We start from the raw sequence: 57,671 nt of genomic DNA, 5'->3' as shown, positions 1-57,671 counted from the left end.
TGGATAAAGGTGGTAAGTTGCCCCGCGTGAAGAAGGCGACCTCGCTCGTCTCATGGCTCACCTGCGCCACTCCACCAATCAGCTCGCATTCGATGAACAGTTTATAGTAATGCTGCGACAGCGGTGGATGGTCGTGATGATGCATATCGAACAACGCGAGTAGCCGTACCGGTACGACATCAAACCCGGCCTCTTCCTCAATCTCCTTAATGATATTTTGGGCCGGGGAGAACCCGACCTCACAAAAACCACCTGGTAACGTCCAAAGCCCGTCCGACCGCTCTTTGACGAGCAAGAGCGCATCGTCCCGGAAGACGACACCGCGTACGTCGAGTTTCGGTGTCGGGTATCCATCGACGTGCGTCAGTTTCGTGACCTCCTCCAAGGCGAGGTCTGACTGTCGTTCGAACATCTCGGTCGCGATTCGTTGAAGTTCGACGTAACGTTCTCGATCGAACTCGTCTTTCGTAAACGTCAAGCCAGCCTGTGCCAGCGCCTGGAGCCGTTTGGCCCAGTCGAGCCATTGAGACATAGTGATCCCCCCATGATTTTTCCTCTTACCCCATTCGCCAAACGATGGACTTGTTCCTTTTAGCAATACCCGCTCCCATAAGAAAGTACCTATCCTCCCCGTGATATACTGAAATGAGAACGGTGGCAAAGGAGGAACGATATGTCGATCGCAGTGTTATCCCAGTTCAAAGCAGACTTGGACGGCTATACCGAACGGCAGTTGCGCTACCAGGCAGCAGCAGACGTCTGGTCAATCGGGCAGATGTACGACCATATCATCGTGGTGGCCAAGGAATATGCAGACGAGATTGAACGGTGTCTCGCTTCACGCGAAGAGCAACCGCTTGGAAAGACCGAATTCGGTGAACGATTGTTTCAAGCCGGTGGGTTCCCTCCGATTAAAATCCGTTTACCTGATGAGATGAACCAACCTCCGAACAACACGGACAAGCGGGAGACGCTCGAGCGACGACTCGACGAGTTGTCTGCGCGTTTGAAGCGACTTGAACCGCTCGTCCGCTCGGCGAACCGTGACGTCAAAGCCCGGCATGGTGGTTTTGGCTGGCTGAACGCACAGGAGTGGTACGACCTCATCGAGATGCATACCCGTCATCACTTGCGCCAACAGGCCGATTTGGAGCGCTATCTGATAGAGGCCGAGCTTTGAATCCATAAGAAAAACCCTGTATCAAAGACAATGGTCTCTGGTACAGGGTTTTCTTTAGTTCGATCTCAATCGAGATACACGTCCTCAATCTCTCCGAATGTCTCTTCATCAAACACGAACGAGCCGTTGGCGTAGCGGTCCAAGAGCGTCAACTGCTTCGTTTTGACCGTCTTCGCTTTCTCTTTCCCGATGATGTGGAGCGTTTCATCGTCATGCACCGGGAGCACGCGACGAATCTGGTGCGGTTTCGATTTGACTTCGCGGATGAGCATCGTCCCGCGCAAGTTGCGGTTCGTGCAGTCGAACTGATCCTCGAGCTTCATCTTCTTGACCGCTCCACGTTGCGTCACGAGGACGAACAGTGGCGGTGTGAAGAAGGCGAAAGCATCGGCGACCATGTCCCCATCCTTCAAGTTCATCGCTTTGACGCCAGCAGCGCGCTGACCGACGACCGGCACGTCATCTTCTTTGAACCAGAGGCCGTAACCGCGCTCAGAGACGAGGAACAGTTGGCCAGGCCCGTCACTGATGCCGGCGAAGACGACCTCGTCGTCGCCTTTCAGTTTGAGCGCCATGAGCGCCTTCGACTTGCGTTGGGCGTCATAGTCACGGAGCGGTGTCCGTTTGACCATGCCTTCACGCGTCACGAACAGACAGTGCGCGTCGGTGTCGAACGTCGAGACGACATCGGCCGAAACGACTTGTTCGCCTTCGATCGGCACGAGGTTGGCGACATGCTGACCGGCGTCTTTCCATTTCGACTCTGGAATCTGATGGACCGGGATGAGCAAGTAACTGCCCTTGTTCGTCCATACGAGCAAGTGGTCCGTCGTCATCGCCTGGGTGACGAGGACGGGACGGTCTTTCTGCTTCATCTCCGGCATCTCGTCGCTCGAGGCGCCATATGAGCGCATCGATGAACGTTTGACGTACCCGTCGCGGCTGACGAACACCATCGTCTCTTCGACGGCGATCATGACCTCTGTCTTCAGTTTCAACTCTTCGACCTCGGACTCGATGACCGAGCGTCGTGCGTCGCCGTACTCGTCACGGAGTGCGGTCAACTCTTTCGAGATGAGCTTCCGTTTCGTCGCGTCGACGTTCAAGATGTTAGCGAGGCGAGCGATCTCTTTTTGGAGCGCCTTCGCCTCTTTTTGCAGTTCGACGATATCCGTGTTCGTCAAACGATACAATTGGAGCATGACAACCGCTTCGGCTTGACGGTCTGAGAACGAGAACCGCTCCATGAGCTTCTGCTTCGCCTCGGACTTGTCTTTGGCCGAACGGATGAGTTCGAGCGTCTCGTCAAGGACCGAGATGGCCTGTTCGAGCGCATCGACGATCTCGGCGCGTTTCTTCGCCTGGTCGAGCTCGAACGTCGTGCGTCGAGTGACGACCTCTTCGACGTGCTTCAAGTATGCGTCGATAATCGACAAGAGTCCCATCTGTTTCGGTGTCCGGTTGACGATGGCGACCATGTTGTAGTTATAGGCGAGCTGCAGATCGGTATGCTTCAAGAAGAAATGGAGCACACCTTCCGCATCGGCTTCCTTCTTCAACTCGATGACGACGCGGACACCGGTCCGGTCAGTCTCGTCACGGACTTCGGCGACGCCTTCGACTTTGCGGTCGAGACGGAGCTCTTCCATCTTCTTGACGAGGTTCGCCTTGTTCACCTCATACGGGAGCTCGGTGATGGTAATCTGTTCACGACCTCCCTTAAGTGGCTCGATGACCGATTTGGCACGGATGATGACCTTGCCTTTTCCGGTCTCGAACGCCTTCAAGATGCCGTCTTTGCCCATGACGATTCCGCCAGACGGGAAGTCAGGTCCTTGCATATAACGGAACGCGTCATTCGTCGTCTCGACCTCACCTTTCAGACGGGCGATGGCGAGGTTGAGCACCTCGGTCAAGTTGTGCGGCGGAATCTCGGTCGCGTAACCGGCAGAGATTCCCGTCGTCCCGTTCATGAGCAAGTTCGGGAGGAGTGACGGCAAAACGAGCGGCTCTTCGGTCGAATCGTCGAAGTTCGGCGTGTAGTCGACCGTGTTCTTCGAGATCGACGTCAGCATGACGCCGGCAATCTTCGACAGACGGGCCTCGGTATACCGCATCGCGGCGGCCGAGTCGCCGTCCATCGAGCCGTTGTTCCCGTGCATGTCGATGAGCGGGTAACGCAACTTCCAGTCCTGCGATAGGCGTACCATCGCCTCATAGACGGAACTGTCACCGTGCGGGTGATAGTTACCGATGACGTTCCCGACCGTCTTGGCCGATTTGCGGTACGGTTTCTCGTTCGTGTTGCCTTCATGGTGCATCGCATACAGGATGCGGCGCTGAACGGGTTTGAGGCCGTCGCGCGCGTCCGGGAGGGCCCGGTCCTGGATGATATATTTCGAGTAACGCCCGAAGCGGTCACCAACGACCTGTTCGAGCGACAAGTTTAAAATATGTTGAATCGTCGACATCGTTACATCACTTCCTCAATCGCTTTAGTCACGTGTTCATTGGCGATGATCGAATCATCTTCCTGGAGGCCGAAGGCGACGTTCTCCTCGATCCATTCCCGGCGATGGGCGACGTTGTCTCCCATGAGCACCGAGACACGCTTGTCGGCGACGGCAGCGTCGTCGACCGTGACGCGGATGAGCGTCCGTGTGTCGGGGTTCATCGTCGTCTCCCATAGCTGGTCGGCGTTCATCTCACCGAGACCTTTGTAGCGCTGGAGGATATAGCCCTTCTTATACACTTTGACGAGCTTCTCGAGCGCTTCTTCGTCCCAAGCGTACTCGAACTGTTCCGACTTGCCTTTCCCTTTCGAAATCCGATAGAGCGGTGGCAAGGCGACGAACACTTTGCCGGCCTCGACGAGTGGGCGCATATAACGGAAGAAGAACGTCAACAGGAGCACTTGGATGTGAGCCCCGTCCGTATCTGCGTCGGTCATGATGATGATTTTGTCGAAATTGCAGTCCTCGAGCTCGAAGTCATGGCCGACCCCAGCCCCGATCGCGTGGATGATCGTGTTAATTTCCTCATTCTTCATGATGTCCTGGAGTTTCGACTTCTCCGAGTTGATGACCTTCCCGCGCAGCGGCAGGATGGCCTGAAACGTCCGGTCGCGGCCCTGTTTGGCCGAACCGCCGGCCGAGTCACCCTCGACGAGGAACAGTTCGTTCTTGGCGGCGTTCTTCGACGTCGCCGGCGTCAGTTTCCCGTTCAAGATGCTCGAACGTTTCTTTTTCTTGCCGTTGCGCGCCTCTTCCCGGGCTTTCCGGGCGGCTTCGCGGGCCTGGGCGGCGCGGATCGCCTTCTTGATGAGCATCGTCGCCATCTGCGGGTTCTCCTCGAGGAAGATCGTCAGTTGTTTGGCCATGACACCATCAGCGCTCGTACGGGCCTCGGGCGAACCGAGTTTCGATTTCGTCTGCCCCTCGAACTGGAGGAACTCTTCCGGGATCCGTACCGAGACGATGAGCGTCAAGCCTTCGCGGACGTCGCCGCCGTCAAGGTTCTTGTCTTTTTCTTTCAACAATCCGTTCTTACGGGCGTACTCGTTCACGATGCGGGTCATCGCCGTCTTGGCGCCGACCTCGTGCGTGCCGCCGTCACGAGTCCGGACGTTGTTGACGAACGAGAGGACGTTCTCAGAATAGGCGTCCGTGAACTGGAAGGCGAGCTCGAGCTCGATATCGTTCTCCGTCCCTTCGAAATAGACGATCGGATGAAGCGTCGCCTTGTCGTCGTTCAAATATTGGACGAACTCGGCGATCCCTTCCTCGTAATGGAACGTCTCTTCTTTATCCGAACGCTCGTCCGTCAACGTGATCGTCAATCCTTTTAACAGGAATGCCGATTCACGGAGCCGTTCAGCGAGCGTGTCGTAGTTATATGTCGTCGTCGAGAAGATCGAGGCGTCCGGTTTGAAGTAGACGCTCGTCCCCGTCTGACGCGTCTTTCCGGTCTCGAGGAGCGTCGTCTGCGGGATCCCGCCGTCGGCAAACGTCTGCTCGAACACTTTGCCGTCGCGATAAATCGTGACGAGGACCTTGCTCGAGAGTGCGTTCACGACCGAGGCGCCGACCCCGTGGAGTCCACCTGACGTCTTGTAGCCGCCTTGGCCGAACTTACCGCCGGCGTGAAGGACCGTGAAGATGACCTCTGGCGTCGGTTTCCCGGAGGCGTGCATCCCCGTCGGCATCCCACGCCCGTGATCTCGTACCGTGATCGCGTCATCTTTATGGATGGTCACATCGATTTGGCCACCGAATCCGGCGAGCGCCTCATCGATTGCGTTATCGACGATCTCATAGACGAGATGGTGCAAGCCGCGATGGTCGGTCGAACCGATATACATCCCCGGACGTTTCCGGACAGCAGTCAGTCCTTCGAGCACCTGGATGGCGTCTTCATTGTAATTAAATAAGTCTGTTGACATCTTCGTCACCTCAATTTCGAACACACGTTCGTTTTTCTATCCTATTGTATAGCTGTTTTTGGATTCTGGCAAGCCTCCCTCCGCGAGCGGGGCTCGTGAAAAAAAGGAGACCTACCAAGGAGGTAGGTCTTAACCGAGAAGGCGGGCGTGCTCGACATAGATGCATCGATTTTCGATGTAGTCGAGTCCGGCATCGCGAGCGATCCGCTCGGCGTCCGGGCTGGTGAGCCCGAGCTGGTTGAAGACGAGACCGACATCCCCATGTCGGACGGCATCTTCAGCCACGCCGGCCAAATACTCATTGCGTCGGAAGACGTCGACGATATCGACGCGCCCCGGGATGCTCTCGACCGTCGGATAGACTTTGCGTCCGTTCCACGTCTCGAGCGTCGGATTGACAGGGATGACTGTGTAACCTTGCAAGATCAAATAGTCTGCGATTTGGTTCGCGGTCTTGTTCGGGTTCGCTGACACGCCGACGACAGCGATCGTCTTCGCCTCGGTGAGCCATTGTTTCAAACGTTGATCGTCCATCCTGAAATCCCCCTTTTGTTTACGTTCTCAGTGTACCTTTACCTGAATCACCGTTTCAAGCTTTATTTTCTTTTATCATACAACTGTAACTCTTTCAAATTTTTAAAACAAATCAATTGGTTCACCATAACTAATTATGTAAACCGGATTATACGACGTTATTTCTCCGGTTGGCAGGTCGATGTGTGTCTCGGAGGAAAATCCCGTGCGGACGAACGTTGCGTGAAATATCTATTTCACGCAATCATAAGGACCGATTTAAAGCGTTTCAGATAGCAAGATTGACTCGTTTCTCGAACGCCCATGGGCAAATCGATGGCAGTTCGGTATACTAAGGTTCAGGAGGTGTTCGCGTGGGAACTGCCTATGAGGAACGTCGCGGTACACTATATAATTACCGCATCACTTTTTACGGGAACGCGCTCGCTTGGCTCATCCACGTCGTGTTCTTGATCACGTTTTGGCAACTCGGCGTCACGGTACTCGCCTGGTCGAATCTACTCAGCATTCTGTATTACACGCTATCCTTTTATTTTGTACATAAACGATATTATCGGGCGTTCTTCGTCGGTCTGTTCATTGAGGTCGTCTATAACGCAATCATCTCGACGGTCGTGCTCGGTTGGGGTGCGAACGTCCACTACTTCATCATCATGGTCGCCTATGGAGTGTTCTTCATGCCGAACGTCCGTCGGTCCATCCGGGTCGCCTCGACGATACTCGCCATGACCATCTACGGTTTCCTATATATGAATGTGACGACAGGGACGCAACCGCTCACGCCGTCCTTCGAGCAAATATTGGGCCTCTTTTGTCTCTTGTCGACGATCGCCTTGATTGCTGGTCTGTCTTTCGTCTTCGAAGGGTCCGTCGTCGAAGTGACGTCCGAGCTCGAGCGGACGAACGAACGGTTGCACACGCTCGCCTCACGGGACGGGCTGACCGGGTTGTATAATCGGACGACCGGTTACCGATTGGTCGAAGATGAGATTCGCGAAGCCGTCATCAATGGACGGCCATACGCCGTCGCTCTAGGGGACATCGACCATTTCAAGGCGTTCAATGAGCAACACGGTCATGACTGCGGCGATCTCGTACTCAAGCAAGTCGCCTCCGCGCTTGCCCGAACCGACGGGATAGCCGTCCGTTGGGGTGGCGAGGAGTTCCTCATCTTCTTGGCGGACCAGTCCACTGCAGAGGCCACGGAGACGATTGACCGCTTGCGGCAACGCATCAAATCACTCGAGACAATTTATGACGGCCGTCGTCTCAGCGTCACGATGACGTTCGGTGTCACGACGCGAACTGGATTCGAGGCCGTCGAAACGCTCGTCAAAGAGGCGGACGACCGGCTCCGGGCCGGTAAACAAGAAGGCAAAGACCGAATCGTCACGTCAATCCATCAGTAAGCAAGGAGAGATCTTTTGAGTATATTCCGCCAGCTCGGACAAGCACCGACCAAGGTCGCGACGAAACGTTTCAATTTGAGCGGCTACGAGCGCATGCCGAGCTTCATCCAGCGTTTTTTGAATCACCTGGCAGCCAAACATTATTCGGAACAGACCGCGCAGCGCTATCTGTATGACTTTCTAGATTTTTTCCGCTGGGTCGAGGCCGCCAGCGCATCTGAGGTCGACCCTTCGACGGTCGAGATTGACTCGTTCGTCGAGTTCGATCACGCGGGGGCCGAGGCGTACGCGACGTATCTCGCACTCGAGCTCGATAACGCGCCGAGCGTCATCAACCGTAAATTGTCCACGATGCAATCGCTGTTCAACTATTTGATTGAGACGGGCGTGACGGCCCACAACCCGTTCCAGGCGGTCGAGCGGCCGAAGCGTGCCAAACGCAACCCGGTCTATTTGACGGAGCAGGAGTGGCTCGACTTCTCGACGCTCGTCCGCAGCAACGTCGGCATGTCCGACCGCGAGGCGAGTTGGTACGAGCGCAACCGGGACCGCGATTTTTTGATGATTCAACTGCTTGGGTTGACCGGGATGCGCGTCTCGGAACTCGTCGGCCTCGATTGGAACGATATCGACCGCGAGAGCGGGACGATTCGCGTCATCGGGAAAGGCAATAAAGAACGGGTCATTCCGATCGCCTCCCCGCTCGAGCCGCTCCTCGACGCCTATCGACGTGACGGGTCAGGCCCGCTATTCCAATCGGAGCGAGGCAAGCGCATCTCGGTGCGGACGGTGCAACACACGTTAAAAGGCCACATCGACCGCTTGAAACCGTATTTGCCGTTCTTGACGCATAAACAGGTGACACCACACAAACTACGTCATACATTCGCCTCACGGCTCGCCATGAGCGGCATCGATGTGTTGACGATTCAACAGTTGCTCGGTCACGAATCGGTGGCGACGACGCAAGTCTATGCCCATATCGGCGACGAGAAGAAAAAACAAGCTATGATAGGTTTACGATAACTTATTATGTAAACCATTATAAAACACCTGAATCAATCACATGGATTGGTTCAGGTGTTTTCGTTATAACTGCTTCGTCGATAGGATGACAATCGTCTCATCGAGCACCGTGTAATAGGCGTCTTCGAACGTTTGCCGCTCATTTGTTTCGAGATTGAACACGGTCACGCCCCCACCTGTTCCATCTGCCGCCGACTCATGGATGAAATAGTTCGAGGCGAGCACGCGCTCGAAAGGAGCCGTGTCGAGGAAGCGGGCCCCGGTCGTCGCGTCAATCAATTCGGTATGGTCCGTTGACTCTTCCACTTTAATGAAAATAGTGGAACTGACATCGTCATACGTGAAGTCAATCGGCTCGTAGGCGCCCCAGTCGACCACCGCCACCTCGCGGAGCACGTCCGGTGCTGTCAACTCATAAATCGTCTCCTCGTTCGCCTCGTCGACGAAAGTCGAGAACCGAAGTCGCTTGTTCCGTTCACCCAAGTATTGGACCGTGTCCCCTTCCCCGTGCAGACGAATTAAGTCCTCGAACGGAATCTCATCTTGACGGGACCTAACTGCCTCGACCGCCTCGTCGAGCGAACAAATCAGAATCGCCTCCGAATGGTCGATCGAATCGTCCGGGAAGACCCGACCGTCCTCGAGTGCCTCGTAATAGGCAAACTCGTCCAAGCGGGCGTTGCAGACGATATATGGAATGCCATCGAGCTCGGTCGAGAACAGATAGAGCTCACGGAACTTACCGGCATGTCCGACGAGTCGCTCGTCACGGATTCGCTCTTGGAACGACGTCTCCGCATCATACAGCCATGCCTCATCGGTATCTCCGAAACTCGTCAGGAAGAGGAAGTAACGGTCCGCGAGAACCCAATAGAGCGTGCTGTTACCACGTTTCTCGAACGTCGCGAGCACATCTTCTCGTCCAGAGCGATAGTCGAACGCAATCAACTCCGTGCGGACGACACCCGTCCGGTCTGGTATCTCATTCAAGAAATAGACGCGGGCGTCACTGACGAACAGCTTCGAGATCCCATAGTCTTCATAGGCGCGATGACTGATCGGCGTGACGGTACCGTCCGCTTCATCATAGCGATAGATCGAGAAACTCGTCTCGCCGGTCTTCTCTCGATAGTAGATGGACGTTTCGGTGACGGCAATCAAATCCTCATGGCTGATTGGCATGGCACGTGCGTCAACGATTCTCATAGGGCACCTCTCTCATAGGAAGATTCAACCGGCTCGACGGTGACGATGCCGGGTGGTCGTTTCGGGAATGAAATCCGCAAATGGGCGAACTCAATGATGGATTGGTGAGGATCGGTCTTCTCGACCCAACGGACGCGTTGGCGGTTCGCCAAGGCGTGGCCAATCTTTTCTTCAATTTGGAACTGGGAAATGCCACGATAGGCGACTTCTTGGATATAGGTCGATTCATCAAGCTCAAACTGTTGCCAAATGCCCATCACGAGCTGTCCGAGCGAGGAGACCCGCCGCTCAGGCAAACGGACCGTCCGGAGCGTCTGTTCCACTTCCTTCAAACATTTGAGCGGGTCGTCCGCGACGGCAAACAGTCGCTTAGCCGAGTTGTTCATGACCCGGTAACGTCGTTTCCCGCTCTCGAGCCGAAGCACTTGCGCATAGGGTTCGACCGGCACCCCATGAAAGAACGTATCGGTCCCACCCCAGGAAAAGCCGAAGGCGGGATCGAATTTCTGAATCGTGTTCATGAAGGCGAGCATGAAATCCTCGACCTCGCGACGCTCAAGCCGTATCCATTCGGCGAGCGCGAGGGTGCCGCGGTCCTTTTTGATGCGATGCACCGGGAAGAACAGGTCCCCTTCGGCCAGTCGATGCGGTTTGAGCTCCGTCCCGTCGGCGCGATAGTCCGTCGCCGGACGGCCGCTCCGGCCCGCATAGATAATCCATTCGTCCTCGGTGCTTTCGAACGCGTAGGCTTGGTGCGCCCAAGGTGGTGTCACATATAGGGCCGGATACTCTTCATACGTCTCGAGGTGCAGATAGGAGCGGTCGGTCCACAGTTGCGCGAGCAAGCGCACGATTTCTCCCGTCTCTGATTCTTTCGGTGCGATATAGTTGCCGGTATTGCCGATATACGTCAAGACATGGAAGTCATAGGCGTGATACAAGTGTCGGACGATGCGCTCGAACACGGCGGCAATCATCCGTTCGAACAGCGGATGGTCCTCGTTCCGGTCGACCGATGTCGCATCGACCGTGCACATGAGCCACCCCATGCGGACGTACAGGCGAATCCGGAGCGGATACGAGATCAATGGGGATGATGACGCATGAATCTCCGTCAGACCGAGGTTGGCCATGTTCTCGACTTGTAACGTGAATCCGCTACGCCTCAGTTGTTCCTCCATCTTCTTTTTCCAATTGATCGTCTCCATTCGCATTCACTCGCTTTCCGTGGCCATCGTTCTCGTGTGGCTCATTGTGAAATTTTTCCCGTTTCTTGATTCATACAAACGCCTTTCCGTCAGCATGTTCGGTGAGACGCTGAAGCGCCTCATCAACGATAGCGCGCGACGTCCCGAAATTGAGGCGTTCGAACGTCTCGCCCGACTCCCCGAACGGGTGACCTGGCGACAAGAACAGACGGACTTCCTCGTGCAACCACTTCTTCCGCGGTTCCGTTTCGAAATTGAGCGCCTTGAAGTCGATCCAGAGGAGATAACTCGCCTCAGGCATGTACGTCTTCAATTGGGGCAGCTCTTCCTGGAACCGCTCGACGAGGTACGTCGCCTGCTCCTCGAGTTCGGCCGTCAATTGGTCGAGCCAACGCTCGGCCCGTGAGTCGGAATAGGCGGCGATGATGGCCGTGTTCGCGAACGGTGTCGGTAACACATGGTGTTTGTTTTGGACTTGGATAATCCGTTTTCGCATCGCATCGTCCGGACAGATGATGTACGACGCGAACAGCCCCGCGATATTGAACGCCTTCGACGGTGCACTCACCGTGATGACCGAGTCATCGAGGCGATTGAGGGCGGTATGCCGTTGTGACGGATAGGTCAAGTCGGCATGAATTTCATCGGCGACGAGGATGACGTCATGGCGACGTGCCAGCTCGACGACTTGCTTCAGCTCGGACTCGGTCCATACCCGTCCGACCGGGTTGTGCGGCGAGCAGAGCAAGAACAACTTCGCCTTCTGCATCTGTGTCTCGAGCGCGTCAAAGTCCATCTCGTAGCGACCATCGACTTGACGGAGCGGAGCGTCGAGCAACTCCCGTTTCAACCCGGTGACCAGTTCATGAAATGGCGGATAGACGGGCGACTGGATGACGACCCCATCCCCTTCCTCCGTCAACGCCTCGACGATATGCGTCAATCCCGGTACGACGCCACTCGAGAACAAGACGTGATCGGCATCGACCTTGAGCCCGTGACGACGGTCATACCAAGAACTCACGGCTGCTTGCGCCTCTCTCGAGAACAATGTGTACCCGAACTCTCCTGTCGCGGCCCGTGCCGTCAGCGCCTCCGAGATGGACGGTGCCGTGCGGATATCGATGTCTGCGACCCACAGCGGCAAGACGTCATCTGTCAAATGGAACCAGCGGTCGAGCCCGTCCCATTTCACCGAATCCGTTCCCGTCCGGTCAAGCGATTGATGTAAGATTGATTTCATGTTCATCCCTCCTACTCCTACTGTAACAAAAAACGAGCGTTCGAGTCCGCAAAACGATGGCGGATTCGAGACGCGTCGGCTATAATCGACCGAGATACTTCAAGGAGGTGAACCCGATGACCGTGACCGTCATCCGCCATAAACGCCGGAAACGGGCGGCTTTCTTCGTGACGCCGGACGGCATCGAGCTGCGGATTCCAGCTAGGCTCCCGAACCGAGTCGTCGAGACAATATTGACGGAACATGCCGGCTGGATCGAAGATCGCCTCGCGGCACTGCCCAAGCGTGACGTCTTACCAGCCGACAGACTGCTTTTGCACGGAGAGACGTTTTCGCTCGTGAAAAGCAATACCGAGACAAGGTTCCGCTTCGACGGCGAAAACTTTTACTGTCCTGCGAAGTGGGACGAATCATCGCTTCGGAAAGCGTACGAGGTCTGGCTACGAGAACGGGCCCTCGCTTATGTGATGGAAAGGTCCCCCCACTATGAACGTCAACTTGGTGTGAAGGCGGAACGAATCCGCATCGGCCACCAAAAGACGCGCTGGGGGTCATGCAGCTCGACCGGGACGATCTCGATCAACGTCCGGCTCATGCTCGCCCCGCAGGACGTCATGGATTATGTCATCGCCCACGAATGGGTCCATCTCGTTCATTTCGACCACTCGAAAGCGTTCTGGTCGAAGCTTGCGTCAGTGTATCCAAACGTCGCCGGCGCGATGGCCTGGTTGAAACAGCATGGCCATACGCTGCAAATCAAAAAAACCAATTGAACGTGTCCCTTGTCAGGAGGCATGTCCGATTGGTTTTTTAAATGGCGGAAGTGAACCGCTCGGCTGTGCCGTTCAGCGATTCGGCCGACTGTTCGATATGCTCGAACCGCTCAAGCGTCTGTTCCATGATGCGGACACTCTCTTGAATGTCTGTACTGGAGCGGGATACGCCGTCGACGATTGAGACGAGCTCTTTGTTCATCCCGTCCGTGTTCGCGCGCACTTCGATGACGGCGCGTTCGACGAGACGTGACAGGTTCCGGACCTCGGTCGCGACGACGTTGAAGCCGAGACCGTGCTCACCTGCCCGTGCGGCCTCGATGGCGGCGTTGAGCGACAACAAGTTCGTCTGGGCGGCAATTTCCTTGATTGTGCTAGCGATTTTCGTGATCTCGGCGGCCTGCTCTTGCAAGTTCGTGAGCGTTTTCAAGTTTTGATTCGAGTCCGCATCAAGGCGTTCGATCGTCCGTTTCAACTGTTGACTCTCTTCCATGCCACGCCGGGCCCGGTCGTCAAGATTAGCGGCCATGTCACGGAACGAGCGCGCGTATTCTTCGATCGTCTGTTGGCGACTCGTGATGTCGGAGGCGATTTTGACGACGCCGACGACTTCATCCTGTTCATAGATTGGCATATAGGTCGCTTCGAGCCAAATTGAATCACCGCGGGCGTCGATGCGCTCGATTTTGTCGGCCGAACTGAAGCCGTCGAACAGCTTGTTCCAAAACGCTTGATAGTCCGGACTGCTGACGAAACTTGGCGTGCAGAACAAGTGATGGTGCATCCCGATAATTTCGTCACGTTTATATTTCATTGCCTTGGAGAAGAGGTCGTTCACATCGACGACGCGTCGTTGACGGTCGAATCGGATCATCGCCACGTTGGCCTCGAGGGCACGGAGCACCTCAGGGGATGAGAGGCTAGCAAACTTTGTCAGTTCCATTCCGATTATTCCTACCTTCTTTTCTCGATTTCCTTTAGTGCTTTATTCCTGGAATGTAGCGGAATTCTAGTGTACCCTGTGCGAAAATTCCTGAATAGCGTCGGTTTTTGAAATCGAGTCAATATCTTGAATTTGAAGTGTTTTCCAGTTGGTTCACTGCTAAGTCCATGAACAAAGGACCCGTGCCATGCACGGGTCCCCTATCATTCCTGGTCATCGAATATTGATTTGAACAGCGTGACTTGGTCGGCCGTGAGTTCACCCCGGCTGTCCTTTGGATCGATGCCGCCGATTATCTGTTCTTCGTACCAAATCCCGAAGTCGAGTGAACGTTCTGGCGCATCGTTCGGCGTGAACACGAACGTCGCTTTCACATCCGGTTCCCGCTCGATCGGGACGGGCTGGTCTTCCCACTCGACTTCCTCCGTCGTTCGATCAAGCTCGGCATTCGTCTCAGCGTCGGTAATGGTGCGTGTCGGCCCGTATTCCCCATCAGTATGTATCGTATGGTACTCGATACGAGACGGATCCACGTCTTCCTCGCTACTCGCACAACCTCCAAGCAACAGTCCCGCGCAGATGACATATCCAACTAACATGCGTTTCAACAGAACATTCCTCCTCGATTTACAACCAATCCGTTCATTCGAAAGCCTGTGGGAATAACTCTTGGAACGTCTCCGCCCCAGCGCTCGACAGTTTGAACACTTCCCCGGACTTCACGTCTTTCACGAAGACATCGACTTTCTTCGACCGTTGCTGGTAACTGACATCGAACTGTTGACCGAGATTCCCGTGCAACAGCGTCAAATACTTATAGTCTTCCGTCTCACCACTCTTCGTCGACGGGCGCGCGGTCTCGATGGCTTCGATCAATCGATCATACGCCTCGCCTCTAACATTCACCGCATCAGGGTAAGGGAGCGGGACTTCGCGGTGATACGGATACTGATGGAGGTAAGCGACCGCTATCTCGTCTAGATCTGCAGGATCTGTAAGGAGAGGGCTCGTTCGATAGCGCATCGACACGGTTTTTGTTACGTTTTGTCCGTCCACGTCAATCGTGAGGTCATATAGCGGATAAGGTGTCATCGGTTCCATCGTGCCACCGTTATGGATTCGACGGAAGGTTAAACTGTCAGCCCCGTTGAGCAAATCGGCATCTTGTAAAATGGAGGAGGAATAGCGAGCCTTGTCTCCACCATAAGACTGGAGCAGATGAGGCATGTTCGTGGCCTTATCTCGTCCTAATGCGATAAACACATCGGACGGTCTAAGGTTCGGCAAAAAGTGGAAGAATGGGTTAAAGTAGCCCCCTTCTTCAATCCCAATCTCAACCGTGCCGCTAAATCCAGGCGAAATCCTCATAAGTGTGACCGGATACGGTTCCATGTCTTGTCCATTGTCATAGAAGGCGTCCGGCTTATGTAACGCAGCCCGTTCATTTGCGGTCGCGATATGGACGGTCGGAAGGAACGAAATCTCCGTGCCGACCTCGTCTTTCAAGTAGGCAGGTCTTTCTGCAAGCTCGACGGCCCCGTACCCTTCCATCCCGTCCATCCGGTCTGATTTACAGAGCGCATAGATTGTATCCCCCTCGACATAGGTCACTTCATTAAAACTATATCCATAATAGTCATCATTCATAAGCGGGGCCCGGGTCGCATACGCCATCCCGAGGATTGAAAACGTCTCTCCATCTAGTTCGGTCAGTCGTTCCTTGTCTTCACATTGGTTCAAAATTGTTTCGGCATCCACTACAGGCTCTTGACTGTTCAACGTAACCCGTTCGGCTTGCCAGTGCTCCTCGATATGGCCATAGCGGACGACGTCCACGTCTTCCGAGCAGCCTGCCGTCAACCATAACAGTGACAATGACATCAACGCTCGTTTCTTCATGTTCAAGCCACTCATTTCTTCTTCAAGTCAGGGAAGTAGGACAAGAACGTCTCGGCCCCTTCGCTCGTCAGTTTGTACGTCTCGTCGGTCGAGCGGTCGGTCACGTAAATATCCATCTTTTTCGAGCGCTGTTTATACGTCACCTCGAACTCTTGTCCCTTGTGTCCATCGACGATTGTTAGAAGCGGATAGTCGCCTTCATCACCTTGACGCTTCGTCGGTTCAGCGGAATCGATTGCTTGGACGAGGTCATCCATATCGTTCCCCGCTGCTTTTAAAAGAACCGGGTATGACAACGGAGATTCCGGGTTGAACGGCTGTTGATGAAGATAAACGAGTGGACCGACCACAAGTGGCATGTAGTCTTCGTCGGGGTGTGTCTCGAGCTGCTTTCGTTCCGCTGTCGATAATAAGTCAGAGGTGCGGTATGTGAACGTCATCGTCTCATTGACGACTTTTCCGTCACGAGTATAGGTGAACTCATACAATGGATAAGTCTGGTCCGGGATGAGCTCCGTCTCGAGGGGGAGGCGCTCGACGCTCAACGCTTCATATGTAAGCCCTTCTGCGGTTTGGTCAATCATCGACTCGAGTGGAGTCACCGAGAAATAAAGGTCCGCAAACATGAGCAGCAAATACGGTTTCTCAGTAATCGTGTCGTAACCGATCGCTACTTTGATGTCTTTCATGCTGGCCATCGACGGATCGAACGAGAACAACGGATATGGACTCGGCATTCCCCCGATTTCTACTTCAATCTCACCGTACAGAGCCGGGGAAAAGGCGACGAGCGTTTCGAGGAACGGTTCAATCCGGTTGCCTGACTCGTTCAATTCATCGGCATCCCGTAAGGCGGTTTTGGCGGACTTATCGGCCGGACCGACGATTGGATAACGACCGATCGGTGTCCCCGTTGATACGTCCACATCGTCAGGGAACGACTCGATCACTTCCGCCGAGAAGCGGTTCGAGACCGTGTCACGACAAAGCACATAATTCTCATCCCCTTTCATATATGATACGGCCTTGAACGCATACTCCTCACCCGTGTCCGTCATCGGATAGCGGTTCGCCACGATCGTATCGAACACAATCAAGTCGCCTTCCAGCTCGGTCGTCAACTTACCGCTACAGGCTTCAAGCGTCTCGTCGGCTGAATGAAGGGAAATCAACTCCTCCTTGGCATACTTACTGACGGTCCAATGCGCGTCGACGTAAGACAAGTTTACGACGTCCGGCTTTTCCCCACCGCAACCAACCAATAAGCCTGTGGATAGTACAAATAAACCGACTAACTTTTTCAAATCATCCGCCCCTCACCATTTATTTGTACCAATTTTACCATTATATTACTTTAGGAGGGAACACGAAAAAAACCGTCCGACGACCTGGACGGGTTCAATGACCGTTACACAGTTTTATCGATGGCTCGGGTCAATCTCGTCTCGACATCGCGTGCCACAGCTTGGAGCGACTCATCCTCGATCAGTTCGATCAGTTTCGTCGGCTTTGGCATCCCGACATGGGTCGACCCGTCTTTCGTGAAGACGGCGAGCTTGCATGGGAGGAAATAACCGCCTTCCCGGTGCGCCGTGATGACTTTTTTCGCTTCTTTTGGATTGCACACTTCGAGGATGCGGTAGTCTCCATCAATCGCTTGGCCTTTCTCTTCGAGCGTCTCACTCAAATTGAAGTCCCAAAGCACCCCGAACTCTTCCTCTTTGAGCGTCGTTTTCAGCTTCTCGACGACCGCTTCGACCGTCTGATCGGTCTTGACCGTGTAATCAAACATGTGAACCCCTCCTAAGATGTAGTCTCTCTCGTCTTGTACCCGAAGTGAGGACCGACAAATCGTCTGTTCGGTCGAAAAAAGTATATGTGATTTGAAACATATTCGATGTCCGTCACGTATGTATGAGAGAAAATAAACAAGTCCATACTTACGTAAAGGAGAAGTGGTTGCCGTGACGGTCACCGTATTCACACATACAAGCTGCAGTTCTTCCCGTAAGACGATCGATTGGTTACGTGAGCAGAACATCCCGTTCATCGAGAAGAAATTGACCGACCAAGGGATGTCGTTCACCGAGTTCAAAGACATGCTCCGCCTCACCGAGAACGGGACGACCGACCTGTTGTCCGTTCAAAAGAGCGTGTACAAACAAGCGGCGGATCACCTTGACGAGATGTCGCTCCGTGAGCTGTACAGCTTCGTGGCGTCGCATCCCCAGATTTTGAAGAGTCCGATCGTCGTCGACGACAATCGGATTCAAATCGGGTTCAGCGAGAAAGAGATTCGTACGTTCATCCCGCGCCATGACCGCATTGCCGAATTGAAACGATTGCTCGACAACAAGTAAGAGCCCTGCCGAAGCAGAGCTCTTTTCTTATGCCTTCTTGAGTCGGGCCGCCAAGCGGTTGCCGAACGACTGAATCGATTGGACGAGTAGAATCAAGACGAAGATGGTCACGTACATGACCTCCGGCTCGAATCGAAGATGCCCGTATTGATAGGCGATATCGCCGAGTCCGCCTGCCCCGACGAGTCCTGCCATCGCGGTCGCCCCGATCAAACCGATCGTCGCAATCGTCAGACCGAGCACGATTGAAGAGCGGGCCTCCCGGATCAACACGTACCAGATGATTTTCCGGGTCGAGATGCCCATCGCTTCATACGCCTCGACGACCCCGCGGTCGACCTCGAGCAGCGCCGACTCCATGAGCCGCGCGATATACGGCGCCGTGAACACGATGAGCGGCAACAGCACGCCTTGGACGCCGATTGTTGTTCCCATGATGAAACGGGTGAACGGGAGGATGAAGAATAAGAGAATGATGAATGGGATTGAACGGACGACGTTGATGACGCTCGACAAGATGCCGTAGAAATAACGGTTGGCGAGCCGCCCGTTCGGTCGCGTCAAGACGAGGAGCGTCCCGAGCGGCAGTCCGATCAACGTCGAGATGACGAGTGCGATGCCGGTCATCGTGAGCGTCTGAATCGTCCCCGTCCAAATCAAGTCACCCCAATTTTCCCAAAACTGAAGCATAGTTCGTCACCTCCTTCACTTTCACACCGCTCGCCTCTAAGAAGCGGACGGCTTGGTCGGTCTGGCCCTCATCGCCGTCCAAATGGACGAGTAGATTACCGACGAGACCTCCTTTAAGCTTTTTGATGCCGCCCCCGATGATGTTCGGCAGCAAGCCGAACCGTTTCGTCAATTGGGCGAGCACGGCCTGTTCACTTTGATGGCCGATGAACGACAAGTTGACGAGCGTCCCGTGCGTGCTCAATTCTTCGACGACCTCTTTCGGGACATCGAGGTTCGTCTTCAAGAACTTGCGCGTCGTCGCATGCTGCGGGTCCGAGAACACGTCGAGCACGTCCCCTTCTTCGATGATCCGGCCGGCCTCGATGACCGCGACCCGGTCGCAGATGCGCTCGATGACTTCCATCTCGTGGGTGATCAAGAAAATCGTCAGCCCGAGCTCGCGATTGATGTCGAGAAGCAGGTCGAGAATCGACTCGGTCGTCTCCGGGTCGAGCGCGCTCGTCGCCTCGTCGCTGAGCAGGATGTCCGGCTCATGTGCGAGGGCGCGGGCGATGGCGACACGTTGCTTCTGTCCGCCCGAAAGTTGCTCCGGATAATGTTTCCGATGATCCGTCAATCCGACGATGTCGAGGTACTTGTCGACGCGTTCGCGGATTATCCGCTTATCGAGTCCTTCGAGACGGAGCGGGATGGCGACGTTCTCTTCGACGGTCGCCGTCTTGAGCAGGTTGTAATGTTGGAAGATCATCCCGATGCGATGACGTAGCTTCGAGAGCCCTCGTTTGTCGAGCTTCGTGACGTCCTGTCCTTCGATTTCGACCTGGCCCGACGTCGGGCGTTCGAGCAGGTTGATCATGCGGATGAGCGTGCTCTTTCCTGCCCCGCTTCGGCCGATGATGCCGAAGATCTCGCCTTTCTCGATGGTGAGCGAGACGTCGTCGAGTGCGGTGACAGCACCTTTATTTACCGTGAACGTCTTCGTGATTCCTTTAAGTGCGATCATAGGCCCTCCTTAAAACGCCGGGACGATTGAGCCGTCGAACGTCTCTTCGATGAACGTCCGGACCTCGTCCGAGTGATAATACGATTTGAGCGTCGCGACGACTTCGTCATCCTTGTTGTCGGTACGGACGACGACGTAGTTCGGATACGGGTTGTCGACCGTGTCTTCATGGAACAAGGCGTCCTCGTTGATCGACAGGCCGGCACCCATCGCGAAGTTCGTGTTGATGGCAGCGAGTGCGACTTCCGGGAGCTGGGTCGGGAGCTGCGACGCCTCGAGTTCGATGAATTCAAGGTTGAGCGGGTTCTCGGCGATGTCACGTTTTGTCGCCTTGTCTGTCAATCCTTCTTTGAGCGTGATGAGTCCCGCTGTCTCATAGAGACGGAGCGCGCGTAGCTCGTTCGCCGGGTCGTTCGGGACGGCGACCTTGTCACCTTCTTTCAAGTCCTCGATGTCGGTCAATTTCTCTGAGTAGAGACCCATCGGGAAAGCGACGGTCTTGAACACGTCGTCGATTTTATAGCCTTTATCGGACTTTTGCAGTTCTAGGAATGAGAGCGTCTGATAACTGTTCACGTCGAGGCTGCCCTCGGCGAGCGCCGTGTTCGGCGTATTATAGTCGTTGAACACTTTGATATCGAGTTCGAGGCCGTCTTCGGCCGCGAGTTCTTTCACTTTCTCGGCGATCTGTTGGTGCGGCCCGCCCGTGACGCCGATCGTGAGCGACTCCGTGCTGAGCGCCTCGCTCGCGTCCGATTGTCCGCATGCTGAGAGCGCGATGGCGGCGAGTAGTGATGTTCCTGCAAGTACTGTTTTCTGTTTGATGTTCATTTGTTTTCCTCCTCCAAAATGAAAGCCCGCTACTCATTCAGAGTGGCGGGCACGACAAGTCAAAGTCGGACACGCTCATCTCCCAGACGATTTCGTCTGTTGGAATTAGCACCATGATCATTACGATCTGGTTGCCGGGTTTCACAGGGCCAGTCCCTCCACCACTCTTGATAAGCAATCGGTCTATTAAGTTGTTATCATCTTACTTTTAATTCTTTTAATTGTAAATAGATAATTGTAAATTTTCAAAAATTATTTTCAGAAAATTTTTATCGAGCGGTTCCGGCAACTGTTGCAGCTCGGTCTCCGTCATGACGGAGTCGACGAGGACCGGGATATGCTCAAATCCGACCCCGAGCGTCTCGAGCGTCGTCGGGGCACCGAACCGTTTCAACCAAGCTTCCAAATACGGAGCATCGGCCGAGCGCCGCAAGCGCTCTTGGATGATCAGGCCGAAGCCGACCTTGTCTCCGTGCAAGAATGAGTGGGTCGACTCGAAGCGGCTGAGCGCATTATGGACCGCATGGCCCACGGCGACGCGTGTCCCGGCGTCACCAAATCCACCGACGGCGCCGCCGATGGCGAGCACGTGATCGACCGCGAAGCGGACGTCGTCACTATACGACTCAAAAGCGTGCTCGCTCAATTCAAGTTCGACGAGACGCCCGCACTGCTCGGCCAAGACGAGTCCGGTGTTGACGCCGGCGTCAGCTGAGCTGTCACCACTCAAATAACGGGCCTCGTAAAACTTCGCGACCGTGTCGATGACACCTGCCCGAAAGTATTCATATGGTGAGCGCGAGATGACCCGTGAGTCAACGATGACCCGTTCGATGACGACGCGGAACATGTCGTAGCGGTCGTAGCTCCCGTCCTCCTGATAGACGACGCTGAGCGGTGTGAACGCCGCACAGTTCGAGGCGAGCGTTGGGACGACGATGAGCGGGACGTTCCGTTGATAGGCGACGAGTTTGGCCGTATCGACGAGCTTGCCACCTCCGACGGCGATTAACACGTCGGCGTCCAACGGTTTGAGCCGTTTGACTTCCGAGTCCGTGCACTCCCCGCTGAACCTTGTTGCCGGATAGTCCGCGATGGCCGGAAAGATGGCTCGGACGACGTCATACCCTTTCTGACCGTGCAGGACGTGGGCACGGCGGCCGTCGACTAAGTCATCAAGACGGTCGAGCGCGTCATCGGCGTGGTCATATTCAAGGACGGCCTGACGAATCATGCGCGCACCTCCTCATAGGCGGCAAACAACCGCTCGATTCGTTCGACGGCCTCGTCAATCTTCGGTTCCGGTGAGACGAGGCCGAAGCGGACGTATCCGTTCCCTTCCGAACCGAAGAAATAGCCCGGGGTGACGGCGACACCGGCTTCATGCAGCAGTTTCCGCGAGAACGACTTGGCATCACCCTCAGGCACTTTCGCCCAGACGAAGAACGAGCCTTCCGGCGGTTCGACGGCCCAGCCGGCCCGGTTCAACCCGTCGATCAGGCGATCACGCCGTGCCTCGTACAGTCGTGCCAAGTCATCGCGAATGGTACGGGGCGCCTCGAGCGCAGCGACAGCCGCCGCCTGGATGGCCGAGAACACGCTGACGTGGACGTGGTCCTGATACGTGTTGATCGCCTCGATGATGTCCGCGTTCCCGACGGCGAAGGCGACGCGCCAACCGGACATGTTGAACGCTTTCGACATCGTATATACCTCGATGCCGACTTCTTTCGCCCCTTCCGCCTGCAGAAAGCTAGGCGGGACATGGCCATCGAATCCGATGCTGCCATATGCGAAATCGTGGACGACCATCAAGTCCCGCTCCCGGGCGAAACGGACGGTATCGTCAAAGAAAGCGGGTGAGGCGACGGCTCCGGTCGGATTGCTCGGGTAGTTCAAATACATGAGTCTTGCATCTTGCGTATCGAGCGTCTCATAGTCCGGCAAGAAGCCGTTCTCTTCCCGGAGGACGAGGTCACGGACGACGGCACCGGCGAGGCGTGCCCCCGAGATGTAATCAGGATAGCCGGGATTCGGTAGCAAAATTCCGTCGCCAGGTTCGAGTACGCATTGCGGCAACGTGATGAGACCAGATTTTGAGCCGATGAGAATCGCTACTTCTGTCTCGGGATCAAGTTCGACTCCATACTCATTCAAATAGAACGTCGCCACTGCTTGCTTCAGGCGGGCCTGACCGCGGAACGGACCGTATTGATGGGTCGAGGCGTCGAGGAGCGCCGTCTGAAGCGCGTCACAGATTGGCTCAGGCGTAGGCAGGTCAGGCGTCCCTTGTCCGAGTCGGATGATGTCGCGGCCGGCTTGTTCGAGTTCGGCCACCTCGTTCGCGAGTCCGACGAAATGTTGAGGTGGTAACGTTTTAAGTAGATGTGAGCGTCTGTCAGTCATGAATAGTCCTCCTATGCAAAAAACACCCCTTTCCGCGGAAAGGGGTGTCGAGATACGGACGTATTCAAACAACCACCTTTCCATCTCTCAAGGTCACCTTGCTGGAATTAGCACAGTATTGAATCAATCTGTTGCTGAAGCTTCATCGGGCCAGTCCCTCCGCTTCTCTTGATAGAAAGTGTTTTATATGCGATTTGTCTTTTTGTAATATGTCACTTAGTTAACCAAACGTTACCAATCTTGTCAATCCTTTTTTGAAAATGAGCATGTCCTCTTGAATCCCGATAAAAAAACGTTCATAGTGAAAGTGAACGTTATTCTACAAAATTTAAAACATGAGGGGATGGACCTTTGGAATTAAACCGTCAATTGATTTGGAAGTTGAGCGTGATCGGCCTGATCCTGCTCGTGCTCTGGAAAGTCATCAGCGAACCGGATACGATTTCGCAGATGATGCATTATACGTTCCAGTTGCTGACGCCGATTATTATGGGAATCGCCATCGCGCTGCTCCTGAATACCGTCCTGTCCTATATAGAAGAACGGTTTCAACTAAAACGATATCAAGGCTTGCTGATCGTCTATATCATCTTTATCGGGATTCTCGTCATATCTGCGGTGACGCTGTTCCCACGCATTTATTCGAGCCTCGCCTCGCTCATCGAGGAACTCCCGTCCTATATCCGGCAAATCGACGGGTATCTGTCACAGTTGAACACGTATTTGAAAGAGTATAACGCGACAGTCGCCCAGGCCATCGATTTCAGCCGGTTCGAGGAGCGCTACTCGGGCTGGGTCGAGACGGCCGTCTTGTCGTCGGTCAGCTACGTGTCGAGCTTCACGATGACGCTCATTAACTTCTTGATTGGGATCGTCATCTCGATTTATCTTTTAAAAGACAAAGAGATTTTTGCCCGCATGTTCAAGCGGCTGTTGTATGCGATGTTCCCGGTCGCGTCAGCCAAGACGACGATCGACATCTTCCAAGAGATGGATTACATCTTTAAACGCTATATCATCGGGAAGTCGCTCGACTGCCTCATCATCGGGGTGCTGGCCGTCGCCGGTCTGTTGATTATCGGGGCGCCATACGCGCTTCTCCTCGGCGTCATCGTCGGTGTCTTGAACTTCATCCCGTACGTCGGGCCGCTGCTCGGGATGATCCCGGCGTTCATCATCACCTACTTCTATGACCCGTTCACGGCGCTCATCGTCCTCTTGTTCATCTTCTTGTTGCAACAATTCGACGGACTCTGGCTCGGGCCGAAGATTCTCGGCGACAGCGTCGGCATCACGCCGTTCTGGGTCATCACGTCGATCATCATCGGCGGCAGCCTGTTCGGCCTCGTCGGGATGTTCATCAGCGTGCCGGTCACGGCGATGATTCAAGTCGTGTTCTCGCGCTTGATCGACTACCGGCTCAGTCGCAAGAACTTGAATGAATTGTTATGACACATTGACGATTTAGGTTGACACATTTCACAGAAATATCATAATCTTGAAGAGAAGACAGTCCAATGCAGAAAGGAGAGGTACCGATGTCAGTCATTCAACGCTCGCACGTCCAAGTCCATATTGACCGGCAGGCGCCTCTCCGTGATTTGAATCCGTGACGTTCGCCCGCCTTCCGAGGCATGTCTAAGATCGTAGGGACGCGTATGCCTTTGTGCATGCTGCGTCCCTTTTTACATTCCAATAATTAAAGCAGGTGAACCTAATGATTCAATCACTCAAACGACTCGACCGCAATATTTGGATCCGCTTCCTCGGGGAGACGATCACCGGCGTCATGATGTTCATGATCGCGCCGTTCCTTGTCCTCTATTACAGCGACAAGCTCGACAGTTATATCCAGGTCGGTGTCATCATGGCGACCGGTCCGATCATGGCCCTCATCGGTTCGGTCGTCGGCGGACGGCTCGCAGATTTGTATGGCCGTAAACCGATCATGATGATCGCCATCCTCGGCGACGCGCTCGCGCTCGTAGGTTTCGCGTTCGCCGAGACGTTTTGGCCGCTCCTCCTTTTGAACGCCATGCTCGGCTTGACGAACTCGTTGTTTCATCCGGCCGCGAGCGCGATGGTGGCGGACGTGACCGAGCCCGAACAGATGAACGAGGCGTTCGGCCTGTTGCGGATGGGCCATAACATCGGGGCGGCGCTCGGCCCGCTCCTCGGCAGCGCCGTCCTGTTCATCGACCGGCAGTATATCTTCTTCTCGGCGTCATTCGTCTTTATCCTTTATGCGCTCGTCCTCGGCCGCTTCATCCGGGAGTCGCTCCCGGAGACGACCGAGGCCGATACACCGTCTAACCGGGACGTCCTACGGGTGTTCTATAACGATAAGGTGTTCCTCGTCTTCATCTTCGCCGGTGTGTTCATCTCGATGGGCTTCTCGCTCATCGAGAGCATGTTGCCGCTGTTCTTGCGCGAGTCGATGCCGTCGTTCACCGACCGTGAGAATCCGTTCGCCTATATGCTCGCCTTGAACGGCATCATGGTCGTGTTGTTCCAGTTCCCGATTGCCTCGAAACTCGGGCGCAAGCCGTTCGGCAACGTCATGCTCGCCGGGGCGACCATCTTCGGGGTCGGCATGATCCTGATCGCGGTCATGCCGCGTCTCCTCTACTCCCTCGGGACACCGTACCTCGTCCTCGTGAGCGTCTTGCTCGCGGTATACGCGTTCTATACGCTCGGTGAGATGATCATGTCCCCGGTCCAACAGACGTTCATCGCCTTGATCGCTCCGGAGAATATGCGTGGGGCCTATAACGGGGCCGCCAGTATCCAATGGTTGATCGGCGGGGTGACGGCTCCAATCATGGCGAGCCTATTCTTCGATCAGCGGGCCGGACATATCGCCTTGATTCTCGTCGGGGCGGCCAGTTGTGTGTCAGGCCTCATCTACTGGCAGCTCGGACGTCGCGTCAGTGCGGCCGAAGCGAAACAAAAGACGGCTTGACCTATATAAATCACACTGAACCTAGTCGTTTAGTGTGATTTTTTAATTCGTTGCAAATTCGTTAAATTTTGAATATTTGCTTCTATTATTCTTTACAAACATAATGATTCTTTTTATGATAATACGGTTAAGGAGGGATCTTTCATGGAAAGGATCGATAAACAGAAAATTGTGGACAGCGTGCCACAAAAAGGTTTTTTCGGACAGCCGAAAGGGTTGTTCACGCTATTCTTCACTGAGTTTTGGGAACGGTTCTCGTATTACGGGATGCGTGCGATCCTCGTCTTCTACATGTATTACGAGGTATCAGATGGCGGTCTCGGTCTCGACCAGAACGTCGCCTTGTCCATCATGTCGGTGTATGGCGCACTCGTCTACATGTCGGGGGTCATCGGGGGATGGCTCGCTGACCGTGTGTTCGGGACGTCCCGGGCCGTCTTCTTCGGCGGTGTGTTCATCATGCTCGGTCATATCGTACTGTCGATTCCGGGTAGCCTGACGTTCTTGTTCATCTCAATGGCGTTGATCGTCATCGGGACCGGTCTCTTGAAACCGAACGTCTCGAGTATCGTCGGTGATTTATACAATGAGACGGACCGTCGTCGTGACGCCGGGTTCAGTATCTTCTATATGGGGATCAACCTCGGTGCCTTCATCTCGCCTTTGATCGTCGGAGGGGTTCAAAAGAGTTATGGCTTCCATTGGGGCTTCGCGCTCGCCGCGGTCGGGATGTTCATCGGTCTCGTCGTCTTCATGGTCACGAAGAAAAAGAACCTTGGTCTCGCCGGTTCATACGTACCGAACCCGTTGACACCGTCTGAAAAGAAAAACGCAATCAAGTATACGACGATTGCAGTCGTCCTCATCGGTGGTCTGTTGGCCGTGTTGATTCCACAAGGGTTGTTCACGATTAACACGTTCATCGGTCTCGTCGGTGTGTTCGGGATCGCGATTCCGACGATTTATTTCATCGTCATGTATCGTAGCCCGAAAACGACGGAAGTCGAGCGGTCACGGATTATCGCCTATATCCCGCTGTTCATCGCCTCGGTCATGTTCTGGGCGATTCAAGAGCAAGGCGCAACGATTTTGGCCAGTTATGCGGATAAGCGGACCGACCTTGAATTTTTAGGGTTCACGCTGTCACCGGCCTGGTTCCAGTCGCTCAACCCGTTGTTCATCATCATGCTCGCTCCGGTGTTCGCATGGCTTTGGGTCCGACTCGGTGACCGTGAGCCGAGCATCCCGACGAAGTTCGCCTTCGGGATTTTGTTCGCAGGGTTAAGTTTCTTGGTGATCTTGCTCCCGGCCTACTTCGGTGGCCCGGACACGCTCGTCAATCCGCTCTGGCTCGTCCTCAGTTACTTCATCGTCGTGCTTGGTGAGCTCAGCCTGTCGCCGGTCGGTCTGTCGGCGACGACGAAACTCGCCCCGGCTGCCTTCTCGGCCCAAACGATGTCACTCTGGTTCTTGTCGAACGCGGCGGCACAAGGGATTAACGCCCAGCTCGTTCGTTTCTATTCACCAGAGAACGAGATGCTCTACTTCGGGATTATCGGTGGAGCAGCGATTGTACTCAGTATGATTTTGTTCGCTCTCGCCCCGGTCATCAAAAAGTATATGCGCGGGATTCATTAAGCGTAAAAGCCCATTCCTCGGCCGAGGAATGGGCTTTTGTATACGTTGCTTATTTACGGACTTGGATGAGCGACAAGTAGCGGTCGATCAAGTCATGGTTGAAGTAATCATGGAACCGGTCCGACTTGAGCGATTGAATCGACTCATGGAACGTCGCCGGGAGTGACGAGATGCCTTGGCTTTCAATCTGCTTCGCCGAGTACTCGAACAAGTCGTCCTCGTTCGGTGCCGACGGCTCGAGCTGTTGCTCGATGCCCTCGAGTCCGGCATAAATCAATGCCGCAAGCGCGAAGTACGGGTTCGCACTCGGGTCTGGGTTACGGACTTCGACGCGCGTCGCGCTTCCACGTGACGCCGGAATCCGAATCATCGAACTGCGGTTCGATGGGCTCCAACAGATGTTGACCGGTGCCTCGAAACCTGGCACGAGACGTTCATACGACTCTGGGAGCGGGTTCGTGAAGATAGCCGTTGCGCGGGCATGCTTCAGAATCCCTTCGATGAAGTGACGGGCCGTGAGCGATAGACCGTAGTCTGACTCCGGCTCTTCGAATGCGTTCACCGTCGGGTTGCCGTCCTTGTCGTTCTTCCATACCGAGATGTTGAGGTGCATCCCCGAACCATTCACGTCACGGAGCGGTTTCGGCAAGAACGATACTTTTGCACCTTTCTCTTGGGCTGCCAATTGAACGATTTCTTTGAAGAACTGGATGTTGTCGGCCGTGTGGAGCGCGTCATCATATTTGATGCCGATTTCGTGCTGGGCCGGTGCGACTTCGTGGTGGACCGCCTCGATGTTGAAACCGACTTCGCTCAAGCGGTTGGCGATATGTTGGCGGACCTCATACCCTTTGTCTTCCGAACGTGTCGAGAAGTAACCCGCCTCATCGTAAAATTCACCATTCTCGTCGAAGATGAAGAATTCCGGCTCAGCGCCGACGAAAATCGAGTAGCCGTCACGTGCAGCCCGCTCGAGGGCATCCTTCAAGACGTTGCGCGGGTCGAACTCGTAACGTTCGCCGTCCGGTGTGCAGACGTCACAGAAAAAGGCGAGAATGCTCTCGTCCCCATCCTGCTCGTAGCGTGGACGATCTAAATCCGGTCTCAAGAATAGGTCTGAGTTTTTGATGGAAGAAAAACCGGCGATGGATGAACCGTCAAACATCGTCTTCCCTTCAAAGACTTCCGGCAACAATTTTGCAGAGAGAGTCAGTAGCTTCAAGTCTCCAAGCACGTCGGAGAAGTACATGTGGATTTGTGTGATCCCTTTCTCCTGAACCGTTTTTTCAATCTCTTCTTGCTTCTTCCTGTTGCCATCCTTGTCTGTTCCGAATAGATTAGCCATGATTCTAAAAAACCTCACTTAAGTTATTTGACATATCAACACTGTCATGACGTACCTTGCGTACGCTTCTCCTTAAGTCATAACCGACTTTAAAAATTATTAAACCCCTAATTTTATTCTTTAGGTTGAAAGTGGCTCATTCCGTTGCCACTTGTTATGATGGGGAGAGACTGAAAAGAGAGGAAGAACGCTGTGAATATTTTTATGACCGGTGCGACCGGATTTTTGGGAGGACGGCTCGCCCGCGAGCTGATTCATCGTGGGCATACGCTGTGCGTCCTCGCCCGTACACCTGAGAAAGTGGAGGCGATGTTCTCACGGGACGAACGTCGCTCCATCACTGTCCTGGCCGGGGATTTGACGGCCCCGTTCCTCGGAGCAGACGAGCGGTTCATCACCGATCATGACCTTTCATTCGACTTGGTGCTCCACATGGCGGCCCTCGTCAAATTCGATGAGGAGCTCCGTGAGGAACTGTTCGAGACGAATTTGACCGGGACGAGACAAGCGCTCGCGCTCGCAAAGGCGCTGCATTGCCCTCGCTTCTTCCACGTCAGCACGGCGTACACGCTCGGAGCACGCGAGGTCGGCGATGAGACGTTGTATGCGACCGACCAGACGTTCCATAATCCGTACGAGGAGAGCAAGGCGCACGCCGAACAGGCCGTCTGGGCGGAACGGGACCACCTCGACGTCTCGATTTTCCGTCCCGCCATCATCGTCGGTGACTCGAAGACCGGTGAGGCCGACTCGAAGTTCACGATGTACGGCTATATGCGCGCTCTCGAGGTGTTCAAGCGCCGCCTCGAGCGCCGTGGGGCACCGGATGGACCGATCCGTCTCCTCGGCTCTGAGACCGGCACGTCGAACCTCGTCCCGGTCGATTATGTGGCTGATGTACTCCTCGCTGCCATCGAACACGCTAAACCGGACACGATTTATAACGTGACGAACGATGCCCCGCCGCGCAACGTGACCATGCTCGACTATATGAAGCAAGCGCTTGCGTTCCCGCACTTGAAGATCACGGAGACGGCGACGTCTTCGCTCAGCCAAGCCGAGCAGACGTTCAACGAGATGGTGAAGGTGTTCAATCCTTACTTGAATCGCGATATCGCGTTCGACGACGCCAATACGAAACGTCTGTTGCAGGACGCTGGGTTCAAACCGCTCGATTTGAACGAGCGGTCGCTGCGCCGGATCGTGAACGCCTATTACGAGACGAAATGACGAAAAGAGCCGAAACTGACGAGAGTCAGTTCCGGCTCTTTTTATGACTTGTCGCAGACGAGGACGATTTTCCCGGCCTGAATCTCTCCTTCGAGCGATTCGACCATCTCTTTCGTCAGACCGAGGCTCTCGAGCTGCTCGATCCGGTCATCCGAATTTTTTGTAAACTTCGACATGAGCGACTCCCACAGCCCTTTTTCAGTGATGCGGTATGGTTGCACACCCGCTTCTGCAGCGAGCCGCACCGTCAATTCTTCATCTCTCGCAAATAAGTAAATGTGCTCGTTGACACATCCCCCTGACACCATCCCGTTCACTTCATGGTCGACCGAGGTCATATCCCGCACGATTCTTGTTTCTAACATATTCATCCTCCTAAACGTCCGCTGATCTATAATCGAATAATATACTATTCCCGAAAAATGAGTCACAAAACCCATTTCGTCCAGCGATTTGAAAAAGAGGGGTTCAAGAAAACGTGGCGCTCCAGTCCTCGATCCCGAAATGGTCGACGATGCCTTGGATGCGGGTCCGTTCGTCCGATTCAGACGACACATCTTCGCGACTGACCCGAACGATATTGATCCCGGTCTGCCAGTCGATCTTTCCAGACCGATAACCTGCTTGTTGCAACAACCCGGCAACGATCTCGAGCTTCTCGCGCTCGTTCGATTTCAACGTATGGCTCACTCTCACGCGTGACACTCCTTCCCGTTCCAAACCGTATTGTATCATAGGGACGGACAACAGATGCGACACCGATTTCTTTGATGCTATACTACATATAATGAGACAAGGAGTGATGTTGATGCCGAGACAGGATATGAACACGATCATGCTCGACTATATGAATGAGAAAGAAGATTACGAGGCATTCGCAGCCAAGCTGAAGTTACTCCTCAGCGAGCTGTTGAACGACGCCGGCATCCAGTTCCACTCGATCGTCGCCCGGGCGAAGGAAGCCGAGAGCCTGTATGCTAAGTTGTCCCGCAAACCGTATCAATACCGGTCGTTGCGCGACGTCCAGGATTTGGCGGGGATTCGGATCGTGACCTATTTCCACGACGATGTCCGTGCCGTGGCCCAAATCCTCGAGGATGAGTTCCGGATTGACCGCGAACAGTCGATCGATAAATCCACGTTGCTCGACCCGAATGAGTTCGGCTATTTGTCGGTCCATTACGTCGTCGGCTTGAGCGACACGCGGCTCGCCCTCGGGGAGTACCGTCGCTATGAAGACAAAGAAGCCGAGATTCAAGTCCGGTCCATCTTGCAGCACGCGTGGGCCGAGATCGAGCATGACCTCGGTTATAAGAACCCGAACGCCGTGCCACCGGAAATCAAGCGCAGCTTCAGCCGTGTCGCGGGGCTCCTCGAGATTGCCGACTCCGAGTTCGTCAATATCCGCAAACAGTTGCGGACGTTCGAACAAGAGACCGTCGAACGGATCGTCGAATCGCCCGATAAGGTGAGCATCACGCGAGATAATTTGAATTACTATATCGCCAATGACGTCACCGTCGAGAAGCTTGACAACGCCATCTTCCAGAGCGATTGGTTACTCGACACCGACTTGTCGACGATCATTGAACTGACGCGTATGTTCCATTACGCGGAGATTCGCACGTTCCAGGACTTGAGCGACACGCTCGACCTCTACTTCAATCGGGCTATTCAATGTGCGACGCTGTTGCCATCGTCTCTCCTGCCCCGTCAAGGAATGGGTGTCGTCTATGCCGTCCTCGCGAAATTGCTCGCAGAAGGGGATGACCAGCAAATCGAGTTCTTCTTCCGACGCTTCTATCCGGATTTGAAACATTACGACGAGGTCATCCAAGAACTTCGTACCCGCGAAGAGCCATCATAACTTTACAGACTTCATGTTTTTGTTGTAGAATGTTTTTATGTTCTGAAATATATGCAAATAATGATATTTTATGTAGGAGGTACTCTTGAGGATGACAACACCTGTACAAACAGCATCCCGCCGTCAGCTCGTCGCCGATGCTGAGCGAGGGATTCGCATGAACTATCGCGGAGTGAAAAAGAACCTCCGGTCGATGTTCTCACAATACTTGACGCGAAACGAATTTTTCATTCTCCGCTCGCTTTGTCAAAACAGTCCTCAAATCGCCTCGGCTCTATCGAACGAGTTCCAATTCTCGGCTTCGATGATTACCGCTCTCGCGGATGAACTCACGAAAAAAGGGTTGATCTCCCGTGAACGCAGCGAACGTGATCGTCGTGTCGTCGAATTGCAAGCGACTGAAGAAGGCCGTGCCTTGTTCGAGACACTGGAAGACATGAAAATCGAGTATTTGATGGACGTGTTCACCGATTTCTCAGATGACGAATTGATTCTTCTGTCAAGACTGCTTGACCGAATGGACGCATAAGAACGACTGGGCCGATTATCTCGGCCTGGTCGTTTTTGTTTCGCCACGCTACAACAAAAAACCCGAGTGTGGTTGGACCACACTCGGGTTCATTCTTGATTTAAGACTTGGCGATCGCCGTGACGACGATTCGGTCCCGGTATCCGTACTCTGGGTCATAAGGACCCGCACAAGTGATCAGCTGGAGCCGTTCCGCCTGGGTCGCCGCAAAGATCGAGGCGAGCGGGACGTCTTCGAGCCGATACCGTTCGACGGAAACGACTTCATACGCGATTGCCTTTTTGCCACGCTGGAGCGTCACCGATTCTCCGAGGCGTAAGTCGCCAAGGTTCGCGAAGATGGCCGGACCACTGAGGTCATCGAGATGACCAGATAGGACCACGTTTCCGGTCGCCCCTGCTTTCGCCCCGTACCGATACCAGCCGACCTCATCTGTCTCCGTCGGGGTATCCATCCGGTCGAGTCGGTCTTTCCCGACCGGTTGGATGACCGCGTTGACATCAATTGACGGAATCTTCAGTCGTTTTGGGATAAATGTGTCGGTACGGAATGACTGCCGATCAATTTCGGTCGTTGCTAGGACGAGCGGTTCGGCAAAGCCGACCGTCGTCAATTTCGCGTCCGCATCCGGTGCGTCTGCGCCCGGTGCAATCATAAGGAACGATAACGTTCCGATGAAGAGTAGTTTAAGCGTCTTGCTTCTGACGACGAAAGACGTAGAAGCCAGCTGCTGCTGCACCAAGAACCGCTGCTGCGAGCAACCAGTTCATCGATGCTGTCTGAGCGAGACCACCTTGACCTGTGTCAGGTGCTCCAGCCATTTCCCCACCGTCTGCTGCGAGAAGGACTTCAAACGCTGGTTCGCCTTCAAGGAGTCCGATGGCGAATGCCGTGTAGTTTTTACCGCCTTCGAGAGCGACACCGTCAAGTGCCTTCACGACGTCAGTCGCGCCGGCCGGACGAACTTCAAGGTCATACGTGCCAGCGTCGAGTGTACCGTAGTCACTTACTGCTTTGAACTCGAGGTTCGAGAAGAGTGGGTCGCCGCCTTTAGGAGCGACATCGACTGCCGGTGCGTCAGGTGCGAAGTGAGCGACGCGGACTTTCGATTTTCCATCTTCGAAGTTCGCATCGTCTTCCATTGCTGCGATCTCGATGTTTTCAAGTTGACCAATTGCTGCCGCTGTGTAGAATTTTCCTGCTTCGATTGAGAGGTCTGCCGCAACGACGACCGTCTCTGCATCACCAGCTGGCTTGATTTCCACGTTGTAATCTCCAGCCGGGAGAGTCAAGTAGTCTGTGAGCGCTTTGAACTCTGCGCCTTCGACCGCGACTTCACCGTTGACGTACACATCTACTGCAGGTGCGTCAGGTGAAGCGTGGAGTACACGTACCATCGCGTTCTCGTGTCCATCTGCACTGACCGGCACGATGAGTGCGAACGCCAAGGCGAGTGTACCAAGTAAAGACATCAATTTCTTCATGTGAAATTTCCTCCTTTTTCTGCTTGGGTTGACCGATTGACTGTATACAACAAGTTTGATGCGGTGCTGCAATGTGTGCTACATCTGATTGCTATGTAGCTGGTGACATCTTAAATTTAAGACAACGGAGCAACGGCGTAAAGGTGACGGTGTGCTCTCAATATGCCGCTCAGCACATTTGAAAGAAACCGCTTTCTTTACATTAACCACACTTACCCTTCCCTATTGTTTAAAAACCCCGTAACGCGTAACGTTACGGGGTTGAATGTGCTTTTGCCCAGTCGATGTCATTTACGAACACCGCATCGACGCCGAGTTGACTGAACCGCTCTAGGTCGGGGACTGTTTTCACGGTATAGGGACGTACGGAGAGACCTTCGTCCTGAAGATGAAGAATCTCTTCATCGGTCATCGTCAGGACATTCGGATGAACGGCGGTCGCGCCCACTTTCTTGCAATATGCGACGAGGTCATAGAGCGGTTGTGCCAACAATACGGCACACTCAATTTCTGGCGCCAATTGATTCAAACGCTGGAGCGTCGAATGGTTAAAAGAAGAGAACATGACTTGTCCAACTGGAAGACGCTGGTTTCGAATGGTGTCAAGCAAGAGTTGTTCAATACCAGGATACCGCTCGATATCCGTCTTGACCTCGAGATTGAGGACCATCGATGTCCCTCGGCACAGATCGATCAGTTCGTCTAACGTCGGAATCTGTTCTTGGATAGCGAACGTGACACCGGCATTATAGCCTCGCAGCTCCGATAGAGTCATATCGGCGACACGTCCACGCCCATCTGTCGTCCGATTGATCGTCTCATCGTGGATAAGGACGAGCTTTCCGTCCTTTGTCATGTGCACGTCCGCCTCAATCCCATCGCTTTGTGCTTCGAGTGCGGCCCGGAACGCCGTCATCGTATTCTCCGGATGATGGGCCATCACCCCTCGGTGCGCGAAAAGTTTCATTCGTTTTCGCCTCAGTTCGTTTTGTATTTGTTCGTCAAATAGCGGATGAGCGGGCGGACCGAGATGTCCTCTCCGGTCACTTGCTTGATGAGTTCGTTCGGTGTCAGCGCTTTACCATGGCGGTGGACATTGTCCTCAAGCCATTGTTTGATTGGACCGAACGTGCCCGTGCTGACGAGCGACTCGAAGTCAGGATGCTCATTCTTGAGTGATTCCGTCAATTGAGCGGCGTATATCAAACCGAGGGCGTAACTCGGGAAGTAGCCGAACGACCCGCCGGCCCAGTGAACGTCTTGTAGGACGCCTTTCGCATCACTCGGCACATCGACACCTAGATATTCCTTATAGAGCGCGTTCCATGCCGCTGGCAAATCCTCGACCGACAAATCGCCTTGGATGAGTTGCTTTTCAAGCTCATAGCGGATGATGATATGCAGGCTGTATGTCAGTTCGTCCGCCTCAATCCGGATGAGAGACGGTTTCGCCTCGTTCACGCCGGCATAGAACGTATCAAAATCTATGTTCTGCAACTGTGGATGCTCGGATTGAAGGCGCGGATAGACGCTTTTCAAAAACGCCTCGCTTCGTCCGACAAAGTTTTCAAAGAAGAGGGACTGTGACTCATGGATGCCCATCGAGGCACCGCCCCCGAGACCGAGTTCGTCGAGTTCCGAGTCGATTTGCTGTTCGTACGTCGCGTGCCCGGCCTCGTGCATCGTACCGAACAAGGCGTTACGGAAATCGGTCTCATCATATTTCGTCGTGATGCGCACATCGCGACGGTTGATCGTGATCTCGAACGGATGCACCGTGGCATCGAGACGGCCGCGCGTCAAATCATAGTCGACGACACGCATCCAGTCCTCACACAGTCGTTGCTGAACGGCCTTGTCCATCGACCAGTCGAGCCCTTGGACCGGTTCAGGCAGCTGACGGATCAGCGGGACGAGCTCGTCGCGAAGCGTCCGGAACAATTCATCGAGCTGGTCGACGGTCATCCCTGGCTCATAATCGTAAAGGAGGGCGTCATACGGATGCGATTCGTAGCCGAAATAGTCGGCGAACTTCCGCTGAAATCCGATGATTTTCTCAAGATATGGAGCGAACATGTGCCAGTCATTCTGATCCTTCGCTTTCTCCCACGCCGTCTCAGCCTCAGAGACGAGCGTCACATACGCCTGATATTCTGAGGACGGAATTTTAGCATTCCGTTCATATTGGGTTTTGGCGACCGCGACCGAACGCAACTCGATCGGTGTCAAGTTCTCCGTCTCGGTCATCTCGGCCAACAGCGCCTTGAACGATTCGCTCGTCTGGCGTTTGAACGCCTCGGTCGACAGATAACCAATCGTCTCGGCCCGTAGCGGTGCCGACTGTTCCGGCATCTGGGTACGCATGTCCCAATACAGTAAAGAAATCGCCTCGTCGAAGGCACGCAATTGTTTGAAATGGTCACGCCACTGCTTTGTTAGTTCCATTCTGATTCCACCCCTATGACAGTTATATCGTTACTTCTTTACTTTAATATAGACGACCCGCGTTGCCTATTGTTTCGGCACATCGGTTTTCCGCTCATAGGAGAGCGGTTGTGTCGCCGGTCCTTCCAACACGTTTCCTTTCGTGTCGAACCGTGAACCGTGGCACGGACAATCCCATGAGCGTTCCGCATCGTTCCAATTGATGGTACATCCCATATGGGTGCATCGGGTCGAGACGAGATGGCATTCGTTGTCGAGATCACGGTACGCGCCGACCTTCTTGCCGTCGACTTGGACGATCCCGCCTTCATCAAGTTGCAGGTCGTCGAGAGTACCCGGTCTTTCCAGTGACCCTTTGACGAATTGAACGGCCGTGTCGAGGTTCGTCTTTAAGAATTGCCCGACGTCGGCCGGTTTCAATTTCGAGCGTTGTGGGTCCAATAAGTCGTTGAACCGATTCGGGCGCCCGGTCAGTCGATCGGCCAGCAACAGTCCGCCGGCAATCCCATTCGTCATCCCCCACTTGGCGAACCCGGTGGCGACGAACACGTCCGGCTCACGGCTGAACATTTGCCCGATGTACGGGAGGTGGTCCAACGTGATCAGATCCTGGGATGACCAGCGGAAACTTGCTTTCTTGGCCCCGAACGAATCATGGGCGAAGCGGTCCAAGCGGTCATAGCGCGAGCGGGTCTCGGTGACGTGTCCACTCAAGTGCCCTTCGCCTCCGACGAGCATATACGTCTTGTCGCCCTCCTTGAACGTACGGAACGACCGGCTCGGTTGATCGACACTCAAATACATACCGTCCGGGACGCTCTGTTCCGTCTCACAAGCGACGATATAGGAACGCTCGACCTCAAACTTCGAGAAGTACAGCCCCCGGATGTCGTTGAACGGGTAATGGGTGGCGACCACGACCTGATTCGCCTGGACCCGTCGCCCTGTCGACGTCGTGACGATCGGGCGAGGTCCCGAACTGATTTCGGTCGCCCGTGTCTTCTCGTAGAGTCTCCCGCCGGCCTCGACGAAACGGTTGGCGAGCTCGTGTAAGTATTTGACCGGATGCATCTGGGCCTGGTCGCGAATAACGATCGCTTGTTTGACCTCGAACGGGAGGACCGCCTTCACTTCCTCGGTCGCATCTCCCCCGGGCAGCTCAAGTTGTGCATACGCCTCGCGCTCGGCGACGAGTTGACTCGACCCATCGATTGAATATAAGTATGAATCTTTTGTCTCGAAATCGATGTCGAATCCGGCCTCGACCTGTTGCCGCAAATAGGCGAGTCCCTGCTCGTTGAACTCGTAATAGAGGCGCGCCGTCTCTTGATTGAACGTCCGAATCAATTTGGAATAGACGGTCCCATGCTGAACAGAACATTTCGCGGTCGTGTGGCCGGTCGTCCCCCGGCCGATCTCAGCCGCTTCGAGCAAGACGACTTGCTTGCCGCGCTGTTGCAACTCATATGCCGTGACGAGCCCGGCGATTCCTGCCCCGATGACGACAATATCACACGAAACAGAGCTCTCAAGTCGCGGATAAGGTGTTGCCGCATTGTGCTGACGCCAGAGTGAATTGGTGAACGGATGACGATGCATAAACGTACCTCCTCTAATAAGATAAGTGTCTGTTACTGTGTATACCCCTTCCGATTCATTTCATACGCCTCAATTATTGACCTGATTCTTGATTTTGAAGACGATTTCAGGAGGCCTCATCCATTATGGTAGAAAAGTAAACAATGAAGGAGCGATTATCTAGTGAAACGAAACCGCAGACATCGAAGAAACACGTTCATCATGAGGCGACTCTTTGTCGGCCTCGCCATGATTGGATTACTTGCCATCATCCCTGCATTGATCGGTTTTAAACAAGAAGCAGAACCGAAACCCGTTGCGCCGGCCGCGGCCGCCGTACCGGTCAAACAAGGACCGTCGTTCCCCGAGATTCCAATCAAACCATGGACGACGCAACCGCTCGTGTCGCCCGACACGGCCGAACTTCTCGTCGGATCGATGGCTTTCGTCAATTTAACAGATGGCCAGGTGCTGATTGACAAGAATGGTGCGGACCGCGTCTTCCCGGCCAGTACGACCAAACTGATGACCGCACTTCTCGCTTATGAGAAGGCCGTCGCCGAGAAAGAACTCGATCAAAACGTCGTCATCGTCAAAAAATCTACTTTGGATATCCCATGGGACAGCCATATTGTCCATCTCGCGGTCGGTGACCGCTTGACCGTTCGCCAGGCCTTGTACGCGACATTGCTCGAATCAGGAAATGACGCGGCCAATAGTCTAGCCGAATACGTGAGCGGCTCGACGAATGAGTTCGTCGAACTGATGAACGCACGCGCCCAAGTGCTCGGACTGACCGGGACCCAGTTCCGGAATGCCCATGGCTACTCCGACCCGAATCATTATACGACCGCGCTCGACATGGCTCGCATCACGTATGCGTTCGGCACTTATCCTGAACTCGTCGAGATTGCCGGGACGTATGAATATGAGGCAAAGTTTAAAGACGCTGCTGGAAATCAAAAGCGACGCTGGTGGTATCATCTCGGATCTGCCGTCAATGAACGGAGTATCCATTACTCGAAACTCGTCACAGCGACCAAGACCGGCTATACCGACGAATCGGGCTATACGATGGTGTTCTTGATGGAGCGGGAGGGGAAACAATATGCCTTGGTGACGATGCAAGCCAAATCCGGGCAGACGTTCCCGACGATGCGTTCTGTCGAAAAAATCGCGTTCAATCTCACCACCGAGTGATTTAAGCAATCAAACGACGGTTTCTCTCTGTAAAGGGAGAAGCCGTCGTTTGCGTTTAATGACATAAAATATGAAGAATTATATGACAAACAGATGACACAAAAGTGTCACACGCATAACTAATTGTCAGAACATTTAAACTTTAATCATGAAAAATGTTGCGCTCACCCGTTGATACTATGCGCTTTAGAGCCGTTTTTATGAAAAGATGACAGTTTGCAATGATTTCCGTGGTCCGTTATGGTTAGTCACAAGTTCGCCTAGTCATTCAAGTTTGACTCATTTGTGTGAGACACACACATGATTGAACCGTGATTGATTGAATCGACACAATTGAAAGCAAACAGGAGGTAATCAAATGTTATGGCAAGAATGGGTATCCATCGCGCTTTACCTCGTGATGATGCTCCTCATCGGATACGTCGCTTATAAACGGACAACCGATTCATCAGATTATATGTTAGGTGGCCGCAAGATGGGGCCAGGTGTTACCGCCATGTCAGCCGGAGCTTCGGATATGAGTGGTTGGATGTTAATGGGACTTCCGGGTGCAATGTATGCCACGGGATTATCAGCGATTTGGTTAGCCGTTGGATTGGTCATCGGAGCTTACTTGAACTACTTGTTAGTCGCTCCCCGTCTACGTGTCTTCACAGAGATGGCAAATGACTCGATCACGATTCCTGACTTTTTAGAGAATCGGTTCCGAGATCACTCGAACTGGCTACGGATCCTGTCTGCATCCGTCATCATCATCTTCTTCACGTTCTATACGTCAGCCGGACTTGTCTCTGGCGGGAAGTTGTTTGAAAGCTCATTCGGGCTCGACTATCAGACAGGTGTCATCGTGACGATTAGCGTCGTCGCACTATATACACTGTTCGGCGGTTTCACAGCCGTCAGTTGGACGGACTTTGCGCAAGGTGTCATCATGTTCCTCGCTCTCGTCCTTGTCCCAGTCGTCGCCTTGACGGACGTCGGTGGTGTATCAAACGCCGTCGATACGGCTACCACAATCAATACCGAATTGTTCGACCTGTTTGAAGGAACGTCGACGCTCGGAATTATCGGTCTCCTCGCTTGGGGACTTGGGTACTTCGGTCAGCCACACATCATCGTCCGCTTTATGGCGATTCGTGATGTGAAATCATTGAAAACGGCACGTCGCATCGGTATGGGCTGGATGACAGTCTCAATCATCGGTGCTGTCATGACGGGACTTGTCGGAATCGCCTATTTCCGTGGTCAAGGGAATCCTCTCGCTGACCCGGAGACAGTGTTCATCCGCTTCTCAGAAGTGTTGTTCCACCCGTTCATCACTGGATTCTTGCTTGCTGCGATTTTGGCAGCGGTCATGTCGACAGTTTCTTCACAGCTTCTCGTGACATCGTCGGCATTGACAGAAGACTTCTATCGTAAGTTCTTCAATAAAGATGCCAGTGAGAAAACAATGGTCCTCGCCGGTCGAATCGGTGTCCTAACGGTCGGACTTGTCGCGACACTCATGTCGCTCAGCCCGTCGAACACGATTTTGACGCTCGTCGGTTATGCGTGGGCCGGATTCGGTTCAGCGTTCGGTCCAGCGATTCTCTTGTCGCTTTACTGGAACAAGATGACGCGCCAAGGTGCACTTGCCGGTATCCTCGTCGGTGCCATCACGGTCATCCTTTGGATCGTGACTGGACTCTCGGCCGTCATCTATGAGATGGTACCAGGCTTCTTCCTCAGTATGCTTGCTATCGTGCTCGTCAGCACGTTTACGAGCCAACGTGAGCAGAAACGGATCAACCGTGAATTCAGTGAAATGGAAGCTGAACTCGCCGTTGCGAAAAAAGAATAACATCAATCAAAAAACGCGGGCCGAACGGCTCGCGTTTTTTGTTGCGCACGGTCGCGTATCCTTACTCTAACGCGGCTTGTTTTATAAATGGCCGTGACAAAGGATTAAAGAAAAAACCACAGACATCTTGTCTGTGGTCTGAATAAATTACATCGCTCTCGCCATGAACCAAAGTTGAATGAAGAATGGCACGAGGACGAGCACGAGCATCGCGTTGCGCATCCGACGGTTCCGGTTCCAATAATACGCCATCAAGACGAACGGATGGAGCGCCGTCAGCTGGTAAGGGTTGAACCAGAACCAAGTGAGCAACAAGACGATAAAGAAATATAGAACCGAGCGCTGTCTCGTGGCACGCCATTCTCGCCACATATCGAACGCCCCTTTGAAGAACACAATAAATGTTACTACCCAAAATACCATCACAATCACACTATTCAATGATTAGACCACCTTCATGAGACATTTTCGATATAGAATCCGCCCCAGTAGATATGCCGATACGTGTACTCTTTTCCACTCTCTGCCGTGATGATAATCTCATCCTCTGTCAACACGAGCACGTGAACCGGAATCTCACCTTTTCGAAGCATCGGACTGAACAATTGGAACTGCTTGTTCAACCACTTCCGTTCTGTGAAGTCACGGTAATGGTGCAAGGCGAGCGATGGATGGACCAAGAACACACCGAGCACAAAGGCAATGGCTCCTGGCGATGCTGAGAGTTCAAGCAGTAAGGAGAAAACGAGGACGAGCGATAGCACCGCATAGCCGAATTCGAGTAACTCCATCAACGAAGCCCGGCTGGCAATCACGTACTGCATGACACGAAACGCCACATACAGCAACAGACTGACCGCCACATACTGGGAAAACGGGGCACTGCTCATCGAAACGTCTAGATAGAACAAGACCGGTAGTAACATAACCCACTTCCATAATTGTAAGGCGAGGTAAAACAATGTTTGATCGATGAAACGACGATTGTGTACGAGCCGTTGCATATCCATGTTTCCCACCTCCGATTAAAAGATGTGACCTTAACCGTATCATTCCCTGAATCAAAGAATGATAACAAGCATTTACACGTCAACCGGATATTTCTTTTCGTTCGATAAGCGTGGCGTTCAACAGCCCCCCGAGAAGGATGACCGAGGCCGCCAAATAGAACCAGATCAGCAAGATGATGAAAGCACCGAGTTGACCGTAAAACTGTTCATAGTTTGCATACTGTGAATAGTAGCTGAACACGTTCGAAACTGTCAAGATGCCGATGGTAGCAAACGCCGCCCCGGCCCAACTGTCGCGGAACGTGCCGCGATGGCTCGGCAACCACTTATAGACGAGCAAGAAAACGCTGAACAGGACGAGCGTACCCACGATCCAGCGGAAATAGAACCAGATTTGCGCATAGCGCTCGACGATGTCGTCGATAAAGATGATATGCGTCGCCAACTCCCGAAGCGCGGTCTCGATGACCGGGATCAGTAGCGAGAACGGCAAGACGAACATAAGCGCGAGCGTCACGGCGATGTCTTGCAACACGCCCCGCCAGAACGCCTTGTTCCGAATCAGGCGATAGGCGTCATTGAGCGACCGGACGAGCGATTGGACCGCCATCGATGAGATCCAGAGCGCCGGCAAGATGCTGAGTGAGGCAATCCGCAACCGTGAATCATCAAAAATCGCCTCGATGTTCCCTTCCAGCAACCGATAACTGGCTTCAGGCATGACCAGGGCGAGCGCGGAAATCACGTCCCCGCTCGAGAACGGCAGCCACCCGACGATCCCGAGGACGAACAGTAAGAACGGGAACGTCGATAAGATGAAATAATAGGCCAACATGGCGGCTTGGTCGAAAAATCGTTCGGCAAAAAATCGTTTGAATGTATGAAGGAATGGTTGTATCATTTCGTGCACTCTTTTCTATAATTTATTAAATAAATGCGGTATTTGAAATAAGAAATTTGATAAAGGAAAGGCAAGAATGGCGCGACGCGTCCGATTCTTGCCCCGATCTTAACTGATGTTCTCTCGTTTCTCTTCCCACGCCTCGACATGTTCTTTACCAGGTAAATCCACATCATCACGATTGAACACCGGATCACGTCCGGCTCGCTTCTGCGCCACATAATCGTCGAGCAAAGCTTTGGCGACCTTACTGAGTCGGAAGATGGCATACATATTGACGAGCGCCATCAAGCCCATAAAGATATCGGCGATCGACCAGACCAACCCCGCCGATCGAACCGAGCCGAACAAGACCATCCCGACGACCGCAATCCGGTAGATGACCAGATACACTTTTCGTTCGGAGATGAACTCGATGTTCGTTTCCCCATAATAGTAATTCGCCAAAATCGAACTGAACGCGAACAATAGGATGGCAATCGTCATGAGTGTCGTCGCGAGCGGCCCAATCTCTGTCAAGAGCGCCTCTTGCGCCAACTCGATGCCTTGGAAGTCCTCTGAACCCGGAACTCCCGAGATGAGGACAATCATCGCCGTCGCCGTACAGATAAAGAGCGTATCGACGAAGACGCTGAGCGATTGAATCAAGCCTTGTTTGACCGGGTGGCTGACCTCCGCGGTCGCGGCCGCATTCGGTGCCGACCCCATCCCCGCCTCGTTCGAGAACAAGCCGCGGCGAATCCCTTGCAGGACGGCCGCACCGACTGCACCGCCGAGCAGTTGTCGGAAGCCGAGAATCCCTTCTGAGAAGATGGCCGAAATTACGGCCGGGATGGCCTCTAGGTTTGTGAACACGACCCAGAGGGCGAGCAGGATATAGCCGCCGGCCATAATCGGGACGATAATCCCCGACAACGTTGAAATCGAGCGAATCCCGCCGAAGATGACGACGGCCGTCACGAGAGCCAAGACGATGCCGACCCAGAGCGTATCGACTTCGAAGACGTTATTGATTGATAAAGCAATCGTATTGGCCTGTACCGAGTTGAACGCGAAGCCAAACGCGAACGTGATTAAAATCGCAAACACGATGCCGAGCCACCGTTGACCGAGTGCCCGCTCGATATAGTAGGCGGGTCCACCGCGCCACGCCTTCCCGTCGTGCACTTTATACACTTGGGCGAGCGTGCTCTCGACGAAGGCAGAAGCCGAACCGATCAAGGCGATGAGCCACATCCAGAAAACGGCGCCCGGTCCACCGAGTGCGATGGCCGTCGAGACGCCAGCGATATTCCCTGTCCCAACCCGTGCGGCCGTTCCGATGGCGAACGCCTGGAACGATGAAACTTGCCCTTTCTCGTGTTTGATTCCTTTGACGAACAGCAACTTGAACATCTCCGGCAACATGCGGAACTGGACGAATCCCATCCGGATGGTGAAATACAACCCTCCGGCAATCAAAACGAAAATGAGTACGTACGTCCATAACAGGTCGTTCACCTGCATGACGAGCTCACGAATATCCATGCGCATCCCCTCCTTTTACGGAGTTAATACCCGCCCGATGGGCCACAGAAACGACACGGTCAACGCGAAGCCTCCTCTAGTATGCGCTCACAGAGCGCGTGCGTCGTCAAACTGTCCTCTGCCCGCACCGAGTCATTCGGTTCACCTGCGAGGAGCTTCAGGAACTCGTCGAGCATGGTCGTGAAGCCGCGACGCGTCAAATTCGACTCCCACGGATTCAGTGCCCGCTCGAGCATGCCGTCACGGGTGAAATCATACACACGCTCAACGTCGCGCGACACCCGCTTCAGACGAGGCGACATCACTTCCATCACTTCTTCCGTACAGCCGTTGTCCCGGTTCATGATGCCGATCGCTTCGACCCCTCCGGCCGTGAATTGAATCTGGAGCTGTTTCAACGTCCCGGCCTCATGGCGCGTCCGCACGGCCAAATTCTCGACAGGGGCGAGCCCTGTCAAATAGCGGAGCGTATCGACGACGTGGACGAAGTCTTCGATGATGAACTCACGCAGCGTCGCCGGTTGATACGTCCGATTCTTTTGAATCAAAATCAGATTCGGGTCGGACACTTCTTTTAAGGCAGCCGTCGCCGTCGCGAAACGGCGGTTGAACCCGGTGATGAGCTCGATGCCCTGCTCGGCAGCGAGGCGTACGAGCCGCTCCGTGTCCTCGAGCATGAACGTGACCGGCTTATCGATGAAGACGGGCACACCTTGCGCGAGCACGTAACCGACCTGGTCGGCATGGACCGATGTCGTCGAGTGAATCAACGCACCGTCCATCATCTCGAACGGGACGTCTTCGAGTGATGCATACTGACCGGCAAAACGATACTTCTCGACGAGTTGACCCGCTTTCGCCGCGTCTCTCGAGACGAGATAAACGTCGACCCCTTCTAAACCGGCATAGACCGGCAAATACGCCTTCTTCGCGACGTCCCCTAACCCAACAACGACAATCTTCATGTGTACATCTCTCCTCTTCCTAAGACTGAACAAAACCCCAAGGCGTGTGCCCGGGGTCAAAGGTTCGTTTAATGGACCGCTACAATTTCAAAACTGGTAATCGGTTTACGAATCGCATCTGACACGATTTGATACAAGTCGGCCAATTGCTCGTTATCATGTAAATCGGGCGTCCGGTCGAGAACGACCTCACACGTCCGCGTCGTCTGCTCTTTGTCCTGGAACGCATATTCGATGGTATATGTCTGCATGATACGTCTCCTCTCAAGCGATGTATACGTATGTATAGCCTGAAACGAAACGATTGAAACGCCATAACCCGCTCGACCGCCGGACCGTTCCCATCCATTGTACCACTAGTCCCAACGGAGGCGCGTCATCGAATCGTGACAATTTCTGGCTCGTTTATGACAAGCACGACCGAAACACGTCCCAATCCGATTGCTTGTCAATCGTGTCGAAGATTCCTAGAATGAACAAGTATGCCTCACACATAGGAGACTTGAAATGAAATTAAACATTACTTATTTAGCATTCCCGCTCTCGATTCTGCTATTGGCAGGTTGTACGAGCGAAGAAGCCGGGACCACCACGGTGACGGACACCCCAGAACAGTCCGCCGTCGAGACGACGGCGCCACCCGAACCGCAGACAGAGGACCGCTTCACCGGTTATGACATGATCGAAGTCGAGGGTGGAGATTTGTCAGGTGAACGCGAGAGTAATGTCGTCGTCGATATCGGATACGGCGACCGCGAATATTGGGCGTTCACGAACGAGCACGGTCAACTCGTGAAAGTGATTGCGGACGAGATTGTGCTGCAAGATGACGACCGAGAAGACGGGACGTCGGATGGGCGATACTACGCTGACGAGGCGAAAGTGTCTGGGGTCGAACACCGCGACCTCGACGAAGGGCACGTCATCGCCGATTCGCTCGGCGGCGTCTCGAACGCCTTCAACATCACGCCCCAAAACAGCACGCTCAATCGCCACGGCGACCAGGCGTATATGGAGAGCGTGATCCGGAGCGCAGGCGGCGCGACCGACTTCGAGGCGCTCATCACATATCCGGATACGAATACTCATATCCCTTCACACTATGAGTACACATACACTGTCAAAGGAAATGTCGTTACCGACTCGTTCGACAACGTCAACCCGGATGAGGTGAATGAAGAACTTGGATTGACGGAGAGCGCACCATCGGCCACCGAAGCAAGCGGTGACGTCACGCGCGTCGATACGAACGGCAACGGCCAAGTGACGATTCAAGAGGCGAAGGACGCCGGCTTCACCATGCCGATCACGAGCGTCCATTGGCTCTATCCGCATATGCGTGATAACGATGGCGACGGGATGGTTGGCGAGTGATCCAATATCTGAATCAAAAACGAGATGGTTGGCCGATGGGGCCAATCATCTCGTTTTATGTACAATGCTTGAAGCTTCATCCAGTTGGTCGTGCGTGTACGTCAACAACTCATGCCCGTTATAACGGAACGTATGGCGCCGAGGCATAGGATGGTCTAGCATCGGCTGTAAATACTGCTTCAAGTTGCTGATGATTCCCATATTGTCAGGATGAAGCACCCAGTCGATTCGCTTCCATTCCAAAATCCCTTCACGTGTCCTCTGTACCTTGTCAGCGGCTTCATGTTTCGTGACTTCCACGACGAACAGATGCATCCCGACCTGCTGTTCTCCATGCAGGATGACCTCCCCTTTATACAGAGGATGCTCAATCTTATATCCGGTCTCTTCGAATACTTCTCGACAGACCGACGCTTCAACCGTCTCGCCCGACTCGATTTTCCCACCTACGCCGTTCCATAGTCCCATCGCTGGCGACTTCTCACGATTCAACAGTAAGACTTCATTTTCTGATTTCAATAGACATAACGTATACCGATACATCGCCCTACCCCCTGCCTTGTCTCATTCAGTATGTTGTGACCCTTGCATCCGCTTCTCTTCTGACCAGTTAGCGAAAGACATCATTTGAAACGCAGCGGTCGGGTCCGTCTCAAGAAACGTGATCAGTTCGAGCGAATTCCCGTCCGGATCGTCGAAATAGATAGCGGCATGTGCGTGCGGGAAGTTCGGCAGGACTAACGGCTGTTCTGCAGGCGTCATCTTGAATGCGGTCCGTACTTCGATATCCCGTTCATTGAGCCACTTCTTCACCGTTTCAAGGCTTTCGGGGTCGATTCGAAACGCCACATGACGAATCGATGGATGGTACGGCACCTCGACGCGATCGCTCTCCCACAAACCGAGCCAACTCTCTCCTTCGATGATCCATAGAAACGCCAAGGACTCGTTTTGGAAGGCCAGCTTCATTCCGAGTTTTTCATAAAACGGAATCGACACCGTCAAATCACTTACCGGCAAGTGTGCCTCATATATACCTCTTATCATCCATTCTTCATCTCCCTATCTTTGCCATATTATGAGTATAATCCTTATATATGGAAATGTAAGTTATAATAGCTTGAATGTTGAACGGTAGAGCGATGTATAGGAAAGTGAGTGATGTAATGTGTTACAGGATGCGATTACGCAATGTTTAAAAACTTGTATGGCCCTTCACTGCCGTCCGACTCCAGGGAGGCTATTCGAACGTCTCGTCGTCACGTATTAGAAAGACAAGAAGAACGCGCAATCGATTCTTGAACAGACGGACTTAGGACGGGCCATGCCCATTTATGAGGACTGGTCCGACTATCTTGCACATACATTCATTCCGTCACCTACAAGGGCGAAAAAAACCACGGCAAGCAAAAAAACTGCTCCTAGGAGCAGTTTTCGCTTGTCTTCAGTATCACAAACAAAAAGTGTGCAATGTGTGTGCAATGAAGACTTATTTCGTATCAGAAGTCGGCTCAGCTGAACGTCTCGGCGGACGTTTACCGAAGAACTGGTAGTATTGCGTCTCGATATTCCCGTTGTACAGCTTACGGCGTTTCGTCGCCGGACGGCCATACGCTTTCTCGAAATCCTCATAGCTCGTCAACATATAGACGCTATAGCCCGGATATTTGGCGAACTGCTGGCCGATCCGCTCGTACAGGTCGATAATCTCTTCTTCGGTCTGCAACCGTTCGCCGTATGGCGGGTTGCCGATGATGACACCGTACTCTTCTTTCGGCTTCAAGGCAGCCGCGTCACTATGGACGAACGTGATGGCGTCACGGACGTCGGCAAGCTCGGCGTTATCCTTGGCGAGCTTGACCATGCGTGGGTCGAGGTCGATGCCGTAGATTTTGAGCGGTTTGTCCCATTCCGCTTTCTCGTTCGCTTCATTGATTGCATCATACCAGGCTTTCTTCGGTACGCACGGCCAGTCTTGTGAACAGAACTCACGGTTGAGACCAGGCGCGATGTTACGACCGATGAGCGCCGCCTCGATGGCGAGCGTCCCTGAGCCGGTGAAAACGTCGTAGAACGGCATGTCCGGCTTCCAGTTCGTTAGCTGAATCATTGCCGCAGCCATCGTCTCTTTGAGCGGTGCCTGTGAGTGGAGCTCACGGTAACCACGACGGTGAAGCGCGTCACCTGACGTGTCGATTGTGATCGTCGCCACATCTTTCAACAAGGCGACTTCAATCGGATAGTAGGCGCCCGTCTTCGGCAGCCACTCGCCCGGCTTATCGTATCCGCGTTGCATCGCGTCGACAATCGCCTTCTCCGTGATTTTCTGACAGTCGCGGATCGAGAACAACTTCGACTTGACCGAGCGGCCGTCGACGATGAATCGAGCGTCCCACGGCATGAGATCCGTCCAAGGCAGTTCGACGACACCGTCAAACAGTTCCGTGAACGTCGTCGCTTTGAACTCGGCGACGACGAGCTTGACGCGGTCTGCCGTCCGGAGCCATAGGTTCAATCGCGGAATGTCTTCCATTTCTGCGTCGATATAGACGCGTCCGTTCTCGACCTCACACGTGTAGCCGAGGTCGCGCACTTCTTTGGCGACGAGTGCTTCGATGCCCATCGCTGCGGTGGCAATCAGTTTTCGTTTTGCCATACTATCCCTACTTTCTATAAGTGTTACTCCTAAAATGGTCATGTAAAAAGGAGCTCAAGTAGGATTGCTTGAACTCCTGGTCAATGTTAAATGAGAGACTATGCTGCCCTGTAAGCCATGTTCTGTACTCCGGTGCTCATAACGGTCTCCCTGGCACGATGGAGTGACAATCATCTATCTGCGCCGATTGGCGCCTTCCGTCCCGTTCGGTTCCAGTCAGGAAGTTCCCCTACCATAGTTTGGGTTTCTCGCTCGTGGGGTTTACCTCGTTCCACTCTGAACGTTTCCGATCAGACTCCGTCACTGTGGCACTTTCAAGAAGCTTGCACCATATCCGAGGACTTAGGTGCTTCTTCTGCCGTCAACTTGCGTTGCCTACACTTATCTTTTCGTGTAGCACGATCACTACAGCCATCACAGGCTGTGCGAGCATGGACTTTCCTCAAGACTTGCGTCCCGCGATTGCCCAGACCTCATAGTCACTTTACCCATTGTAGCGGATAACCCGTGAAATGACAACCGAGAACCTGAACTTGATTTTCACCGGCGTCAGCGCTAAAATAAGGCGTGTTCCATTGAACAAGGAGGGATTTTGATGCGTCAAGATGCAAAAAACGGTTGGATTCAACGACTGACCTATGTGATTGAAATCGATGACATTAAAGCGCTCCACCCAAACAACGGCGTGTTCGCCTTCTACCGGAATAATCGACTCGTCCGAGGATTCGAGCCGTTTGACATTAAAGCACCGAATGAACTGTCCAAACGTCCGTATCACTTCGACCATCATAACTTGGCCCACTTACAGGAACGTTTTCCTGAATCGATTCCGACGTTCGACGCGTCGACTCAGACACGTCGCGCATGGAGCGAGGATGTCCGTGTCGGTCTCTGTGAGATTATTGTCGACGGGAAACTGAGTTTTGAACATATCGACGACAACGGCAACGTCTTAGAAGCGAACATTCGTTGGAGCGGTGAAGCCATCACGAAAGCATAAATCAACACCCGGAGCCAAGCGCTGGCTCCGGGTGTTTTTCATGTCGATTCCGCCGATTTGTCCGTCTCGGCTTGGACCGGTTGCGGCGCATACTTGACCGTCACCACTTTCTCAGAGACGTCGGTCGGTTTCAAGACGACCGTGTACGCAGCTCCCGTGTCGCTCCGGACCGGGAACTTGCCCGGTACGTGAAGCGCCTCATAGACGATTTTTTTGTTCGCATCGAGTACGGTGACGACCCCTTTTCGCGTCGTCGCCAATTCGAACGTGCCTCCGTCGGACGCTTTGACCGCAACCGCCGGCTTGACGGGATTCACGTATTTGAAGGACCGACTGGCCGTACGTTTATGTTTCCCATCCGTGACGACGGCTTGGAGTTTGTACGAGCCACTCGGTAGCCAATCGCCGCCGGCATACATCGTGAACATCGAATTCCCTGCCGACAGCGTCTTCACTTTACGGGTACCTTGATATAACGTATACGTCGTTTTCAAATTCGGTTTTTTCATGACCGTCAGTTTCGCTTCTTTGACGTAACGGCTCTTGAGCGTCGACGGCACCGAGAGCGTCACGGGACGCGGTGTCGCATCGAGGAGCCGCTTCGTGTTCAGCTCCGTATAAATCTTGCCGCTCGCCCGTGGCATCTTTTGAATCAAGGCGTCCACATCGGCCGGTGTCAAAAACGGATTGACCGATTTGACGAGCGCGAGACCCGACGACACCATCGGCGCGGCCATCGACGTCCCGTCCATATAGACGAAGCCGTTATTCAGGCCGAGCGACAAAATGTTCACCCCGGGGGCGACGATTTTGACTTGAGCGGCCATATTGCTGAAACCGGCGACGCGACGGTTCGCGTCAATCGCCCCGACCGCGATGACTTCTTTCATATTGGCCGGGAACGAGACGGTCTTCTCCCCGTCGTTTCCTGCCGAGGCGACGATGATGACCCCTTTGGCCCGGGCCCGGCGAATCGAATCGGCGAGGACTTGATCGTAATCTTGCCCGCCGAGCGACAGGTTGATGATGTTCGCCCCTTTCGCCACCGCCGTATCGACCGCTTTGGCGACGGTCCAAGAATCCGTGTACTCCGAGTTTTTACCGTAGAAGACGTTATAAAAATGATAGCGTACGTTCGGAGCAAGTCCGGCCATCCCGAACTTGTTGTGACGGCCAGACATGATGCCGGCCGTATGCGTCCCATGATAATCGACGCTGTAAGGCCCTTTCATCGAATTGACGACACGAGGGACCTTGTATAGTTCTTTATGCCGACGATCGGCCGACGAATCGATTAAAGCGATCACGATGTCTGAAGCGCCGCGCGTCGTGTTCCACGCCAAATCGGTGCCTGTTTGCTTGATATAGTATTGGTTCCCGACCCTCGGCTCGGCCACGATGTAACCGTGTTTCTCCAATACAACCGGTTTCGCCGCGTCCACCGATGCAGGCATGAGCAGCGCGAGCGCCGCCACAAGCATCATTTTTTTCATCGCCTACCGCTCCATTCCAAACTTCCTAAGATGCCCCCATTATCTCAAATTACGGAATCAATTTCCCTTTTTTTCGAAAAATAGATTGTGACATTTTTTCGACGCTCACCAATAGTTCGGTTCGTCAGGCTCATCCATCTCATAGTCGACAATCTTTCCGATGGTCAAATACGTATAATAACGCGCCAGTTCCGTCCGATACGGATCGGGTGTAAATCCGTCGAGGTCCTCACCGAGCGGAGATCCATCAATCGTCTCGAACTGTTGACAGAAAAACGATTCCGTCTCTGTGTCCCAGACGATATTGTCGCCGATATATCCACTACCGAACCGAATATAGTCGATGATAGAAGGGACGATCACCTCGGCCGGGAGCCGTTCACTCATCCGGCCGACCAGTTCATAGCGGTCTCGGTCGACATAGTCGGCCTGATCGAGGGACGTACATTTCAATACTTCCTTGTTGATTTCAATCAACACGACATAATCCCCCGGTTCTATCGATAGCTTCATCTCATCACCTCATCTCAACATCCGCATAGCTCTATCATATTCAAGTATTCGCAATCAATCCACGAAATCCTGTATGCCTGTAAAATTTTCCATCTGGTTGATTCATACAACATGTCGAAATTTGTTTTTGGTATACTAAATGATATGAATGCAAGAAAGGAAGTGCAACATGGCCAAACGTCCTCTGACCCCTCGCGAGAGTGAATTGATTGCCACCGCCCTGTTCGTCGTCGGACACGTCCCATACGTCGGGCATATCGACCGGCTCGAATCAATCACGCTAAGAGATATCGCCGATGATTATTTGAGTGGAAAAAATTCCGTCACCGACGCCGTCGAGGCGCTCGATCAATACATCTTCGTCCGCCGGCATCGCTTTAAAAATGTCACACCGAACAATCTGTGGACGCTCGACGACAAGACCGAACAAGAAGCGCTCCGCTACATCGTCCGACGTCCGGAACTGAAAAAAGGCGAGACGCTCAACAAACAGAACCAACCGTTCACGGTCGGTCAGGACATCGAGTTCAAAGTCGATAAGCAACTCGACCGTGGCCAGTTCCGAATTTACATCGGCAAACTGAACGGTTACACGGTCAAAGCCCAGTCGAAAGACAAAGACAAGCTCAAGACGGTCAAAGGATGGATCACCCACCTCGACCGCAAGGACCGTCTCGTCTTCGTCAATATCTCCGAATTCGGACGTGAGCCGATCGAGTCAGAAGCCAAGGCGCGACTCGAGGCAATGAGTGCCGGACTGCTCGGCTGGTTCGCGACGGCCACGTTACCGTCCGAGGCGGAGGCACAGACGGCCAAGCAGATGATTGCCACGTTGCAGCGTCGGGACCAACCGTATTGGTTCACGTTGACCGTTGCGATGAACCATCCGAAGCCCGAGCATGTCAAGCGCTGGGGAACGGTCGTCAACCTGCTCGTCAAAGCGAGCGCGGGCGATACGACCGCGCTCGAGACGCTCGAGGCCCAAGAAGACAAGTACTTCAAAGATGCCTTCCTGCGGGCGCTCCGGGCGCTACACAAAGAACTGACCAAAGCGACATAACGGCCAGGTGACCTGACATGGGTCACCTGTTTTCGATGTCCTTCATGAGAAAGGAAGAGAGTCATGCACGTACTGATTGTTGAAGACGACCTGGCCATCCTGCATCTGATTGAAACGACGTTACAGCGGGCCGGTCACACCGTCACCACGGCCATGGACGGAAACGTCGCCGAGCGACTGTTTTTAGAGCGACCTGCAGATGCTGCCGTGATTGACATCCTGTTGCCGGGCCAAGACGGGCGAACGCTCTGTTCCCGGCTGAAACGATTGACGGATATTCCGGTCATCCTATTGACCGCCCTCGGGGAATGGGAGGAGAAACGGAGCGGTTTCGAGCACGGGGCCGACGATTACATGACGAAACCGTTCATTCCAGAAGAACTGCTCTTCCGGCTCCAAGCCGTCGCGAAACGTTACGCCAAGAATGCGGCCACGGTCGTCACTGCCGGACCGCTCAAACTCGACTTGCGTGATTATCGGCTCGAACTTCATGAGGAGACGATCCACTTGCCGAAAAAAGAGTTCGAGCTGCTCTATCAGTTGGCTGCGTTTCCAAGTCGTGTGTTCACCCGTGATGAATTGATTGAGCAAGTATGGGGCCTCGAGTTCGAAGGCGACGACCGGACGATCGACGTCCACATCAAGCGATTACGCGGTCGCCTCCGTGACGAAGGCAACATGATTCGGACGGTGCGAGGCGTCGGGTATACGCTCGAGGTGACGCCATGAAGACGTTATACACGCGAATCGTCTTGACCGTGTTTATGATTTTATTGTTGTCGGGTGCTATCGCCCTGCTCGTCAGCAACGTCGCCTACTACGTGTGGTGGCAACCGTCCTATAGCGACAAGACCGAACAGACGGCTGAGGCCGCGAAAGTGTACTTCGAGGCCCATACCGATGGTGAGACGTCCACATTTTATACACTGCTCGCTCAGACCGGCTATCAGTTGTTCGTCGTACGACCGGACGATACGATTGAACGCTATGGCGGAGCGTTCCGGGATGAGCGGCTCGACACCGACGTCATCGCCTCCGTCCGGTCCGGTGAAACCTACGACGGGATGCACACCTATCCGTTCCACTTGTTTTTGCTCGGACTGTTCGACAACGAGGTCGTCAATACGTATGGGTTTAGCATCGATGGTGAGGATGCCGTCTTCATCCGTCCCGATCTGAGTGCCCAAATCCGCGAGCTGCATTTATTCGTCGGGTTGTTCTTCGCCTTGTTGACCGGGCTCGCCTTCATCTTGATTGCCTTGTCGACGAGTCAACTCGTCCGCCCGTTGCGGACGTTGACCGCTGCGACCGATTCGGTCGCATCCGGGGGTCGGCCGAGCGACCTCCCGCTCGAGCGCAACGATGAGATTGGCACGCTCTCCCGTCGCTTCAACGATATGGTCGACTCGCTTGAAAAATCGGAAGGCGAGCGCAGACGGTTTGTCTCGAGCGTCTCCCATGAGTTCCAGACCCCGCTCACTTCCATCAAAGGCTACGCCTCGGAACTCGTCGCGACGACCGACGGTGACGCGAAAGCGCATGCCGCCATCATTCGAGACGAGGCTTCGCGCCTGTCCGATCTGACGAGACAGTTACTGCTCCTCGCCCGGCTCGACGAGGCCAACGTGTCGTTAACGACACCGGTCGATGTGCGTGCGTCCATCGAGGATGTTATCCGGCGGCACACGTTCCAACTCGACGAGAAAGGGATCGCCGTTGCCACAGAACTCGATTCGACGCTCTTCGTGACCGGTGACCCGCTATTGCTGGCACAAGTGTGGTCCAACTTGCTGACGAACGCGATTCACGCTTCTGCAGACGGTGGCCTCATCACCATCAAGGCGTATCAAGGCGAACGCCCGACCGTCTTGATTCAAGACGTTGGTGTCGGCATGGATGAAGCGACGAAGGCACGGCTGTTCGAGCGTTTCTATAAAGGCGACGCCTCACGATCCGGACGAGGCACCGGGCTCGGCCTCGCCATCGCCCGAGATATCGTCCACCTTCACGGCGGCACGTTGACGGTCGAATCTCAGCTCGGGGCGGGTACCGTCTTTTACGTCACGTTGTAGTCATGTTCATATTCCGTTCATCTTGGTCGGTTATGCTTCCTTCATCGCTATGAAGGAGGCTTTTTTTATGAACTTAGGATTAAAAGAGATGTGGCGGCAAAAACGAAAATTTTCGCTCATTTTCGTAATCACGCTACTTATCGTCTTGTTGTCGACATTGATCACCGGACTCGCGGACGGTCTGGCTTATGATAACGGGGCCACCTTGCGTGAACTCGATGTCGAGTCGTTTCAACTGGCCGATGATGCCGACGGGCAATTGACCCGCTCATTCATCGAACTGCCGACACCCGATGCGCTCACCCCGCTCGGCGTCAAATCGATGACGCTCGTCCATGGGACGAAAAAACAGGATGCCACATTATTCACACTGCCGAAAGATTCCACAATCGGGCCCGAGCTTGACCTCGCTGTCGGGGACGTGCTCGTCGACCCAAGTTTTCTCGGTGACGTCGAAATCGGAGACACGGTTCGCGATTTTGCGTCCGGGTATGCATTCACCATCGTCGGGACGACGGACGGTCGCTATAGCCACGCCCCGGTCATCTGGGCAACACAGGATACGTGGGAAGCGTTCCAGACGGCTAGCGGTCAGCCCGCCTACGTCTCGGCCTGGCTCGGGAAGGCTGACACCTCACTCGCTACGATGACGAAACAAGACGTCGTTAAGGCCGTCCCTGGGTATACGGCAGAACAAGGCACATTCACGATGATGCGCGGCTTCTTGCTGTTCATCGGCGCATTCATCTTGACCGCTTTCTTTTATATGTTGACACTCCAAAAGCTCCCGGAGCTCGGGATTTTGAAAGCAATCGGGATTCGTCCCCGTGTGATCGGCACGGCTCTCGTCATCCAGGTCATGGCCACGGTGCTCACGGCGAGCCTGCTAGCCACGGTGCTGACAGGGTTCACCGGCACGTTCGTCCCAGACGCCATCCCGTTCCGGTTCGACTTGGGCAACGTGCTCGCATATGGTGCGGTCATGGCCGCCCTCTCACTCATCGGGACATTGTTGCCGCTTTGGAAATTGCGCCGGCTTGACGCCGCCGACGCGCTAGGAGGAATTGGACAATGAAATTGACGAATATTTGCCATACGTATGACGGACAACCCATTTTGCGTGGCATCGATTTACAGGTCGAGCCCGGGGAATGTATCGGCATCATCGGACCGAGCGGTAGCGGGAAGAGCACGCTGCTCCAAATTCTTGGTTTATTGAAACGACCTGACGTTGGGCTCATCGAGCTCGAGGGACGGGAGTTGCTCGCTGCGAGTGAAGAAGAACGACGCTTGCTTCGCTTGAATGAAATCGGCTTCGTATTTCAGCAAGCCCACCTCGTTCCATATTTGACGGTTCGAGAACAACTCGAGCTCGTCCAGGCCGAAAGCGAATCTAAACAAGACCCGCTCCACCTGCTCGACGTCCTCGGTCTGAGTCATCGCCTCAATCAACTGCCGAAGCACTTGTCGGGCGGCGAACGGCAGCGCGTCGCCGTTGCCCGAGCCCTCATCAATCGGCCTCGACTCTTGTTGGCCGATGAACCGATGGCGAGCCTCGATTTCGAGAACGGGCGCCGGGTCATGGAGTTGCTCGTCGCTGAGGCGCGTAATCACGGACGTCGAGTCCTTGTCATCACTCACGATGAACGCATGCTAGACGTCTGCGACCGGGTCCTATTGCTTCAGGACGGTCAGCTTCAACCCTCGCCCCGACATTAAAAAAAGGGAAGACCGCGTCCTAATCTGTACCCCATGTAAAGGACATTAATAAAAAAACTTATGCTGCTTCAAGGAGATGATTCCTGTACTGTACGGGAGTCATCTTTT

Annotated in this window: 56 protein-coding genes, 1 other RNA gene and 2 riboswitches (1 of these 59 running past the window's edge); of the genes, 20 read left to right on the top strand and 37 right to left on the bottom strand. The window is 54.0% G+C overall.

The genetic code is table 11. From position 1 onward, the window contains the following. On the bottom strand, positions 1–532 hold the 5' portion of the coding sequence (locus tag KNP71_RS13190; protein ID WP_214756600.1) for an NUDIX hydrolase. 80 nt of this gene lie to the left of the window's left edge; only the first 532 of its 612 coding nucleotides appear in the window; its start codon is at positions 530–532; its stop codon lies beyond the left edge, outside the window. Between the two features lie 141 nt (positions 533–673). On the opposite strand from KNP71_RS13190, the gene KNP71_RS13185 reads away from it, so the two are divergent. Next, on the top strand, positions 674–1,180 hold the full coding sequence (locus KNP71_RS13185) for a DinB family protein (RefSeq protein ID WP_214830863.1): 507 nt from the start codon (positions 674–676) through the stop codon (positions 1,178–1,180). A gap of 65 nt (positions 1,181–1,245) precedes the next feature. On the opposite strand, the gene parC is transcribed toward KNP71_RS13185, so the two are convergent. From parC to KNP71_RS13170, 3 genes are all read right to left on the bottom strand, one after another. After that, positions 1,246–3,651 (bottom strand): DNA topoisomerase IV subunit A, encoded by a 2,406-nt coding sequence (parC, locus tag KNP71_RS13180; RefSeq protein WP_214756598.1) that lies wholly within the window; start codon positions 3,649–3,651, stop codon positions 1,246–1,248. Positions 3,652–3,653: 2 nt separating this feature from the next. Further along, entirely contained in the window at positions 3,654–5,621 is a 1,968-nt protein-coding gene (gene parE, locus KNP71_RS13175) for a DNA topoisomerase IV subunit B (RefSeq protein ID WP_214799912.1), read from the bottom strand. 129 nt (positions 5,622–5,750) lie between these two features. Continuing rightward, on the bottom strand, positions 5,751–6,155 hold the full coding sequence (locus KNP71_RS13170; protein WP_021067467.1) for a CoA-binding protein: 405 nt from the start codon (positions 6,153–6,155) through the stop codon (positions 5,751–5,753). A gap of 353 nt (positions 6,156–6,508) precedes the next feature. On the opposite strand from KNP71_RS13170, the gene KNP71_RS16050 reads away from it, so the two are divergent. Together KNP71_RS16050 and KNP71_RS13160 are read left to right on the top strand one after the other, a co-directional pair. Further along, positions 6,509–7,564 carry a GGDEF domain-containing protein gene (locus KNP71_RS16050; RefSeq protein ID WP_214799911.1) on the top strand — a complete coding sequence of 352 codons (1,056 nt, stop codon included), beginning with the start codon at positions 6,509–6,511 and terminating at the stop codon, positions 7,562–7,564. Positions 7,565–7,579: 15 nt separating this feature from the next. Further along, positions 7,580–8,590 (top strand): tyrosine-type recombinase/integrase, encoded by a 1,011-nt coding sequence (locus KNP71_RS13160; protein WP_214827390.1) that lies wholly within the window; start codon positions 7,580–7,582, stop codon positions 8,588–8,590. Between the two features lie 63 nt (positions 8,591–8,653). Here KNP71_RS13160 and KNP71_RS13155 read toward each other — a convergent pair whose 3' ends face one another. From KNP71_RS13155 to KNP71_RS13145, 3 genes are all read right to left on the bottom strand, one after another. Further along, positions 8,654–9,796, bottom strand: a complete 1,143-nt coding sequence (locus tag KNP71_RS13155) for a hypothetical protein (protein WP_131472653.1) — start codon at positions 9,794–9,796, stop codon at positions 8,654–8,656. Further along, a complete protein-coding gene (locus KNP71_RS13150; RefSeq protein ID WP_214830861.1) occupies positions 9,793–11,004 on the bottom strand; it encodes a hypothetical protein in 1,212 nt (403 codons plus the stop codon). The genes KNP71_RS13155 and KNP71_RS13150 overlap by 4 nt, the downstream gene beginning before the upstream one ends. A gap of 70 nt (positions 11,005–11,074) precedes the next feature. Further along, complete coding sequence (locus tag KNP71_RS13145; RefSeq protein WP_131472648.1) at positions 11,075–12,247, bottom strand: MalY/PatB family protein; 1,173 nt, start codon at positions 12,245–12,247, stop codon at positions 11,075–11,077. Between the two features lie 116 nt (positions 12,248–12,363). Between KNP71_RS13145 and KNP71_RS13140 the strand changes: the two genes are divergently transcribed. Beyond that, positions 12,364–13,020 (top strand): M48 family metallopeptidase, encoded by a 657-nt coding sequence (locus KNP71_RS13140; protein WP_131472646.1) that lies wholly within the window; start codon positions 12,364–12,366, stop codon positions 13,018–13,020. A 37-nt stretch (positions 13,021–13,057) separates the two neighbouring features. On the opposite strand, the gene KNP71_RS13135 is transcribed toward KNP71_RS13140, so the two are convergent. From KNP71_RS13135 to KNP71_RS13115, 5 genes are all read right to left on the bottom strand, one after another. After that, positions 13,058–13,963: a methyl-accepting chemotaxis protein gene (locus KNP71_RS13135; protein ID WP_131472644.1), complete on the bottom strand. Its 906-nt coding sequence runs from the start codon at positions 13,961–13,963 to the stop codon at positions 13,058–13,060. A gap of 203 nt (positions 13,964–14,166) precedes the next feature. Continuing rightward, positions 14,167–14,571 carry a hypothetical protein gene (locus KNP71_RS13130; RefSeq protein ID WP_131472642.1) on the bottom strand — a complete coding sequence of 135 codons (405 nt, stop codon included), beginning with the start codon at positions 14,569–14,571 and terminating at the stop codon, positions 14,167–14,169. Positions 14,572–14,605: 34 nt separating this feature from the next. Then, on the bottom strand, positions 14,606–15,862 hold the full coding sequence (locus tag KNP71_RS13125) for a hypothetical protein (protein ID WP_131472640.1): 1,257 nt from the start codon (positions 15,860–15,862) through the stop codon (positions 14,606–14,608). A gap of 11 nt (positions 15,863–15,873) precedes the next feature. Further along, a complete protein-coding gene (locus KNP71_RS13120; RefSeq protein WP_131472638.1) occupies positions 15,874–17,166 on the bottom strand; it encodes a hypothetical protein in 1,293 nt (430 codons plus the stop codon). 104 nt (positions 17,167–17,270) lie between these two features. Beyond that, on the bottom strand, positions 17,271–17,654 hold the full coding sequence (locus KNP71_RS13115; protein WP_131472636.1) for a DUF302 domain-containing protein: 384 nt from the start codon (positions 17,652–17,654) through the stop codon (positions 17,271–17,273). Positions 17,655–17,826: 172 nt separating this feature from the next. Between KNP71_RS13115 and KNP71_RS13110 the strand changes: the two genes are divergently transcribed. Then, positions 17,827–18,222 (top strand): Spx/MgsR family RNA polymerase-binding regulatory protein, encoded by a 396-nt coding sequence (locus KNP71_RS13110; RefSeq protein WP_131472634.1) that lies wholly within the window; start codon positions 17,827–17,829, stop codon positions 18,220–18,222. Between the two features lie 27 nt (positions 18,223–18,249). Here the strand turns inward: KNP71_RS13110 and KNP71_RS13105 are convergent, their stop codons facing one another. The 5 genes from KNP71_RS13105 to KNP71_RS13085 all read right to left on the bottom strand — a co-directional run bounded on the left by KNP71_RS13105 (position 18,250) and on the right by KNP71_RS13085 (position 23,155). Continuing rightward, positions 18,250–18,912 (bottom strand): methionine ABC transporter permease, encoded by a 663-nt coding sequence (locus KNP71_RS13105; protein WP_034777647.1) that lies wholly within the window; start codon positions 18,910–18,912, stop codon positions 18,250–18,252. Continuing rightward, the gene (locus KNP71_RS13100) at positions 18,884–19,918 is read right to left on the bottom strand and encodes a methionine ABC transporter ATP-binding protein (RefSeq protein ID WP_131472632.1); all 1,035 of its coding nucleotides are present in this window, start codon (positions 19,916–19,918) and stop codon (positions 18,884–18,886) included. Before KNP71_RS13100 ends, KNP71_RS13105 begins: the two co-directional genes overlap by 29 nt. Before the next feature lie 9 nt (positions 19,919–19,927). Next, a complete protein-coding gene (locus KNP71_RS13095; RefSeq protein ID WP_021067482.1) occupies positions 19,928–20,749 on the bottom strand; it encodes a MetQ/NlpA family ABC transporter substrate-binding protein in 822 nt (273 codons plus the stop codon). A gap of 72 nt (positions 20,750–20,821) precedes the next feature. Further along, a riboswitch (SAM riboswitch) is annotated at positions 20,822–20,926 on the bottom strand. Positions 20,927–20,966: 40 nt separating this feature from the next. Then, positions 20,967–21,983, bottom strand: coding sequence for an iron-containing alcohol dehydrogenase family protein (locus tag KNP71_RS13090; protein WP_214756595.1), 1,017 nt, complete (start codon positions 21,981–21,983; stop codon positions 20,967–20,969). Continuing rightward, entirely contained in the window at positions 21,980–23,155 is a 1,176-nt protein-coding gene (locus KNP71_RS13085) for an aminotransferase class I/II-fold pyridoxal phosphate-dependent enzyme (RefSeq protein WP_021067484.1), read from the bottom strand. Before KNP71_RS13085 ends, KNP71_RS13090 begins: the two co-directional genes overlap by 4 nt. 77 nt (positions 23,156–23,232) lie before the next feature. Then, positions 23,233–23,333, bottom strand: a riboswitch (SAM riboswitch). 173 nt (positions 23,334–23,506) lie between these two features. On the opposite strand from KNP71_RS13085, the gene KNP71_RS13080 reads away from it, so the two are divergent. The 3 genes from KNP71_RS13080 to KNP71_RS13070 all read left to right on the top strand — a co-directional run bounded on the left by KNP71_RS13080 (position 23,507) and on the right by KNP71_RS13070 (position 27,755). Further along, complete coding sequence (locus tag KNP71_RS13080; RefSeq protein ID WP_021067485.1) at positions 23,507–24,607, top strand: AI-2E family transporter; 1,101 nt, start codon at positions 23,507–23,509, stop codon at positions 24,605–24,607. A 265-nt stretch (positions 24,608–24,872) separates the two neighbouring features. Further along, positions 24,873–26,117, top strand: a complete 1,245-nt coding sequence (locus KNP71_RS13075) for an MDR family MFS transporter (RefSeq protein WP_021067487.1) — start codon at positions 24,873–24,875, stop codon at positions 26,115–26,117. A 144-nt stretch (positions 26,118–26,261) separates the two neighbouring features. Further along, entirely contained in the window at positions 26,262–27,755 is a 1,494-nt protein-coding gene (locus tag KNP71_RS13070; RefSeq protein WP_021067488.1) for a peptide MFS transporter, read from the top strand. Between the two features lie 49 nt (positions 27,756–27,804). Here KNP71_RS13070 and KNP71_RS13065 read toward each other — a convergent pair whose 3' ends face one another. Further along, the gene (locus KNP71_RS13065; RefSeq protein ID WP_021067489.1) at positions 27,805–29,100 is read right to left on the bottom strand and encodes a glutamine synthetase family protein; all 1,296 of its coding nucleotides are present in this window, start codon (positions 29,098–29,100) and stop codon (positions 27,805–27,807) included. A gap of 192 nt (positions 29,101–29,292) precedes the next feature. Between KNP71_RS13065 and KNP71_RS13060 the strand changes: the two genes are divergently transcribed. Continuing rightward, positions 29,293–30,330 carry an SDR family oxidoreductase gene (locus tag KNP71_RS13060; RefSeq protein ID WP_029595428.1) on the top strand — a complete coding sequence of 346 codons (1,038 nt, stop codon included), beginning with the start codon at positions 29,293–29,295 and terminating at the stop codon, positions 30,328–30,330. A 41-nt stretch (positions 30,331–30,371) separates the two neighbouring features. Here the strand turns inward: KNP71_RS13060 and KNP71_RS13055 are convergent, their stop codons facing one another. Continuing rightward, the gene (locus tag KNP71_RS13055; protein WP_021067491.1) at positions 30,372–30,695 is read right to left on the bottom strand and encodes a YflT domain-containing protein; all 324 of its coding nucleotides are present in this window, start codon (positions 30,693–30,695) and stop codon (positions 30,372–30,374) included. 103 nt (positions 30,696–30,798) lie between these two features. After that, positions 30,799–31,026 carry a hypothetical protein gene (locus tag KNP71_RS13050; RefSeq protein WP_029595427.1) on the bottom strand — a complete coding sequence of 76 codons (228 nt, stop codon included), beginning with the start codon at positions 31,024–31,026 and terminating at the stop codon, positions 30,799–30,801. A gap of 112 nt (positions 31,027–31,138) precedes the next feature. On the opposite strand from KNP71_RS13050, the gene KNP71_RS13045 reads away from it, so the two are divergent. Together KNP71_RS13045 and KNP71_RS13040 are read left to right on the top strand one after the other, a co-directional pair. Further along, positions 31,139–32,197 (top strand): GTP pyrophosphokinase, encoded by a 1,059-nt coding sequence (locus KNP71_RS13045; RefSeq protein ID WP_021067493.1) that lies wholly within the window; start codon positions 31,139–31,141, stop codon positions 32,195–32,197. Positions 32,198–32,288: 91 nt separating this feature from the next. Beyond that, positions 32,289–32,726, top strand: a complete 438-nt coding sequence (locus KNP71_RS13040) for a MarR family winged helix-turn-helix transcriptional regulator (RefSeq protein WP_021067494.1) — start codon at positions 32,289–32,291, stop codon at positions 32,724–32,726. A 100-nt stretch (positions 32,727–32,826) separates the two neighbouring features. On the opposite strand, the gene KNP71_RS13035 is transcribed toward KNP71_RS13040, so the two are convergent. The 5 genes from KNP71_RS13035 to KNP71_RS13015 form a co-directional block, all read right to left on the bottom strand. Continuing rightward, entirely contained in the window at positions 32,827–33,465 is a 639-nt protein-coding gene (locus KNP71_RS13035; RefSeq protein WP_236355686.1) for a class F sortase, read from the bottom strand. Beyond that, a complete protein-coding gene (locus KNP71_RS13030; protein ID WP_021067496.1) occupies positions 33,413–34,210 on the bottom strand; it encodes a DUF4397 domain-containing protein in 798 nt (265 codons plus the stop codon). Before KNP71_RS13030 ends, KNP71_RS13035 begins: the two co-directional genes overlap by 53 nt. Before the next feature lie 253 nt (positions 34,211–34,463). Then, positions 34,464–35,177 carry a glycerophosphodiester phosphodiesterase gene (locus tag KNP71_RS13025; protein WP_029595424.1) on the bottom strand — a complete coding sequence of 238 codons (714 nt, stop codon included), beginning with the start codon at positions 35,175–35,177 and terminating at the stop codon, positions 34,464–34,466. Positions 35,178–35,188: 11 nt separating this feature from the next. Then, positions 35,189–36,655 carry a carboxypeptidase M32 gene (locus tag KNP71_RS13020; RefSeq protein WP_214756593.1) on the bottom strand — a complete coding sequence of 489 codons (1,467 nt, stop codon included), beginning with the start codon at positions 36,653–36,655 and terminating at the stop codon, positions 35,189–35,191. A gap of 66 nt (positions 36,656–36,721) precedes the next feature. Then, entirely contained in the window at positions 36,722–38,254 is a 1,533-nt protein-coding gene (locus tag KNP71_RS13015) for an FAD-dependent oxidoreductase (protein ID WP_214756592.1), read from the bottom strand. A gap of 201 nt (positions 38,255–38,455) precedes the next feature. On the opposite strand from KNP71_RS13015, the gene KNP71_RS13010 reads away from it, so the two are divergent. Next, positions 38,456–39,433: a D-alanyl-D-alanine carboxypeptidase family protein gene (locus KNP71_RS13010; protein ID WP_214830859.1), complete on the top strand. Its 978-nt coding sequence runs from the start codon at positions 38,456–38,458 to the stop codon at positions 39,431–39,433. A 358-nt stretch (positions 39,434–39,791) separates the two neighbouring features. Next, positions 39,792–41,273 (top strand): sodium/proline symporter PutP, encoded by a 1,482-nt coding sequence (gene putP, locus KNP71_RS13005; RefSeq protein WP_029595420.1) that lies wholly within the window; start codon positions 39,792–39,794, stop codon positions 41,271–41,273. Positions 41,274–41,420: 147 nt separating this feature from the next. Here putP and KNP71_RS13000 read toward each other — a convergent pair whose 3' ends face one another. From KNP71_RS13000 to KNP71_RS12975, 6 genes are all read right to left on the bottom strand, one after another. Further along, entirely contained in the window at positions 41,421–41,645 is a 225-nt protein-coding gene (locus KNP71_RS13000) for a hypothetical protein (RefSeq protein ID WP_021067502.1), read from the bottom strand. An 83-nt stretch (positions 41,646–41,728) separates the two neighbouring features. After that, the gene (locus tag KNP71_RS12995; protein ID WP_029595418.1) at positions 41,729–42,283 is read right to left on the bottom strand and encodes a hypothetical protein; all 555 of its coding nucleotides are present in this window, start codon (positions 42,281–42,283) and stop codon (positions 41,729–41,731) included. A gap of 79 nt (positions 42,284–42,362) precedes the next feature. Continuing rightward, positions 42,363–43,184 (bottom strand): YihY/virulence factor BrkB family protein, encoded by an 822-nt coding sequence (locus tag KNP71_RS12990; protein WP_131471179.1) that lies wholly within the window; start codon positions 43,182–43,184, stop codon positions 42,363–42,365. A gap of 108 nt (positions 43,185–43,292) precedes the next feature. After that, positions 43,293–44,711 carry an alanine/glycine:cation symporter family protein gene (locus KNP71_RS12985; RefSeq protein ID WP_029595416.1) on the bottom strand — a complete coding sequence of 473 codons (1,419 nt, stop codon included), beginning with the start codon at positions 44,709–44,711 and terminating at the stop codon, positions 43,293–43,295. A gap of 59 nt (positions 44,712–44,770) precedes the next feature. Further along, on the bottom strand, positions 44,771–45,676 hold the full coding sequence (locus KNP71_RS12980; protein ID WP_214827370.1) for a Gfo/Idh/MocA family protein: 906 nt from the start codon (positions 45,674–45,676) through the stop codon (positions 44,771–44,773). Between the two features lie 68 nt (positions 45,677–45,744). Next, a complete protein-coding gene (locus KNP71_RS12975; RefSeq protein ID WP_021067507.1) occupies positions 45,745–45,927 on the bottom strand; it encodes a hypothetical protein in 183 nt (60 codons plus the stop codon). A 256-nt stretch (positions 45,928–46,183) separates the two neighbouring features. Here KNP71_RS12975 and KNP71_RS12970 point away from each other — a divergent pair, with 256 nt between their 5' ends. Then, on the top strand, positions 46,184–47,050 hold the full coding sequence (locus KNP71_RS12970; protein WP_214827367.1) for a DNA/RNA non-specific endonuclease: 867 nt from the start codon (positions 46,184–46,186) through the stop codon (positions 47,048–47,050). 45 nt (positions 47,051–47,095) lie between these two features. On the opposite strand, the gene KNP71_RS12965 is transcribed toward KNP71_RS12970, so the two are convergent. The 4 genes from KNP71_RS12965 to rnpB all read right to left on the bottom strand — a co-directional run bounded on the left by KNP71_RS12965 (position 47,096) and on the right by rnpB (position 50,180). Then, on the bottom strand, positions 47,096–47,593 hold the full coding sequence (locus tag KNP71_RS12965) for an NUDIX hydrolase (RefSeq protein ID WP_214798348.1): 498 nt from the start codon (positions 47,591–47,593) through the stop codon (positions 47,096–47,098). A 21-nt stretch (positions 47,594–47,614) separates the two neighbouring features. Continuing rightward, positions 47,615–48,097: a VOC family protein gene (locus KNP71_RS12960; RefSeq protein WP_214827364.1), complete on the bottom strand. Its 483-nt coding sequence runs from the start codon at positions 48,095–48,097 to the stop codon at positions 47,615–47,617. A 442-nt stretch (positions 48,098–48,539) separates the two neighbouring features. Beyond that, positions 48,540–49,706, bottom strand: a complete 1,167-nt coding sequence (locus KNP71_RS12955) for a THUMP domain-containing class I SAM-dependent RNA methyltransferase (RefSeq protein ID WP_021067511.1) — start codon at positions 49,704–49,706, stop codon at positions 48,540–48,542. Between the two features lie 106 nt (positions 49,707–49,812). After that, positions 49,813–50,180, bottom strand: an RNA gene (gene rnpB / locus KNP71_RS12950) — RNase P RNA component class B. Between the two features lie 121 nt (positions 50,181–50,301). Here rnpB and KNP71_RS12945 point away from each other — a divergent pair. Next, positions 50,302–50,706, top strand: a complete 405-nt coding sequence (locus tag KNP71_RS12945; RefSeq protein WP_021067512.1) for a hypothetical protein — start codon at positions 50,302–50,304, stop codon at positions 50,704–50,706. A 38-nt stretch (positions 50,707–50,744) separates the two neighbouring features. Here the strand turns inward: KNP71_RS12945 and KNP71_RS12940 are convergent, their stop codons facing one another. Both KNP71_RS12940 and KNP71_RS12935 read right to left on the bottom strand, forming a co-directional pair. Further along, positions 50,745–52,199 carry a S8 family peptidase gene (locus tag KNP71_RS12940; protein ID WP_131471183.1) on the bottom strand — a complete coding sequence of 485 codons (1,455 nt, stop codon included), beginning with the start codon at positions 52,197–52,199 and terminating at the stop codon, positions 50,745–50,747. Between the two features lie 105 nt (positions 52,200–52,304). Beyond that, the gene (locus KNP71_RS12935; protein ID WP_131471184.1) at positions 52,305–52,712 is read right to left on the bottom strand and encodes a hypothetical protein; all 408 of its coding nucleotides are present in this window, start codon (positions 52,710–52,712) and stop codon (positions 52,305–52,307) included. 169 nt (positions 52,713–52,881) lie between these two features. Here KNP71_RS12935 and KNP71_RS12930 point away from each other — a divergent pair, with 169 nt between their 5' ends. From KNP71_RS12930 to KNP71_RS12910, 5 genes are all read left to right on the top strand, one after another. Continuing rightward, positions 52,882–53,772 (top strand): hypothetical protein, encoded by an 891-nt coding sequence (locus tag KNP71_RS12930; RefSeq protein WP_131471185.1) that lies wholly within the window; start codon positions 52,882–52,884, stop codon positions 53,770–53,772. A 63-nt stretch (positions 53,773–53,835) separates the two neighbouring features. Continuing rightward, positions 53,836–54,501: a response regulator transcription factor gene (locus KNP71_RS12925; protein ID WP_131471186.1), complete on the top strand. Its 666-nt coding sequence runs from the start codon at positions 53,836–53,838 to the stop codon at positions 54,499–54,501. Next, positions 54,498–55,844 (top strand): sensor histidine kinase, encoded by a 1,347-nt coding sequence (locus KNP71_RS12920; protein ID WP_131471187.1) that lies wholly within the window; start codon positions 54,498–54,500, stop codon positions 55,842–55,844. The genes KNP71_RS12925 and KNP71_RS12920 overlap by 4 nt, the downstream gene beginning before the upstream one ends. 67 nt (positions 55,845–55,911) lie before the next feature. Next, on the top strand, positions 55,912–56,919 hold the full coding sequence (locus KNP71_RS12915; RefSeq protein WP_131471188.1) for an ABC transporter permease: 1,008 nt from the start codon (positions 55,912–55,914) through the stop codon (positions 56,917–56,919). Next, the gene (locus KNP71_RS12910; protein ID WP_214827358.1) at positions 56,916–57,563 is read left to right on the top strand and encodes an ABC transporter ATP-binding protein; all 648 of its coding nucleotides are present in this window, start codon (positions 56,916–56,918) and stop codon (positions 57,561–57,563) included. The genes KNP71_RS12915 and KNP71_RS12910 overlap by 4 nt, the downstream gene beginning before the upstream one ends. The last annotated feature ends 108 nt before the right edge of the window (positions 57,564–57,671 follow it).

Source organism: Exiguobacterium sp. s56 (assembly GCF_018618255.1).
GTDB classification, from domain to species: domain Bacteria; phylum Bacillota; class Bacilli; order Exiguobacteriales; family Exiguobacteriaceae; genus Exiguobacterium; species Exiguobacterium chiriqhucha.
The sequence above is the reverse complement of the archived record's forward strand: the minus strand, read 5'-3'. Positions and strand labels throughout refer to the sequence as shown.

Coding starts and splice junctions, on each gene's coding strand:
- KNP71_RS13185 (WP_214830863.1), top strand. CDS start 674: ATGTCGATCGCAGTGTTATCCCAGTTCAAAGCAGACTTGGACGGCTAT.
- parC (WP_214756598.1), bottom strand. CDS start 3,651: ATGTCGACGATTCAACATATTTTAAACTTGTCGCTCGAACAGGTCGTT.
- parE (WP_214799912.1), bottom strand. CDS start 5,621: ATGTCAACAGACTTATTTAATTACAATGAAGACGCCATCCAGGTGCTC.
- KNP71_RS13170 (WP_021067467.1), bottom strand. CDS start 6,155: ATGGACGATCAACGTTTGAAACAATGGCTCACCGAGGCGAAGACGATC.
- KNP71_RS13155 (WP_131472653.1), bottom strand. CDS start 9,796: ATGAGAATCGTTGACGCACGTGCCATGCCAATCAGCCATGAGGATTTG.
- KNP71_RS13150 (WP_214830861.1), bottom strand. CDS start 11,004: ATGGAGACGATCAATTGGAAAAAGAAGATGGAGGAACAACTGAGGCGT.
- KNP71_RS13145 (WP_131472648.1), bottom strand. CDS start 12,247: ATGAAATCAATCTTACATCAATCGCTTGACCGGACGGGAACGGATTCG.
- KNP71_RS13140 (WP_131472646.1), top strand. CDS start 12,364: ATGACCGTGACCGTCATCCGCCATAAACGCCGGAAACGGGCGGCTTTC.
- KNP71_RS13135 (WP_131472644.1), bottom strand. CDS start 13,963: ATGGAACTGACAAAGTTTGCTAGCCTCTCATCCCCTGAGGTGCTCCGT.
- KNP71_RS13125 (WP_131472640.1), bottom strand. CDS start 15,862: ATGAAGAAACGAGCGTTGATGTCATTGTCACTGTTATGGTTGACGGCA.
- KNP71_RS13115 (WP_131472636.1), bottom strand. CDS start 17,654: ATGTTTGATTACACGGTCAAGACCGATCAGACGGTCGAAGCGGTCGTC.
- KNP71_RS13105 (WP_034777647.1), bottom strand. CDS start 18,912: ATGCTTCAGTTTTGGGAAAATTGGGGTGACTTGATTTGGACGGGGACG.
- KNP71_RS13100 (WP_131472632.1), bottom strand. CDS start 19,918: ATGATCGCACTTAAAGGAATCACGAAGACGTTCACGGTAAATAAAGGT.
- KNP71_RS13095 (WP_021067482.1), bottom strand. CDS start 20,749: ATGAACATCAAACAGAAAACAGTACTTGCAGGAACATCACTACTCGCC.
- KNP71_RS13090 (WP_214756595.1), bottom strand. CDS start 21,983: ATGATTCGTCAGGCCGTCCTTGAATATGACCACGCCGATGACGCGCTC.
- KNP71_RS13085 (WP_021067484.1), bottom strand. CDS start 23,155: ATGACTGACAGACGCTCACATCTACTTAAAACGTTACCACCTCAACAT.
- KNP71_RS13075 (WP_021067487.1), top strand. CDS start 24,873: ATGATTCAATCACTCAAACGACTCGACCGCAATATTTGGATCCGCTTC.
- KNP71_RS13070 (WP_021067488.1), top strand. CDS start 26,262: ATGGAAAGGATCGATAAACAGAAAATTGTGGACAGCGTGCCACAAAAA.
- KNP71_RS13065 (WP_021067489.1), bottom strand. CDS start 29,100: ATGGCTAATCTATTCGGAACAGACAAGGATGGCAACAGGAAGAAGCAA.
- KNP71_RS13055 (WP_021067491.1), bottom strand. CDS start 30,695: ATGTTAGAAACAAGAATCGTGCGGGATATGACCTCGGTCGACCATGAA.
- KNP71_RS13045 (WP_021067493.1), top strand. CDS start 31,139: ATGCCGAGACAGGATATGAACACGATCATGCTCGACTATATGAATGAG.
- KNP71_RS13040 (WP_021067494.1), top strand. CDS start 32,289: ATGACAACACCTGTACAAACAGCATCCCGCCGTCAGCTCGTCGCCGAT.
- KNP71_RS13030 (WP_021067496.1), bottom strand. CDS start 34,210: ATGAAGAAATTGATGTCTTTACTTGGTACACTCGCCTTGGCGTTCGCA.
- KNP71_RS13025 (WP_029595424.1), bottom strand. CDS start 35,177: ATGAAACTTTTCGCGCACCGAGGGGTGATGGCCCATCATCCGGAGAAT.
- KNP71_RS13020 (WP_214756593.1), bottom strand. CDS start 36,655: ATGGAACTAACAAAGCAGTGGCGTGACCATTTCAAACAATTGCGTGCC.
- KNP71_RS13015 (WP_214756592.1), bottom strand. CDS start 38,254: ATGCATCGTCATCCGTTCACCAATTCACTCTGGCGTCAGCACAATGCG.
- KNP71_RS13010 (WP_214830859.1), top strand. CDS start 38,456: ATGAGGCGACTCTTTGTCGGCCTCGCCATGATTGGATTACTTGCCATC.
- putP (WP_029595420.1), top strand. CDS start 39,792: ATGTTATGGCAAGAATGGGTATCCATCGCGCTTTACCTCGTGATGATG.
- KNP71_RS13000 (WP_021067502.1), bottom strand. CDS start 41,645: ATGTGGCGAGAATGGCGTGCCACGAGACAGCGCTCGGTTCTATATTTC.
- KNP71_RS12995 (WP_029595418.1), bottom strand. CDS start 42,283: ATGGATATGCAACGGCTCGTACACAATCGTCGTTTCATCGATCAAACA.
- KNP71_RS12990 (WP_131471179.1), bottom strand. CDS start 43,184: ATGATACAACCATTCCTTCATACATTCAAACGATTTTTTGCCGAACGA.
- KNP71_RS12985 (WP_029595416.1), bottom strand. CDS start 44,711: ATGGATATTCGTGAGCTCGTCATGCAGGTGAACGACCTGTTATGGACG.
- KNP71_RS12980 (WP_214827370.1), bottom strand. CDS start 45,676: ATGAAGATTGTCGTTGTTGGGTTAGGGGACGTCGCGAAGAAGGCGTAT.
- KNP71_RS12975 (WP_021067507.1), bottom strand. CDS start 45,927: ATGCAGACATATACCATCGAATATGCGTTCCAGGACAAAGAGCAGACG.
- KNP71_RS12970 (WP_214827367.1), top strand. CDS start 46,184: ATGAAATTAAACATTACTTATTTAGCATTCCCGCTCTCGATTCTGCTA.
- KNP71_RS12965 (WP_214798348.1), bottom strand. CDS start 47,593: ATGTATCGGTATACGTTATGTCTATTGAAATCAGAAAATGAAGTCTTA.
- KNP71_RS12960 (WP_214827364.1), bottom strand. CDS start 48,097: ATGATAAGAGGTATATATGAGGCACACTTGCCGGTAAGTGATTTGACG.
- KNP71_RS12955 (WP_021067511.1), bottom strand. CDS start 49,706: ATGGCAAAACGAAAACTGATTGCCACCGCAGCGATGGGCATCGAAGCA.
- KNP71_RS12945 (WP_021067512.1), top strand. CDS start 50,302: ATGCGTCAAGATGCAAAAAACGGTTGGATTCAACGACTGACCTATGTG.
- KNP71_RS12940 (WP_131471183.1), bottom strand. CDS start 52,199: ATGAAAAAAATGATGCTTGTGGCGGCGCTCGCGCTGCTCATGCCTGCA.
- KNP71_RS12935 (WP_131471184.1), bottom strand. CDS start 52,712: ATGAAGCTATCGATAGAACCGGGGGATTATGTCGTGTTGATTGAAATC.
- KNP71_RS12930 (WP_131471185.1), top strand. CDS start 52,882: ATGGCCAAACGTCCTCTGACCCCTCGCGAGAGTGAATTGATTGCCACC.
- KNP71_RS12925 (WP_131471186.1), top strand. CDS start 53,836: ATGCACGTACTGATTGTTGAAGACGACCTGGCCATCCTGCATCTGATT.
- KNP71_RS12920 (WP_131471187.1), top strand. CDS start 54,498: ATGAAGACGTTATACACGCGAATCGTCTTGACCGTGTTTATGATTTTA.
- KNP71_RS12915 (WP_131471188.1), top strand. CDS start 55,912: ATGAACTTAGGATTAAAAGAGATGTGGCGGCAAAAACGAAAATTTTCG.
- KNP71_RS12910 (WP_214827358.1), top strand. CDS start 56,916: ATGAAATTGACGAATATTTGCCATACGTATGACGGACAACCCATTTTG.